The organism is Pseudoxanthomonas fibrivorans (genome assembly GCF_041464125.1).
GTDB lineage: Bacteria > Pseudomonadota > Gammaproteobacteria > Xanthomonadales > Xanthomonadaceae > Pseudoxanthomonas.
Map to the genome: position 1 here is coordinate 1,690,055 of NZ_JBGNUG010000001.1, position 54,465 is coordinate 1,744,519.

Annotated in this window: 56 protein-coding genes and 1 pseudogene (2 of these 57 only partly in view); 24 read left to right on the forward strand and 33 right to left on the reverse strand. The window is 72.3% G+C overall.

Annotation, left to right across the window (positions count from 1 at the left end):
- The 4 genes from ACA089_RS07865 to ACA089_RS07880 all read left to right on the forward strand — a co-directional run.
- On the forward strand, positions 1-803 hold the 3' portion of the coding sequence (locus tag ACA089_RS07865; RefSeq protein WP_372015384.1) for a lipoprotein N-acyltransferase Lnb domain-containing protein. 403 nt of this gene lie to the left of the window's left edge; only the last 803 of its 1,206 coding nucleotides appear in the window; its start codon lies off the left edge, out of view; its stop codon occupies positions 801-803.
- A 46-nt stretch (positions 804-849) separates the two neighbouring features.
- Positions 850-1,860, forward strand: a complete 1,011-nt coding sequence (locus ACA089_RS07870) for a magnesium and cobalt transport protein CorA (RefSeq protein ID WP_372015386.1) — start codon at positions 850-852, stop codon at positions 1,858-1,860.
- A gap of 151 nt (positions 1,861-2,011) precedes the next feature.
- Positions 2,012-4,099, forward strand: a complete 2,088-nt coding sequence (locus ACA089_RS07875; protein ID WP_372015387.1) for a carbon starvation CstA family protein — start codon at positions 2,012-2,014, stop codon at positions 4,097-4,099.
- 11 nt (positions 4,100-4,110) lie between these two features.
- Complete coding sequence (locus tag ACA089_RS07880; RefSeq protein ID WP_372015390.1) at positions 4,111-4,335, forward strand: YbdD/YjiX family protein; 225 nt, start codon at positions 4,111-4,113, stop codon at positions 4,333-4,335.
- 217 nt (positions 4,336-4,552) lie between these two features.
- Here ACA089_RS07880 and ACA089_RS07885 read toward each other — a convergent pair whose 3' ends face one another.
- From ACA089_RS07885 to ACA089_RS07900, 4 genes are all read right to left on the reverse strand, one after another.
- Entirely contained in the window at positions 4,553-5,815 is a 1,263-nt protein-coding gene (locus ACA089_RS07885) for a DUF819 family protein (RefSeq protein ID WP_372015392.1), read from the reverse strand.
- A gap of 86 nt (positions 5,816-5,901) precedes the next feature.
- Positions 5,902-8,061: a S9 family peptidase gene (locus ACA089_RS07890; RefSeq protein WP_372015394.1), complete on the reverse strand. Its 2,160-nt coding sequence runs from the start codon at positions 8,059-8,061 to the stop codon at positions 5,902-5,904.
- A 94-nt stretch (positions 8,062-8,155) separates the two neighbouring features.
- Complete coding sequence (locus tag ACA089_RS07895) at positions 8,156-10,108, reverse strand: OPT family oligopeptide transporter (RefSeq protein WP_372015396.1); 1,953 nt, start codon at positions 10,106-10,108, stop codon at positions 8,156-8,158.
- Between the two features lie 214 nt (positions 10,109-10,322).
- Positions 10,323-10,835, reverse strand: coding sequence for a single-stranded DNA-binding protein (locus ACA089_RS07900; RefSeq protein ID WP_372015399.1), 513 nt, complete (start codon positions 10,833-10,835; stop codon positions 10,323-10,325).
- A gap of 153 nt (positions 10,836-10,988) precedes the next feature.
- On the opposite strand from ACA089_RS07900, the gene ACA089_RS07905 reads away from it, so the two are divergent.
- Positions 10,989-11,996, forward strand: coding sequence for a polyprenyl synthetase family protein (locus tag ACA089_RS07905; protein WP_372015400.1), 1,008 nt, complete (start codon positions 10,989-10,991; stop codon positions 11,994-11,996).
- Positions 11,997-12,018: 22 nt separating this feature from the next.
- Here the strand turns inward: ACA089_RS07905 and ACA089_RS07910 are convergent, their stop codons facing one another.
- The 5 genes from ACA089_RS07910 to ACA089_RS07930 form a co-directional block, all read right to left on the reverse strand.
- The gene (locus ACA089_RS07910; protein ID WP_372015403.1) at positions 12,019-12,819 is read right to left on the reverse strand and encodes a dienelactone hydrolase family protein; all 801 of its coding nucleotides are present in this window, start codon (positions 12,817-12,819) and stop codon (positions 12,019-12,021) included.
- Between the two features lie 139 nt (positions 12,820-12,958).
- Positions 12,959-14,344, reverse strand: a complete 1,386-nt coding sequence (gene murD, locus ACA089_RS07915; RefSeq protein WP_372015404.1) for a UDP-N-acetylmuramoyl-L-alanine--D-glutamate ligase — start codon at positions 14,342-14,344, stop codon at positions 12,959-12,961.
- Positions 14,325-15,695, reverse strand: a complete 1,371-nt coding sequence (gene murL / locus ACA089_RS07920) for a UDP-N-acetyl-alpha-D-muramoyl-L-alanyl-L-glutamate epimerase (RefSeq protein WP_372015407.1) — start codon at positions 15,693-15,695, stop codon at positions 14,325-14,327. The genes murD and murL overlap by 20 nt, the downstream gene beginning before the upstream one ends.
- A complete protein-coding gene (locus ACA089_RS07925) occupies positions 15,692-16,189 on the reverse strand; it encodes a hypothetical protein (protein WP_372015410.1) in 498 nt (165 codons plus the stop codon). Before ACA089_RS07925 ends, murL begins: the two co-directional genes overlap by 4 nt.
- A complete protein-coding gene (locus tag ACA089_RS07930) occupies positions 16,173-18,809 on the reverse strand; it encodes a bifunctional aspartate kinase/diaminopimelate decarboxylase (protein ID WP_372015413.1) in 2,637 nt (878 codons plus the stop codon). Before ACA089_RS07930 ends, ACA089_RS07925 begins: the two co-directional genes overlap by 17 nt.
- A 190-nt stretch (positions 18,810-18,999) precedes the next feature.
- On the opposite strand from ACA089_RS07930, the gene ACA089_RS07935 reads away from it, so the two are divergent.
- Together ACA089_RS07935 and ACA089_RS07940 are read left to right on the forward strand one after the other, a co-directional pair.
- Complete coding sequence (locus ACA089_RS07935) at positions 19,000-19,866, forward strand: PhzF family phenazine biosynthesis protein (RefSeq protein ID WP_372015416.1); 867 nt, start codon at positions 19,000-19,002, stop codon at positions 19,864-19,866.
- A 31-nt stretch (positions 19,867-19,897) separates the two neighbouring features.
- Positions 19,898-20,776 carry a PhzF family phenazine biosynthesis protein gene (locus ACA089_RS07940; RefSeq protein WP_372015419.1) on the forward strand — a complete coding sequence of 293 codons (879 nt, stop codon included), beginning with the start codon at positions 19,898-19,900 and terminating at the stop codon, positions 20,774-20,776.
- Positions 20,777-20,837: 61 nt separating this feature from the next.
- Here the strand turns inward: ACA089_RS07940 and ACA089_RS07945 are convergent, their stop codons facing one another.
- The 10 genes from ACA089_RS07945 to rlmE all read right to left on the reverse strand — a co-directional run bounded on the left by ACA089_RS07945 (position 20,838) and on the right by rlmE (position 29,841).
- Entirely contained in the window at positions 20,838-21,029 is a 192-nt protein-coding gene (locus ACA089_RS07945; protein ID WP_372015421.1) for a DUF2065 domain-containing protein, read from the reverse strand.
- The gene (gene hflC / locus ACA089_RS07950) at positions 21,029-21,892 is read right to left on the reverse strand and encodes a protease modulator HflC (RefSeq protein ID WP_372015424.1); all 864 of its coding nucleotides are present in this window, start codon (positions 21,890-21,892) and stop codon (positions 21,029-21,031) included. The genes ACA089_RS07945 and hflC overlap by 1 nt, the downstream gene beginning before the upstream one ends.
- On the reverse strand, positions 21,889-23,019 hold the full coding sequence (hflK, locus tag ACA089_RS07955) for an FtsH protease activity modulator HflK (protein ID WP_372015427.1): 1,131 nt from the start codon (positions 23,017-23,019) through the stop codon (positions 21,889-21,891). The genes hflC and hflK overlap by 4 nt, the downstream gene beginning before the upstream one ends.
- Before the next feature lie 143 nt (positions 23,020-23,162).
- Entirely contained in the window at positions 23,163-24,476 is a 1,314-nt protein-coding gene (gene hflX, locus ACA089_RS07960) for a ribosome rescue GTPase HflX (protein WP_372015429.1), read from the reverse strand.
- 21 nt (positions 24,477-24,497) lie between these two features.
- Complete coding sequence (gene hfq, locus ACA089_RS07965; RefSeq protein ID WP_372015432.1) at positions 24,498-24,767, reverse strand: RNA chaperone Hfq; 270 nt, start codon at positions 24,765-24,767, stop codon at positions 24,498-24,500.
- 80 nt (positions 24,768-24,847) lie between these two features.
- Positions 24,848-25,831, reverse strand: a complete 984-nt coding sequence (gene miaA / locus ACA089_RS07970) for a tRNA (adenosine(37)-N6)-dimethylallyltransferase MiaA (RefSeq protein WP_372015434.1) — start codon at positions 25,829-25,831, stop codon at positions 24,848-24,850.
- A gap of 170 nt (positions 25,832-26,001) precedes the next feature.
- The gene (folP, locus tag ACA089_RS07975; RefSeq protein WP_372015436.1) at positions 26,002-26,895 is read right to left on the reverse strand and encodes a dihydropteroate synthase; all 894 of its coding nucleotides are present in this window, start codon (positions 26,893-26,895) and stop codon (positions 26,002-26,004) included.
- 10 nt (positions 26,896-26,905) lie between these two features.
- Positions 26,906-27,169 carry a hypothetical protein gene (locus tag ACA089_RS07980; RefSeq protein WP_372015438.1) on the reverse strand — a complete coding sequence of 88 codons (264 nt, stop codon included), beginning with the start codon at positions 27,167-27,169 and terminating at the stop codon, positions 26,906-26,908.
- Positions 27,170-27,177: 8 nt separating this feature from the next.
- Positions 27,178-29,115 (reverse strand): ATP-dependent zinc metalloprotease FtsH, encoded by a 1,938-nt coding sequence (gene ftsH, locus ACA089_RS07985; RefSeq protein WP_372015441.1) that lies wholly within the window; start codon positions 29,113-29,115, stop codon positions 27,178-27,180.
- Positions 29,116-29,211: 96 nt separating this feature from the next.
- Entirely contained in the window at positions 29,212-29,841 is a 630-nt protein-coding gene (rlmE, locus tag ACA089_RS07990) for a 23S rRNA (uridine(2552)-2'-O)-methyltransferase RlmE (RefSeq protein ID WP_372015443.1), read from the reverse strand.
- Between the two features lie 83 nt (positions 29,842-29,924).
- Between rlmE and yhbY the strand changes: the two genes are divergently transcribed.
- A complete protein-coding gene (gene yhbY / locus ACA089_RS07995; RefSeq protein ID WP_372015445.1) occupies positions 29,925-30,230 on the forward strand; it encodes a ribosome assembly RNA-binding protein YhbY in 306 nt (101 codons plus the stop codon).
- 16 nt (positions 30,231-30,246) lie between these two features.
- The gene (locus tag ACA089_RS08000; protein WP_372015448.1) at positions 30,247-30,633 is read left to right on the forward strand and encodes an Mth938-like domain-containing protein; all 387 of its coding nucleotides are present in this window, start codon (positions 30,247-30,249) and stop codon (positions 30,631-30,633) included.
- Positions 30,634-30,885: 252 nt separating this feature from the next.
- Here ACA089_RS08000 and ACA089_RS08005 read toward each other — a convergent pair whose 3' ends face one another.
- From ACA089_RS08005 to surE, 4 genes are read right to left on the reverse strand one after another with little or no spacing between them, the layout of a single operon-like run.
- Positions 30,886-31,647 (reverse strand): peptidoglycan DD-metalloendopeptidase family protein, encoded by a 762-nt coding sequence (locus ACA089_RS08005; RefSeq protein WP_372015451.1) that lies wholly within the window; start codon positions 31,645-31,647, stop codon positions 30,886-30,888.
- A gap of 41 nt (positions 31,648-31,688) precedes the next feature.
- A complete protein-coding gene (locus ACA089_RS08010) occupies positions 31,689-32,339 on the reverse strand; it encodes an exopolysaccharide biosynthesis protein (protein ID WP_372015454.1) in 651 nt (216 codons plus the stop codon).
- A gap of 2 nt (positions 32,340-32,341) precedes the next feature.
- Positions 32,342-33,019, reverse strand: a complete 678-nt coding sequence (locus tag ACA089_RS08015) for a protein-L-isoaspartate(D-aspartate) O-methyltransferase (protein ID WP_372015456.1) — start codon at positions 33,017-33,019, stop codon at positions 32,342-32,344.
- Positions 33,016-33,822, reverse strand: a complete 807-nt coding sequence (gene surE, locus ACA089_RS08020) for a 5'/3'-nucleotidase SurE (RefSeq protein ID WP_372015458.1) — start codon at positions 33,820-33,822, stop codon at positions 33,016-33,018. The genes ACA089_RS08015 and surE overlap by 4 nt, the downstream gene beginning before the upstream one ends.
- 111 nt (positions 33,823-33,933) lie before the next feature.
- On the opposite strand from surE, the gene ACA089_RS08025 reads away from it, so the two are divergent.
- From ACA089_RS08025 to ACA089_RS08050, 6 genes and pseudogenes are all read left to right on the forward strand, one after another.
- The gene (locus tag ACA089_RS08025; RefSeq protein WP_372017700.1) at positions 33,934-34,461 is read left to right on the forward strand and encodes a Smr/MutS family protein; all 528 of its coding nucleotides are present in this window, start codon (positions 33,934-33,936) and stop codon (positions 34,459-34,461) included.
- 46 nt (positions 34,462-34,507) lie between these two features.
- Positions 34,508-35,533, forward strand: coding sequence for a UDP-3-O-(3-hydroxymyristoyl)glucosamine N-acyltransferase (lpxD, locus tag ACA089_RS08030; protein ID WP_372015461.1), 1,026 nt, complete (start codon positions 34,508-34,510; stop codon positions 35,531-35,533).
- Positions 35,530-35,988 (forward strand): 3-hydroxyacyl-ACP dehydratase FabZ, encoded by a 459-nt coding sequence (gene fabZ, locus ACA089_RS08035; RefSeq protein ID WP_372015463.1) that lies wholly within the window; start codon positions 35,530-35,532, stop codon positions 35,986-35,988. Before lpxD ends, fabZ begins: the two co-directional genes overlap by 4 nt.
- 25 nt (positions 35,989-36,013) lie before the next feature.
- Positions 36,014-36,802 carry an acyl-ACP--UDP-N-acetylglucosamine O-acyltransferase gene (gene lpxA, locus ACA089_RS08040; protein WP_372015465.1) on the forward strand — a complete coding sequence of 263 codons (789 nt, stop codon included), beginning with the start codon at positions 36,014-36,016 and terminating at the stop codon, positions 36,800-36,802.
- A 62-nt stretch (positions 36,803-36,864) separates the two neighbouring features.
- A pseudogene (gene lpxB / locus ACA089_RS08045) lies at positions 36,865-38,031 on the forward strand (lipid-A-disaccharide synthase); the annotation flags it as partial.
- On the forward strand, positions 38,028-38,708 hold the full coding sequence (locus ACA089_RS08050) for a ribonuclease HII (RefSeq protein WP_372015467.1): 681 nt from the start codon (positions 38,028-38,030) through the stop codon (positions 38,706-38,708). The pseudogene lpxB and the gene ACA089_RS08050, both read left to right, overlap by 4 nt.
- An 84-nt stretch (positions 38,709-38,792) precedes the next feature.
- Here the strand turns inward: ACA089_RS08050 and ACA089_RS08055 are convergent, their stop codons facing one another.
- Complete coding sequence (locus tag ACA089_RS08055) at positions 38,793-39,272, reverse strand: FKBP-type peptidyl-prolyl cis-trans isomerase (protein ID WP_372015470.1); 480 nt, start codon at positions 39,270-39,272, stop codon at positions 38,793-38,795.
- A gap of 74 nt (positions 39,273-39,346) precedes the next feature.
- On the opposite strand from ACA089_RS08055, the gene ACA089_RS08060 reads away from it, so the two are divergent.
- Together ACA089_RS08060 and ACA089_RS08065 are read left to right on the forward strand one after the other, a co-directional pair.
- Entirely contained in the window at positions 39,347-39,910 is a 564-nt protein-coding gene (locus tag ACA089_RS08060; protein ID WP_372015473.1) for a C40 family peptidase, read from the forward strand.
- A gap of 193 nt (positions 39,911-40,103) precedes the next feature.
- Positions 40,104-40,865 (forward strand): C40 family peptidase, encoded by a 762-nt coding sequence (locus ACA089_RS08065; RefSeq protein ID WP_372017702.1) that lies wholly within the window; start codon positions 40,104-40,106, stop codon positions 40,863-40,865.
- Between the two features lie 73 nt (positions 40,866-40,938).
- Here the strand turns inward: ACA089_RS08065 and ACA089_RS08070 are convergent, their stop codons facing one another.
- Entirely contained in the window at positions 40,939-41,427 is a 489-nt protein-coding gene (locus ACA089_RS08070) for an acyl-CoA thioesterase (RefSeq protein ID WP_372015476.1), read from the reverse strand.
- A 130-nt stretch (positions 41,428-41,557) separates the two neighbouring features.
- Here ACA089_RS08070 and ACA089_RS08075 point away from each other — a divergent pair, with 130 nt between their 5' ends.
- Together ACA089_RS08075 and ACA089_RS08080 are read left to right on the forward strand one after the other, a co-directional pair.
- Entirely contained in the window at positions 41,558-42,439 is an 882-nt protein-coding gene (locus tag ACA089_RS08075; RefSeq protein WP_372015479.1) for a bile acid:sodium symporter family protein, read from the forward strand.
- 49 nt (positions 42,440-42,488) lie between these two features.
- Positions 42,489-43,850 (forward strand): amidohydrolase family protein, encoded by a 1,362-nt coding sequence (locus ACA089_RS08080; RefSeq protein WP_372015481.1) that lies wholly within the window; start codon positions 42,489-42,491, stop codon positions 43,848-43,850.
- Between the two features lie 10 nt (positions 43,851-43,860).
- Here the strand turns inward: ACA089_RS08080 and ACA089_RS08085 are convergent, their stop codons facing one another.
- On the reverse strand, positions 43,861-45,135 hold the full coding sequence (locus tag ACA089_RS08085; RefSeq protein ID WP_372015484.1) for a dicarboxylate/amino acid:cation symporter: 1,275 nt from the start codon (positions 45,133-45,135) through the stop codon (positions 43,861-43,863).
- Between the two features lie 214 nt (positions 45,136-45,349).
- Here ACA089_RS08085 and ACA089_RS08090 point away from each other — a divergent pair, with 214 nt between their 5' ends.
- Positions 45,350-47,071: an alkaline phosphatase gene (locus ACA089_RS08090; RefSeq protein WP_372015487.1), complete on the forward strand. Its 1,722-nt coding sequence runs from the start codon at positions 45,350-45,352 to the stop codon at positions 47,069-47,071.
- A gap of 199 nt (positions 47,072-47,270) precedes the next feature.
- Here the strand turns inward: ACA089_RS08090 and ACA089_RS08095 are convergent, their stop codons facing one another.
- The gene (locus tag ACA089_RS08095) at positions 47,271-47,729 is read right to left on the reverse strand and encodes a CopD family protein (protein WP_372015491.1); all 459 of its coding nucleotides are present in this window, start codon (positions 47,727-47,729) and stop codon (positions 47,271-47,273) included.
- A gap of 102 nt (positions 47,730-47,831) precedes the next feature.
- On the opposite strand from ACA089_RS08095, the gene ACA089_RS08100 reads away from it, so the two are divergent.
- The gene (locus tag ACA089_RS08100) at positions 47,832-48,422 is read left to right on the forward strand and encodes a class I SAM-dependent DNA methyltransferase (RefSeq protein WP_372015493.1); all 591 of its coding nucleotides are present in this window, start codon (positions 47,832-47,834) and stop codon (positions 48,420-48,422) included.
- 36 nt (positions 48,423-48,458) lie between these two features.
- On the opposite strand, the gene ACA089_RS08105 is transcribed toward ACA089_RS08100, so the two are convergent.
- The 6 genes from ACA089_RS08105 to pdxH all read right to left on the reverse strand — a co-directional run bounded on the left by ACA089_RS08105 (position 48,459) and on the right by pdxH (position 52,316).
- A complete protein-coding gene (locus ACA089_RS08105) occupies positions 48,459-48,896 on the reverse strand; it encodes a hypothetical protein (RefSeq protein WP_372015496.1) in 438 nt (145 codons plus the stop codon).
- Positions 48,897-48,972: 76 nt separating this feature from the next.
- Positions 48,973-49,293: a DUF1330 domain-containing protein gene (locus tag ACA089_RS08110; protein ID WP_372015498.1), complete on the reverse strand. Its 321-nt coding sequence runs from the start codon at positions 49,291-49,293 to the stop codon at positions 48,973-48,975.
- 260 nt (positions 49,294-49,553) lie between these two features.
- Positions 49,554-49,931 carry a DUF4124 domain-containing protein gene (locus tag ACA089_RS08115; RefSeq protein WP_372015500.1) on the reverse strand — a complete coding sequence of 126 codons (378 nt, stop codon included), beginning with the start codon at positions 49,929-49,931 and terminating at the stop codon, positions 49,554-49,556.
- 524 nt (positions 49,932-50,455) lie between these two features.
- Positions 50,456-51,250 (reverse strand): cobalamin-binding protein, encoded by a 795-nt coding sequence (locus ACA089_RS08120; protein WP_372015502.1) that lies wholly within the window; start codon positions 51,248-51,250, stop codon positions 50,456-50,458.
- Positions 51,250-51,717: an aminoglycoside 6'-N-acetyltransferase gene (gene aac(6') / locus ACA089_RS08125; protein WP_372015505.1), complete on the reverse strand. Its 468-nt coding sequence runs from the start codon at positions 51,715-51,717 to the stop codon at positions 51,250-51,252. The genes ACA089_RS08120 and aac(6') overlap by 1 nt, the downstream gene beginning before the upstream one ends.
- On the reverse strand, positions 51,714-52,316 hold the full coding sequence (pdxH, locus tag ACA089_RS08130; protein WP_372015508.1) for a pyridoxamine 5'-phosphate oxidase: 603 nt from the start codon (positions 52,314-52,316) through the stop codon (positions 51,714-51,716). Before pdxH ends, aac(6') begins: the two co-directional genes overlap by 4 nt.
- A gap of 41 nt (positions 52,317-52,357) precedes the next feature.
- On the opposite strand from pdxH, the gene ACA089_RS08135 reads away from it, so the two are divergent.
- The 3 genes from ACA089_RS08135 to ACA089_RS08145 all read left to right on the forward strand — a co-directional run.
- Positions 52,358-53,170 (forward strand): kinase, encoded by an 813-nt coding sequence (locus tag ACA089_RS08135; RefSeq protein WP_372015511.1) that lies wholly within the window; start codon positions 52,358-52,360, stop codon positions 53,168-53,170.
- A gap of 361 nt (positions 53,171-53,531) precedes the next feature.
- Positions 53,532-54,308, forward strand: coding sequence for a response regulator (locus ACA089_RS08140; protein WP_372015514.1), 777 nt, complete (start codon positions 53,532-53,534; stop codon positions 54,306-54,308).
- A protein-coding gene (locus ACA089_RS08145) for a response regulator (protein ID WP_372015517.1) crosses the window boundary here: on the forward strand, positions 54,305-54,465 show its 5' portion. 475 nt of this gene lie beyond the right edge of the window; 161 of the gene's 636 nt are visible here — the first part of the coding sequence; the start codon lies at positions 54,305-54,307; its stop codon lies off the right edge, out of view. Before ACA089_RS08140 ends, ACA089_RS08145 begins: the two co-directional genes overlap by 4 nt.

Below are 54,465 nucleotides of genomic sequence, written 5' to 3' on the forward strand. Positions count from 1 at the left end.
AGCGCGCCCGCCCCGAGAACTCGCGCTACCGCTACGACTACTTCACCGCCAACTGCGCCACCCAGGTACGCGACGCGCTGGACGATGCGATGGGCGGGGCGCTGCGCGCGCAGCTGGCCGGGCGCTCGCGCGGCAACACCTACCGCAGCGAAGCGGTGCGCCTGGCGCGGCCGGCGCCGTGGATGTGGCTGGGTTTCGATGCGGGCCTGGGTCCCTACGCCGACCGCCCGTTGTCGCGCTGGGAGGAGGCGTTCGTGCCGATGCGCCTGGCCGACAGCCTGCGCGAGGCGCGCAACAGTGCCGGCCGGCCGCTGGTGCTGTCCGAGGAACCGGTGCTGCCGCACCGGATCGCGCCGGAGCCGGAGGAGCGGCCGCGGCGCTGGTGGCCGGCCCTGGTCGCCGGACTGGCGCTCGCCGCGGCGGTCTTCGCCGCGCGCCGCCGGCCGCGGCTGGTCGCGGGCCTCGCGCTGCCGCTGTGGCTGCTCTGCGGCCTGGCGGGCGCGCTGCTGGTGTTCATCTGGGGCTTCACCGCGCACCAGGCCGGCTGGGCCAACCGCAACCTGTTCTGGCTCAGTCCGCTGTGCCTGCTGCTGATCCCCGGGGCGGTCGCGCTGCTGCGCGGGCGCGCGCCCGGTCGCCTGTTCCGGCCGCTGCTGTGGAGCGTCGCCGGACTGGCCGCGCTGGGCTGGGTCCTGCACTGGCTGAGCCTGCAACCGCAGTACACCCTGCCGTGGATCGCGCTGCTGCTGCCGGTCCACGCGGCGCTGGCGCTGGCACTGGGGCGCGCGACGCCGCCACGCTAGCGGCCACGGGTTGCCCGCCGCGTCCGCGCGGCGCACGATGCGGCGCATGGACCTCGCCGCCGCACCCGCCAACCCCGCCTGCGTCATCAACTGCGTGTGGTACGACGGCGAAGGCCGGCGCCACGACCTGCCACTGGAAAGCCTGAGCGACCGGCTCCAGGGCGCCGGGCCGGGCTTCGCCTGGGTCGGCCTGTACGAGCCCGCCGACGAGGTGCTGCGCAAGCTGCAGGAGGAACTGGGCCTGCACCCGCTGGCGGTGGAGGACGCGCGCAACGCCCACCAGCGGCCGAAGGTCGAGGCCTACGGCGACACCCTGTTCCTGGCGGTGCACACCGCGCAGATGGTGGACGGCAAGATCCGCTACGGCGAGACCCACGCCTTCCTCGGCCCGCGCTTCCTGCTGACGGTCCGGCATGGCGGCTCGCTGTCCTATTCGTTCGCGCGCAGCCGCATGGAGCGCGAACCCGAACTGCTGCGCGCCGGCCCGGCGATGGCGCTGTACGCGGTGCTGGACTTCATCGTCGACAACTACGCGCCGATCGTCGACGAGCACCGCGACACCCTGCACACGCTCGAGCGCGACATCTTCTCCGACACCTACCGCCGCGCGATCGTCGTGCGCCTGTACGACCTCAAGCGCGACCTGACCTACATGCGTGTGGCGGTGTCGCCGCTGCAGGACGTGCTGGCGCAGCTGATGCGAAGCCAGGCCGGCCAGGGCCAGCTGGTGCCCGAGGGCGTGCGCATCTACCTGCGCGACGTGCACGACCACGTGCTGCGGATCAACGACGCCATCGACACCCTGCGCGACATGCTCGGCACCGCGCTGAGCGTGAACCTGTCGCTGGTGACCCTGGCCCAAGGCGAGACGGTCAAGCGCCTGGGCGCCTGGGCCGCGCTGCTGGCCGCGCCGACCCTGGTCACCAGCTGGTACGGCATGAACTTCGAGCACATGCCGGAACTGTCGCCGCGCTGGGCCTATCCCGTGCTGATCGCGGCGGTGGCCGGGATCTGCATCGGGCTCTACCGCCTGTTCAAGCGCGCGCGCTGGCTCTGAGCGCAGCCGCGCACGCGAAACATGACCGCGTTCACCTGCCCCCCGATGTTGCAACCGCACATGCTACGAAAGTCTTACCGGTCGCGACGCGCTTCGCATTGACCTGCGGGGCCCGCGGGACGACCCTTGTCCGGTACCCACGGAGATTCCCATGAAATCCTTCTCCAAAGTCGGCTGGGTGGCGCTCGCGCTGCTCGGCGCGTTCTGCCTCGGCACCGTCGCGCTGCGCCGCGGCGAACAGATCAGCGCGCTGTGGATCGTGGTCGCGGCGGTGTCCATCTACCTGGTCGCCTACCGCTACTACAGCCTGTACATCGCGAAGAACGTGATGGGGCTGGATCCGCGCCGGGCCACGCCCGCGCACATCCACAACGATGGCCTGGACTACGTCCCGACCAACAAGCACGTGCTGTTCGGCCACCATTTCGCCGCCATCGCCGGCGCCGGCCCGCTGGTCGGCCCGGTGCTGGCCGCGCAGATGGGCTACCTGCCCGGCATGATCTGGCTGATCGCCGGCGTGGTCCTGGCTGGCGCGGTGCAGGACTTCATGGTGCTGTTCATCTCCAGTCGCCGTGACGGCCGCTCGCTCGGCGACCTGGTGCGCGAGGAGATGGGCCCGGTGGCCGGCACGATCGCGCTGTTCGGCGCGTTCCTGATCATGATCATCATCCTGGCGGTGCTGGCGATGATCGTGGTGAAGGCGCTGGCCGAGAGCCCGTGGGGCATGTTCACGGTGATCGCGACCATGCCCATCGCGATCTTCATGGGCATCTACATGCGCTACATCCGGCCCGGCCGGATCGGCGAGATCTCGGTGGTCGGCATCGTCCTGCTGCTGCTGGCGATCTGGTTCGGCGGCAAGGTCGGCGCGCACCCGACCTGGGGCCCGGCCTTCACCTTCACCGGCACCCAGATCACCTGGATGCTGATCGGGTACGGCTTCGTCGCCGCGGTGCTGCCGGTGTGGCTGCTGCTGGCCCCGCGCGACTACCTGTCGACCTTCCTTAAGATCGGCGTGATCGTGGCGCTGGCCATCGGGATAGTGATCGCCAGCCCGGAAGTGACCTCGCTGAAGATGCCGGCGCTGACCCAGTTCGCCAGCACCGGCGACGGCCCGGTGTGGAAGGGCGGGCTGTTCCCGTTCCTGTTCATCACCATCGCCTGCGGCGCGGTCTCGGGCTTCCACGCCCTGATCTCCTCGGGCACGACGCCCAAGCTGCTGGCCAACGAGACCCACGCCCGCTACATCGGCTACGGCGGCATGCTGATGGAATCGTTCGTGGCGATCATGGCGCTGGTCGCGGCCTCTATCATCGAGCCCGGCGTGTACTTCGCGATGAACAGCCCGGCCGCGGCGATCGGCACCGAGGCCGCGGACGTGGCCGCCAAGGTCAGCAGCTGGGGCTTCGTGGTCACGCCCGACGTGCTGACCCAGACCGCCAAGGACATCGGCGAGCACACCATCATCTCCCGCGCCGGCGGCGCGCCGACGCTGGCGGTGGGCATCGCGGTGATCCTGCACGACGCGCTGCCCGGCGGCGACGCGATGATGGCGTTCTGGTACCACTTCGCGATCCTGTTCGAGGCGCTGTTCATCCTCACCGCGGTCGACGCGGGCACCCGCGCGGGCCGCTTCATGCTGCAGGACCTGCTCGGCAACTTCGTGCCGGCGCTGCGCCGGACCGAGTCGTGGGGCGCCAACGTGATCGGCACCGCCGGCTGCGTCGCGCTGTGGGGTTACTTCCTCTACCAGGGCGTGGTCGATCCGCTGGGCGGCATCAATACGCTGTGGCCGCTGTTCGGCATCGCCAACCAGATGCTCGCCGGCATCGCGCTGATGCTGTGCACGGTGGTCCTGTTCAAGATGAAGCGCGACCGCTACGCCTGGGTCACGATCGTGCCGACGGTGTGGCTGCTGATCTGCACCACCTGGGCCGGCCTGATCAAGATCTTCGACGGGAACCCGGCAATCGGCTTCGTCGCCCAGGCCCGCAAGTACCAGCAGGCGATCGCCGACGGGCAGTTGCTCGGCACGGCCAAGAGCATGGCCCAGATGCAGCAGGTGGTGGTCAACAGCTACGTCAACACCGCGTTGACCGTGCTGTTCCTGTTCGTGGTGTTCAGCGTGCTGGTGTACGCGGTCCGCGCCATCGCCCGGGCCCGCCGGACCAGCGAACGCACGGACCGCGAGACGCCGTTCGTGGCGCTCACCGACGACCAGGTCAAGGCCTGGCTGTAAGGAGGATCGCCATGGGCACCCAGCTCGTCCCGCTCGACCACTTCGCCACGCACAAGCGTGTGTGGCGGAGGCTGGTCCAGACCGCCCGGCTGTGCTGCGGCATCCCGGACTACGACAACTACGTCCGGCACGTGCTGGAAAAGCACCCGGACCGCGAGCCGATGGACTACAAGACGTTCTTCCGCGAACGCCAGGAGGCCCGCTTCGGCGGGCGCTCGGGATTCCGCTGCTGCTGAAGGGCGCGATCGGTGGGTGTGAACGCGAAGGGCGAAGCCGGCGGCTTCGCCCTTCTCATGGTGGCGCGGCCCTGGCCCGCTGTTCCGGCGAGGTGCCGGTCGAGCGGGGGCTTGCCCCGCTGCTCCCGATCGCGGGCGCAACCACAGTTCGCAAGCCCCGCCCCTGCGATCGCCGGACCAGGCCGGCTGGCCTACTCGCCGGACGCTGCGAGCAGGGTCAGCCCTGACCGGCCATCGAGCGCAGCACCACGCCGACGATGTAGGCGGCGACCGTGCCGGTGGCGTAGCCCAGCGCGCCGAGCAGCGCGCCTACCGGGGCCAGCGACGGATGGAACACCGAGGCCACCACCGGCGCGGACGCCGGGCCGCCGATGTTGCTCTGCGAACCCATCGCGAAATAGAAGAACGGCACCTTCAGCAGCCTGGCCAGCCCGGCCAGCAGCACGATGTGCACCATGATCCAGATGAAGCCCAGCGCCAGCAGCCACGGCTTGTCGGCCAGCGAGCCGATGTCCATCTGCATGCCGATGCAGGCGATCAGGATGTACAGGAACAGCGAGCCGATCTTCGATGCGCCGGCGCCGTCGAGCGTGCGCGCACGGGTCAGGCTCAGGCCCAGGCCGATGAAGGTGGACAGCACCACCACCCAGACGAACGGCTCGTGCAGGCTCACCTGCCGCGACCACGACACGTTCTGCGCGAACCAGGCCGAGGCCGGGCCGGCGATCGCATGCGACAGGCCGACCGCACCGAAGGCGATGCCGACGATCACCATCAGGTCGGTCAGCGAGGCCACCCGCTCGTGCTGCTTCTGGTAGCTGGCCAACCGCTCCTTGAGCGCCTCGATCGCCCGCGTGTCGGCGCCGGTGCGCGCGTCGATCGCGGCGGCGCGGTTGGCGAGGAAGATCAGCACCGCCATCCACACGTAGCCCACGCCCACGTCCACCACCACGAACTGGCCGAAGGTGGTCTCGTCGACGGCGAAGATCTCCTTCATCGCGAGCATGTTCGCGCCGCCGCCGATCCAGCTGCCGGCCAGCGCGGCCATGCCGCCCCAGGTGCCGCCGGCCACGGTTTCCGGATGGACCAGGTCCATCACCCAGAAGGCGACGAACGCGCCGAGCATGATGCTGATCGATGCCGCCGCGTACATCGCCAGCAGCTTCGGGCCCAGCCGCAGCACGCCCTTGAGGTCGATGGTCAGGGTCAGCAGGACCAGCGCCGCCGGCAGCAGCACCCGGCTGGCGACCGGGTTGTAGAGCTTGCTGGCGCCGCCGTCGATCAGGCCGATGCTGTTGTAGATGCCGGGGATGAAGTAGCACAGCAGCAGCGCCGGCACCCAGGTGAAGAACTTCTTCCAGAACGGAGTCGGTCCGCTGGAAAGCCAGAAGATCAGCCCCAGCGTGGCGGCGATCAGCCCGAACAGGACGATGTCGTTCTGGATCAGCGCGGTGGACGGTTCGGTGGCTTCGATCGCCATCGGCGGCGTCTCCTTCGTTGCGTGCGTCGGGGCGGAAACGCGATGGCCGGCATCGCGCCGGCCATCGCCTGTTCAGTGCGTCCGCATCACTGGCCGATGTGGCGCTTCAGCCAGGCGTTGACGGTGTCGTGCCAGAGCACGCTGTTGGCCGGCTTGAGCACCCAGTGGTTCTCGTCGGGGAAGTACAGCAGCTTGGATTCGATGCCCTTGCGCTGCAGCGCGGTGAAGGTCGACAGGCCCTGGTCCACCGGCACGCGGTAGTCCTTCTCGCCCTGCACCACCAGCATCGGCACCTTCCACTTCGCGACGTGGTTGACCGGGTTGAACTTCTCGTAGTTCGCGGGCTGGTCGAACGGGGTACCGCGGTTCTCCCATTCGGTGAACCACAGCTCTTCGGTCACATAGCCCATCGAGCGCGTGTCGAACACGCCGTCGTGGTTGACCAGGCACTTGAACGGCGCGTTGCCCTGGGCGTCGAACCAGTTGCCGGCGATCCAGTTGATCATGTAGCCGCCGTAGCTCGCGCCCAGCGCGCAGGCGCGGTCGCCATCGAGGAACGGGTACTTCGCCTGCGCGGCGGCCCAGCCCTTCTGCAGGTCGACCAGCGGCTTGCCGCCCCAGTCGCCGCTGATCGCGTCGGTGAAGGCCTGGCCGTAACCGGTCGAGCCGTGGAAGTCGATCATCACCACCGCGTAGCCCTGGCCGGCGTAGGTCTGCGGGTTCCAGCGGTAGCTCCAGCCGTCGCCGAAGCTGCCCTGCGGGCCGCCGTGGATGAGGAACGCGACCGGATAGGCCTTGCCTTCCTCGTAGTTCCACGGCTTGACCACGTAGCCGTGCACGGTCTCGCCGTTCCAGCCCGGGAAGCTGAACTGCTCGTACGCGCCGAACGCGACGTCCTCCAGCACCTCGCCGGCGGCCGGCGTCACCGCCCGTTGCGCTTCCGGATCGGCCAGCGGCGCGATGAACAGCTGGTCGCCGCTGGCGAGGGTGTTGCGGGTGAAGGCCAGCGTGTCGCCGGCGACCTCGAACGCGGAAATGCTGCCGCCCCCCACGACCCGGTCGACCTTGCCGGTGGCGATGTCGACCGCGAACAGCGGGTGCTGGCCCAGTTCCTGCGCGGTGGTGTAGATCGTGCGACCGTCCGCGGACAGGGTGATGCCGTCGGCGCTGCGGTCCCAGTCCGGCGCGATCTCGCGGGTGGCGCCGGTGGCCATGTCGCGCGCCATCAGGCCGAAGCGGTCGGCTTCGAACCCCGGGCGCTTCATCGCGCGGTAGTACAGGGTCCCGCCGTCGGCGCTGAACACCGGCCCGGTGTCCCAGGCGCGGTTCTGGCCCTGCGGGCCGGGCGAGGCCGCGCCTGCCCCGGTGCGGTCGTCGAAGGTGAGGTTCCTGAGCGGCTGGCCGACGCGGTACTGGTACAGGTCGAAATCGGTGGACCAGGCTTCCTTGCGGTCGGCGCGGCGCATCGCGAAGACGATCGACTCGCCGTCCGGCGACCAGGTGTACTCGTCGTTGCCGCCGAACGGCCTGGAGGGAACGTTGCCCGGGCCGTCGGAACCGATGGCCGCATCGACCAGGAACACCGCGGACGGGGTCTTGCCCGTGGACGGGGTGGTCACGAACAGGCGGTTGTGGCGCCCGTCCTCCCAGGTGTCCCAGTGGCGCACGAACAGCTGGTCGTAGACCACGCCGCTGGCGCGGGACGCCTTGCGGTCGTCCAGCCGCTTGACCGTGCACGCCAGGTCGGCGCCGCAGTCCGGGAACACCTCCATGCTCAGCGCCAGGCGCTTGCCGTCCGGCGAGAGCTTGAATGTGCCGACGTCCAGCGGGAAATGCGTGGCCTGCTTCGGCGCGCCGCCGGTGGCCGGCATCACGTAGACCTGCTGGCTGCCGGACTGCGCGCTGAGGAAGTACAGCCACTTGCCGTCGGACGAGAACGCGGGCGAATTGACGTTCCAGCCGGCCGGGGTCAGGCGGGTGGGCGAGCCTTCGCGGCCCAGGTCGCGGATCCACAGCGAGGTCGACGCCTTGCCGAGGTCCTCGCCCTTGCCGCCCAGCATCTCGCGCCGCGCGAACACGACCAGGCCGCCGTCCGGCGAGAGCACCGGCGAGGACACCCGGTCCAGGCGCTGCAGGTCGCGCACGTCGAAGCCGCGGGCGGCCTCGGCCGGGCCGGAAGCCAGCAGGCCCAGCGCGGCGGCCAGGGCCAGCGGCAGGATCGGGGACGTGGACAGGGCGGGCTTCATCCGGGGCTCCAGCAAGGTAAACCCCGGATGGTAGGCCGCCGCCGCCGGCCGGCGCAAAGGCGGAAGGTCATGCCGTCCGCCGCCGGCCCGCGGCTCAGGCGGCGCGCTCGCCGCGCCTGCCGACCCGGTAGAGCAGCCAGCCGACCAGGGCCAGCACCACTAGCCCGACCCACTGCGCCGCCGCGCCGAAGCCGAACGGCAGCGCCAGCACTTCGGCATCCTGCGTGATCACGATCGGCAGGGCGATGGCGATGCCCATCAGCGCCTCGCCGGTGATCAGGCCGGCCGAAAACAGCACGCCGGGCCGGTGCACGCGGTCCAGGGCCGCCTCGTCATCGGCGCGGACCTTGTGGAAGCGCTCGACCAGGTGCGCGAGCAGGCCGCCGAGGAAGATCGGCACCATCAGCTCGAGCGGCAGGTAGATGCCGATCGCCGCGGCCAGCACCGGTACGCGGAAGCGCGAGCCACGCGCCTTCAGCCAGCCGTCCAGGGCGATGGTCAGGGCGCCGACCACGCCGCCGATGGCGATCATCGTCCACGGCAGCTGGCCGCCGAACAGGCCCTTGGCCACCGAGGCCATCAGGTTGGCCTGCGGCGCCGGCAGGGTCTTGGAGCCGATGCCGTAGGCCTCCTGCAGCAGGTTCAGCACCGGCGCCATGATCAGCGCGCAGGAGAACGCGCCGATGCCGAGCATCAGCTGCTGCTTCCACGGCGTGGCGCCGACCAGGTAGCCGGTCTTCAGGTCCTGCAGGTTGTCGCCGCCGACCGCCGCCGCGCAGCACACCACCGCGCCGATCATGATCGCGGCCACCGCGCCCAGCGGCGCGCCGTTGACCTGCTGCAGGCCGTCGTTGCCGAGCAACAGCAGCAGCACGACCGATGCGAACAGGATCGTGGCGATGGTGATGCCCGAGACCGGGTTGTTGGACGAGCCGACCAGGCCGGCCAGGTAGCCGGACACGGACACGAACAGGAAGCCGGCGACGATCATGATGATCGTCATCGGGATGCTCACGTGCCACTGCCCGACGATGGCGTGGTACAGCGCCAGCAGCGGCAGCACGAACAGGACCAGCGCCACCAGCATCCACTTCATCGGCAGGTCGCGGTCGGTCTCGCTGGTCGCCTGCCCGGCCGCGCCCTTGCGCGCGGCGGCGAAGCCGCTGCGGATGCCGGCGAGCAGCGAATTGCGCAGCGAGAACAGGGTCCACACGCCGCCGACCAGCATCGCGCCGACGCCGAGGAAGCGGATCTTCGCCGACCAGATCGCGAAGGCCGCGTCGGCCGCCGGCGCGCCGGCGATGCCCGCGGCCAGCGCCGGGTCGCTGTCGAGGAAGAACGCGTGGTAGAGCGGGATGGCGATGTGCCAGGACAGGATCGCGCCGGACAGGACCACGATGCCCACGTTCAGGCCGACGATATAGCCCACGCCCAGCAGCGCCGGCGACAGGCCGGTGCCGAGGTAGCCGATCAGCTTGTTGTTGGCGAAGTAGCCCGCCACCGCCCAGCTGTCGGGAATCATCCGCAGGCCGTTGGCCGCCGCCAGCTTGACCAGCGCGCCGATCGCCGCGGAGACGCCGAGGATCTTCAGCCCCGGCCCGGGGTTCTCGCCGGCCTTGAGCACTTCGGCCGCGGCCTTGCCTTCGGGGAACGGCAGCGGTTCCTCGACGATCATCGTGCGCCGCAGCGGCACCGAGAACAGCACGCCGAGCAGTCCGCCGAGGCCGGCGATGCCCAGCACCCACCAGTAGTCGAAGTCGGGCCAGTAGCCCATCAGCACCAGCGCCGGGATGGTGAAGATCACGCCCGCGGCGATCGACGAGCCGGCCGAGGCGCCGGTCTGGACGATGTTGTTCTCCAGGATCGTGCCGCCGCCGAGCAGCCGCAGCACGCCCATCGAGACCACCGCCGCGGGAATCGCGGTGGCCACGGTCAGGCCGGCGAACAGGCCCAGGTAGGCGTTGGCCGCCGACAGCACCACCGCCAGGACGATGGCGAGGACCACGGCGCGGAAGGTGAGCTGCGGCGTCTTTTCAGGCCCGGACATGCGGTTTCCCCTGCAAACATGAAGCCGGACACGCTATCGGCCGGGGCCGGGCAAGTCCAGCCCCGCCCGGCGGGTGGCCGTGGGACGCATGTCGACCGGATGGGGTCGCCGCGGCGGGCGGAGCGCCAGGCGCCGGTGGGCGCCTGGCACCGGGGCCGGCCGGCGAAGCTCCGTCGCCGGCCCGGGCGCGGCCCGGGCGCGGGCCGCGACGTCCTCAGAACGGGATGTCGTCGTCGGCGAAGTCGTCGTTGAAGCCGCCGGACTGCGGCGCGGCGGCGGCCGCGGCCGGGGCGGACGCACCGCGCTGCTGGGAGAAGTCGCGGCGCGGCGGCGCGCTGCGCTGCGGGCGGTCGCCGCGGTCGGCATAGCCGCCGCCCTCGCCACCGCCGCCGGCGCGGCCGCCGAGCATCTGCATCTCGTCGGCGACGATCTCGGTGATGTAGCGGTCCTGCCCGTCCTGGCCGGTGAACTTGTCGTAGCGGATGCTGCCCTCGACGTAGCACTGCGAGCCCTTGCGCAGGTACTCGCCGGCGATCTCGCCGAGCTTCCCGAAGAACTTCACCCGGTGCCACTCGGTGCGTTCCTGCTGGTTGCCGTCGCGGTCCTTGCGCACGCTGGTGGTGGCCAGGCGGACGATGGTGACGGCCATGCCGGACTGGGTGTACTTGGTTTCGGGATCGTCGCCGAGGTTGCCGACCAGGATCACCTTGTTGATGCCACGCGCCATTGTCTTGGGTTCCGTTTCGGGCCCGGCACGGCCCGGGCATAGAGGCATTGGAGTATAGCCGCGCACCCCGCGCCATCGCTGAACTCCGCGGCCCGGGGTAGGGTTTGTCCGGCCGCCGCCCTTATAATTCAGGCACTTTCCCAGGCGGCCCGCATGGCAGACCAGTCCAGTCCCGTTCCCCACGCCACCCTGCCGCAGATCCAGGCCCTGGCCGCCGGCGACATGGCCGCGGTGGATGCGCTGATCCGCACCCGCCTGGCGTCCGACGTGGTCCTCATCAACCAGATCGCCGAACACATCGTCTCCGCCGGCGGCAAGCGCCTGCGGCCGATGCTGGTCGTGCTGGCGGGCCAGGCCACCGCGGACGCGGCGGCCGCCGGCCCCGACCACCACCAGCTGGCGGCGATCGTCGAGTTCATCCACACCTCGACCCTGCTCCACGACGACGTGGTCGACGAATCCGACCTGCGCCGCGGGCGCCGCACCGCCAACGCGATCTGGGGCAACGCCGCCAGCGTGCTGGTGGGCGACTTCCTCTACTCGCGCAGCTTCCAGCTGATGGTCGAGCTGGACCGGATGGAGGTCATGCAGGTGCTGGCCGACACCACCAACCGCATCGCCGAGGGCGAGGTCCTGCAGCTGCTGCACGTGCGCAACCCGGACACCGACGAGGCCGCCTACCTGCGGGTGATCGAACGCAAGACCGCGGTGCTGTTCGCCGCCGGCACCCGCCTGGGCGCGCTGGCCTCCGGCGCCGGCGAAGCGGTCCAGCAGGCGCTGTACGACTACGGCATGAACCTGGGCTACGCGTTCCAGATCGCCGACGACGTGCTCGACTACACCGCCGATGCCGCCGACCTGGGCAAGAACCTCGGCGACGACCTGGCCGAGGGCAAGGCCACGCTGCCGCTGATCCACGCCATCGCCCGTTCGGACGAGGCCACCCGCCAGCGCCTGCGGGCGATCGTCGAGCACGGCGACAGCGACGCGATGCCCGAGGTGCTCGCCGCGATCCACGCCACCGGCGGGCTGGACTACAGCCGCGCGCGCGCCCTGGATTACGCGCGGGCCGCCGAGGCCGCGCTGGCGGGCCTGCCGGAAAGCGCCGCGCTGGCGGCGCTGCGCGGCCTGGCCCGCTACGCGGTGGAGCGCACGCACTGAGCGTGCGCTGCGCGCGGCGGCGTCAGTCGCCGAGCTGCTCCTCGAAGAAGTTGTCGACCATGACGAACGCGCGCCGCGCGGCGCGGGCGTCGTAGCGGCAGTTGCTGGCCGGGTCGTGGCCTGCGCTCTCCTCGGCGAAGCAGTGCACCGCGCCGCTGAAGTTGACGAACTGCCAGTCCGCGCCCGCCGCATCCATCTCCTTGCCGAAGGCGAGGATGTCGTCCTGGCTGACCGCCTTGTCGGCCGCCCCATTGAGCACCAGCACCGGCGCCTTGACCGTGGCCCCCGCGGCCGCCGGGGTCGGCGTGCCCAGCCCGCCGTGCAGGCTGACCACGCCGCCGAGCGGGAGGCCGGCGCGGGCGAGCTCGAGCGCCGCGGTTCCGCCGAAGCAGAATCCCAGCGCGCCGATCCGCGCCGCATCCACCGGCGCGCGACCGGCCTGCGCCTTCAGCACCTCGACCGCCTTGGCGGTGCGGGCGCGCAGCAGCGGCCGGTCCCCGCGCAACGCCCCGGCGATCCTGCCGGCCTCGGCGCTGTCCTTCGGCCGCACCTGGCTGCCGTAGACGTCGGCGACCAGCACCACGTAGTCGTCGCCGGCGACGCGGCGCGCGGTTTCCACCGCGTCGTCGGTCACGCCCATCCAGTTGGGGACCATCACCAGCCCGGGGCGCCGGTCGTCGTCCTCGTCGTCGTAGACCAGCACGCCGCTGAAGCGGTCCTTGCCGATCGTCCACTCCACCTTGTCCGCGCGCGGCTTGGCCGCGGCGGGGATCGACAGGACGAGCGCGGCCAGCGCGCCTGCCGCAACGAGGAAACTGCGCATGGTCGGTTCTCCGGGATCGGGAGGACCGAGTGTAAACGCCGGCCTCCGGCCAGGGCGCGGGGTGCGTGCCAGGGACCGCGAGGACATCACCCGGGGGCCGGGCAACGCGGCAGCCCGGGCGCCGCAGGTCCAGCGGGCGCTACGCCACGCCCAGACCGGGAATGGCGCTGATCGCCTCGGGATCGAAGCCGCCCAGCGCGGCGAAATGGCGGCCACGCTCGGTGTAGTCGCGGTAGCCACCGAAGCTGGGCGCGCCGGGCGACAGCAGCACCACGCCGTCGCCGTCGAGCAGGCGTCGTGCACGCGCCACCGCATCGGCCAGGTCGTCCGCCGCCTCCAGCGCGAAGCGGCCCCCGGCGGCCAGCGGCGCCAGCAGCGCATGGATGCGCGGGCCGTTGCCGCCCATCGTCACCACCGCGACCGGCGCCTCCCCGCGCATCCGCGAGGCGAAATCGGTCCAGTCCAGGCCGCGGTCATGCCCGCCGAGCAGGATCGCCACGCGCCGTCCGCGATGGCAGTCCAGCGCGGCCAGGCTGGCATGCGGCGTGGTGCTGATCGAATCGTTGACCCAGGCGACCCCGTCGCGTTCGCCCAGCCACTGCAGGCGGTGCGGCAGCGGCCGGAACTCCAGTGCGGCCGGCGCCAGCGGCGCGGCGTCCACGCCCAGCGCCTCGATCGCGGCCATCGCCGCGCACAGGTTGCCGCGGTTGTGCCGGCCCGGCAGCGGCACCGCCGCGGTGTCGAGCACGAACGCATCGCCGCGGAACAGGGCATCGCCGCGCAGGTGCCAGCCGTCGGCGCGGTTGAACCACAGCACGCGGCTGCCGGGCAGGTCGAGCGCGGCCAGGCGCGGGTCGGCGGCGTTGAGCACCGCCGTGCGCGGACGCGCTTCGGTCACCAGCTTCAGTTTGTCCTCGACGTAGCGCGCCTCGCTGCCGTGCCAGTCCAGGTGCTCGGGAAACAGGTTGAGCACCACCGCCACTTCCGGGCGCACGCCGCTGCTGGCGACGTCGCCGGTCTGGTAGCTGGACAGTTCGATCGTCCAGAACTCCGGGGCCGGCGTTTCGGGCACCTCCAGCAGCGGCAGGCCGATGTTCCCGGCCAGCGCTGTGCGATGGCCGCCGGCGCGCAGCAGGTGCGCCAGCAGCGAGGTCGTGGTGCTCTTGCCCTTGGTGCCGGTCACGCAGGCGGTGCGTGCGTCGGGATGCGCGGCGAACCACAGCGCGGTGCCGCCGATGAAGCGGGTCCCGCCCGCGGCCGCGGCCTGCGCCTCGGGCCGGTACGGACTGATGCCCGGCGACTTCACCACCACGTCGAACGCCGACAGCGCCTCGCCATCGGCGCGTGTCGCGGTGGCCAGCAGCGGGTCGCCCAGCGCGGCGGCCTCGGCGGCTTCGGCCTCGTTGCAGAACAGGGTCAGCGGCAGGGACGGCAGCGCGGCGCGCAGCGCGCGCCAGGCGGCGCGGCCTTCGCGGCCCCAGCCCCACAGCGCGACGCGCGAACCCTCAAGCTGCGAAACGCGCACGCACCCGCTCCCACACGGACGCCGGCACGCGGTGCTCGCCGGCGATCTCCAGCAGCGGCTCCACCGCCAGTTCGCCCGGATCCAGCTGCGGCTGGATCTCGCGGGCGAAGCGCGCCACCAGCGCGTCCTCGCGCCAGTCCGCGCGCGCGGCCAGCACCGCCATCGCCGCGCGCGACTCGCGGCCCTCGCCCACGCACTCGAACGGCTTGTGGTCCTGGAACTCGAGCAGCGCGTCGAAGCCCGGCGCCTGGCCGGGATCGTCGAGCAGGTTGCGGCCGAAAATCCGCACCAGCCGGGTCTTGGGCATGAACGGCGCCAGCGCCAGGAACACGAAGTGGCACTTCGGGCACAGCCCGCACCAGCGCTGCGCCGGCTTCTCGCCGAGGATGTGGAAATTGCGGTTGCAGCTGGAGAAGTGCGCGTCGTAGTGGTCGTTCCGGGCGAACTGGCGCGCCACCGCCAGCTCGGACAGCGGCCGCAGCAGCGAGTAGTAATGCAGGTCGGCCGCGACGGTGCGCCCGACGTGCTCGCCGAAAGCCTGCTCGAACGCCCAGCCCTTGGACCACTGGTGGTTCACCTCGTTGGTGGCGGTGCCGTCGGCGGACACGATCAGGCTGCCGTAGCTGGCCGAGCGCTCGTTGGAGAACACCACCTGGCCGGCGCCGGTGAGCAGCGCGGCCAGCACCAGGATCGCCGAATTCACCGCGGTCACCGGGATGTGCCCGTTGTAGGCGCCCAGGCGGTTGATCTCGAACAGCTGCGGGGCCAGGGCGCGGCCGATGTTCAGCGTCGGCAGCCCGGTGCGCTCGGCGCAGGTGCGGATCAGCTGCGAGCCGCCGATCCAGGTGACGGTCTGCTCGACCCCGGCCGCGCGCAGGGCCTCGATGCTCACCAGCGAATCCTTGCCGCCGCCGATCGCCACCAGTGCGCGCGCCGGCAAGCCCAGTGCCGGCGCCGCGTCCGCCTGGCCGGCGGCGGCCGGGAAGCGGATGCGTCCGTGCAGGTCCAGCCCGTTGCGGTAGGCGAACTCGCCCAGGCCGTTGAGGTAGACCTGCTCCAGCAACGCCGCGGTGGCCGGGTCGATCGCATAGCCATCGATCCGGATCTCCGGCGGCACGGCCGCCTTGTAATAGCTGACGCCGGCGACCAGGTGCAGCAGCCGCAGCGCCTGCTCGACGGCGGCGGCCCGCGCGCCGTCGAGCGCGAACGGCGCGCCCGGCACGGTGATGGTCTCCACCAGCTCGGCGCCGACGTCGAAGGCGTAGGCAAGCTCGGCCACGCCGGTGGCGGGGTCGAACCCGCAGCGCACGAAACGGAAAACCCGGGTGGCGTCTCGATCGAAAATGGTCATGCGATGTCCGTGGTGGAACCGGCCGCCCGCTGCAGGTAGCGGCGGCAGAGCAGGAAAGCGATGGCGAAGGCCGGCAGCGCGCCGACCAGGACCGCGGCCAGCGTAGCGCCGACCACGATGGACGGCACCCACGCGGCCAGTTCCCGCAGCGGCATGCCGCCGGAGGCGACGTGCCGGTCGAGCAGGCCGGTGGCCATCACCCAGAAGGCGACGGCCGCCGGGTACAGCAGCAGCACCAGCGACGTGGCGCGCAGCGCCATGCCGGCCGCGCCCCAGCGGCGGCCGGCGACGGCGGCGCGCCGGTGCCAGGCGATGGCGATCCACGCCGCGCCGGCCGCGGCGAGCGTGCCGGTCGGGCTCCACTGCGCGCCGTTGCGCAGCGCCTCGCCCAGCGGCTGGTCGAACACGAACGCCGACGCGACCAGGTAGCCGAGCACCGCCACCGCCGTGCCGGCCAGTGCCGCCGACAGGGTGAACTCAGCCCGCGGGCCCATCGATCACGTCCTCCGCCGGCAGGCCGCGCAGGTTGTAGGTGCTGGCCATCGCGTGGCCGTAGGCGCCGGCGTCGGCGACCAGCATCACGTCGCCGGGCGAGGTCGCCGAAGGCAGGTGGCGGGCACGGCCGAAGAAGTCGCTGGATTCGCAGATCGGCCCGACTACGTCGAACACGCCGTCGGCGGCCTCGTCGACCCGCTGCAGGTTCACGATGTCGTGCCAGGCGTCGTACATCGCCGGGCGCACCAGCGTGTGCATGCCCGCGTCCAGGCCGACCCGGTGCACGCCGTCCTTCTCGATCACCTGGGTGCAACGCGCGAGCAGCACGCCGGATTCGGCGACCAGGTAGCGGCCCGGTTCGATCACCAGCGCGAACGCCGGGTGCACCGCCTTGACCTCGGCCAGCCCGACCGCCCATGCGGCGATGTCGAACGGCTCGTCGTCGGCGCTGTAGGGGATCGGCAGGCCGCCGCCGATGTCCAGCGTGGCGACCGTGCCGATGCGGCGGGCGAAGCCGGCGAGCTCGTCGCACATCAGCCGCCAGTGGCCGGCGTTCTCCACCCCGCTGCCCAGGTGCGCGTGCAGGCCGGTGATGGTGGTGCCGAGTGCACGCGCGGCATCGACGAACTCGTCCACCCGCTGCGCCGACAGGCCGAACTTGGAATCCTTGCCGCCGGTGTTGACCTTCTGGTGGTGGCCGTCGCCGTGGCCCAGGTCGATGCGCAGCCACACCTGCCGGCCGCGGAACACCTCCGGCCAGCGCCGCAGCGCCTCGACGTTGTCGACGGTGACGGTGACGCCCAGCGCGAACGCCTGCCGGTACTCGTGCACCGGCGCGAAGCTCGGCGTGAACAGCACGCGGCCCGGGTCAAGGCCCGGCACCGCGGCGAACACATGCTGCAGCTCGCCCAGCGATACGCATTCCAGGCCGAAGCCTTCCTCGACCAGGGCGCGCAGGATCGCCGGGTGCGGGTTGGCCTTGATCGCGTAGTAGCGCTGGTCGACCGCGGCGACGGACTTCAGCGCGCGGGCGCGCTCGCGCACGGTGGGCAGGTGGTAGACGTAGCGCGGCGTGGCGGTCGCGCCGGCCTCGCCGGCGATCGCCAGCAGCCGCTCGCGCTCGCCGCGCCACCACGGTGCCGGGCGCGGACGGACGGACCCGTCGAGTTCGCGCCAGCGCGGCCCGAACACGTCCTTCTCCAGCACCGGCATCGCGCCGCTGTCGATCAGCGCCGCGTGCAGGTCCGGCAGCAGCCCGTCGGCATCGGCCTCGTCGATGACGAAGGTCAGGTTCAGGTCGTTGGACGACTGCGAGATCATGTGCACGCGTTCGTGGCCGAAGCTGGAGAACACCTCGGACAACCGGTGCAGCAGCGAACGCATGCCGCGGCCGACGAGGGTGATCGCCGCGCACGGCACGATCACCTTGACCCGGCCGATCTTCTCCAGGTCGGCGGCCAGCGCCGCCAGCACGTTCTCGCTGAGCAGGTTCTCGCTCGGGTCCAGCGACACGGTGACGTTGGTCTGCGAGGTGCCGATCATGTCGACCGACAGGCCGTGGGTGCGGAACAGGGCGAACACCTCGGCCAGGTAGCCGACCTGCTGCCACATGCCGATGTCCTCCACCGACACCAGGACCACGCCGTTGCGGCGGCTGATCGCCTTCACCCCGGGGACCGTCGCGGCGCTGCGGTCGATCGTGGTGCCCGGCAGCTCCGGCCGCTCGGTGTCCAGGATCGCCATCGGCACGCCGGAATCGCGGCACGGCTTGATCGAGCGCGGATGCAGGACCTTGGCGCCGGTGGTGGTGATCTCCTGCGCCTCCGCATAGCCGAGCCGGCTGAGCAGGCGCGCGTCGGGCACCTCGCGCGGGTTGGCGCTGAACATGCCGGGCACGTCGGTCCAGATCTCGACCTTCGACGCGCCCAGCAGCGCGCCGAAGTACGCGGCCGACGTATCGGAACCGCCACGGCCGAGGATCGCGGTGCCACCGTCCTGGTGGCGGGCGATGAAGCCCTGGGTGATCAGCAGCGCGCCCGGCTGCGCGGCGAAGCGCGCGCGCCAGGCCGCGTCGGACTGCCACTGGCAGTTCACCGACAGCCGCCGCGACCACTCGCTCTGGTTGGCCTGCGGCGGCAGCGCGTCGAGCCATTCGCGCGCGTCCATCCAGCCCATGTCCAGGCCCTGCGAGCGCAGGTAGGCGGCGCCCAGCGTGGACGAGAGCAGCTCGCCCTGGCCGAGCACCTCGGCCTGCCAGTCCAGCGGGCGCGATGCCGCGCGCGGGTCGGCGAGCAGGCCGCGCAACGCGGCCAGCCGCGCACCCAGCACCGCGTCGGCATCGAGCTCGAGCTCGGTGGCGAAATCGCGGTGGCGAGTCTCCAGCGCATCCACCCGCCTGGCGCCGTCGGCGGCGCCATCGGCGATCGCGGTCAGCTCGTTGGTCACGCCCGACAGCGCCGACACCACGACCAGTACCCGCCCGCCGGTCTGCTCCGCGCGCTGTTTGGCCAGTTTGCCGATCGTGTTCCAGCGGTGGCGACGCGACACCGAGGTGCCGCCGAACTTGAGGACGATCCAGCCACCGGAGGCGGCAACGTGCGTGGGCGAAACTGCGGACATGGAATGTGTGGGGGACCACCCGACCACCGGGCATGAACCGTCGATTCTAAGCCGAATCCCGCGGAAAAACGCCCGGTCCAGGCCGGCGGACCGCGACGGCCGCGACCGGCGCCGCCCGCTCCCGGCGCGGCGGCGCGACGCCTCCCGGCACCGGCCGCATACTGCAGCCACCACCGCAGGGATCCCCCGCATGACCACCCGCCGCTACGCCCAGCTCGACGTGTTCGCACCCCGCCCCGGCGCGGGCAACCCGCTGGCGGTGGTCCACGATGCGGCAGGCATGGACGACGCGGCGATGCAGGCGTTCGCCGCCTGGACCAACCTGTCGGAAACGGTGTTCTTCCTGCCGCCCACCGCGGCCGCGGCCGACTACCGGATCCGCATCTTCACCCCGAAGATGGAGCTGCCCTTCGCCGGCCATCCCAGCGTCGGCGCGGCCTGGGCGGCGCTGGACGCGGGCCTGGCGCGCGAGCACGACGGCCGGCTGGTGCAGGAATGCGCCGCGGGGCTGCTGCCGGTGCGGATCGACCGGAGCGAAGGCCGGGTGTCGCCCGCCGTGCGCAGCCCGCCCGCGCGTCCGCGCGACATCGATGCGCCGGGCTGGCTGGGCGCGCAACGGGTCTGGGGCGCGATGCGCGGCGCGTCGGCACCTGCGCTGTGGAACAACGGGCCGGACTGGTGGCTGCTGGAGCTGGCCGACGAGGCGTCCGTGCGCGGCCTGGCGCCGGACCAGGCCGCGATCGCCGCCCTGCCGGGCAGCGGCAAGCTCGCCGTCTTCGCGCCCGCCGCCGGACCGGGCAGCACCCACCTGGTGGTGCGCGCGTTCGCGCCCGGCGTCGGCATCGCCGAGGACCCGGCCACCGGCAGCGTCAATGCCAGCATCGCCGCCCTGCTCCATGGGCAGGGGCGACTGCCGGGCTCGGGCGGCCGCTACCTGGCCAGCCAGGGCCGCGAGATCGGGCGCGATGCCCGCCTGCACCTGGAGGTCGACGGCGAGGGCGAGGTCTGGGTCGGGGGCCAGGTGCACGCGGTGATCCGTGGCACGGTGGACTGGTAACCTCGGCCGCCCCCACCGGAAAGGATTCGCCATGGCCATGCGCCCGTTCGTGCAGGTGGACGTGTTCGCCGACCGCCCCGGCGCCGGCAACCCGCTGGCCGTGGTGCTCGATGCCGCCGGCCTGGACGACGCGGCCATGCAGGCGATCGCCCGCTGGACCCGCCTGCCGGAAACCACCTTCGTGTTCCCGCCGACCCGCGCGGGCGCGAGCTACGGCATCCGCATGTTCAGCCCCAAGCGCGAAGTACCGTTCGCCGGCCATCCGAGCGTCGGCACCGCGCACGTGGCGCTCGACGCCGGCCTGGCCGTCCCGCAGGACGGGCTGCTGGTCCAGGAAGGCATCGCCGGCCTGCTGCCGCTGCGGGTGGACGTGGACGGCGGCGTGCGCCGGATCGCGATCCGCACGCCGCGCGCGCGCCTGGTCGAAACCGCCGACGGACGCGGCTCGCGCATGGCCGAAGCGCTGGACTGGCTGCCCCTGGGCGAGCTGCCGCCCGCGCTGATGGACGGCGGTCGCCGCTGGTGGATCGCCGAGGCGCGCGACGAAGCCAGCCTGCGCAACGCGATGCCGGACTGGGACGCCATCGCCGGCCTGGCACGCAGCAGCGAGAGCATGGGGGTGCTGGCCTTCGCGCGCTGCCATGGCGACGACTACCAGGTCGCCGCCCGCGCCTTCGTCGGCGGGCCGGCCGTGTTCGAGGACGCGGCTTCGGGCGCGGCGAACGCCACCCTCGCCGCCTGGCTGTCGCTGCGCGAGGCCCTGCCCGCCCGCGACGGCCGCTACCGCGTCAGCCAGGGGCGCGAGGTGGGCTACGACGCGCGGCTGGACATGCGGGTCGATGCCGACGGCGAAGTCTGGTCCGGCGGCCAAGTGGTGAGCGTGGTCCGCGGCATGATCGACTGGCCCTAGCCACCGGCCTCCAGGCTTCGGCCGCGCACCGGCGGATCGATCCCGGCCGGGCCGGCTCGCGCTACGCCGCGTGCATCCACCACAGCGACGCCAGCCCGGCCACGAGCACCCCCGCGCCGAGCCGGCGCAGGCTGGCGTCGGCGCGGCCGAGCAGCTGTTCCATGGTCCGCCGCCACAGCTCCGGCGCGGCGAACAGGAACAGCCCCTCGATCACCGCGACCAGGCACAGGGCCTGGAGCAGTGCGGCCGGCATCAGCGTTCGTTCTTGAAGTACTGCAGGAACGGATCGTCCCTGTCGAGCACGATCACACCCTGGCCATCGGCGAACGCGGCCCGGTAGGCCTCGAGGCTGCGGTGGAAGGCGAAGAACGCCGGATCCTGGCCGGCGGCCTGCGCGAACAGCCGCGCGGCCTGGGCATCGCCCTCGCCGCGCAGGCGCTGCGCGTCGCGCTCGGCCTCGGCCACGATCACCGCCTGGTCGCGGTCGGCCTGCGCGCGCACCGTGCGTGCCTGCTCCTCGCCCTCGGCGCGCAGCGCGCTGGCCACCTGCTTGCGCTCGGCGCGCATGCGGTCGTAGACCTGCTTGATCACGTCGCTGTCGGTCGGCAGGTCGATCTGCTTGAGGCGGATGTCGACGATGCGCATGCCCAGCGTCTCGGCGCCCTTGTTGATGCCGTCCAGCTGCTTGGAGATCACCTCGGCGCGGTCGCCGGACACCAGCTGGGTCAGCGTGCGCGAATTGATCTCGTTGCGCAGCGAGTCCTTGATGATCGGCGCCAGGCGGTCGGCCGCGGCCGACTCGTCGCCGCCGGTCGCGCGGTAGAACGCGCGCGCGTCGTTGATGTAGCCGATCGCGACGAAATCCACGCTGACGTCCTTGCGCTCGGAGGTCAGGTAGCGCTCCGGCGAGAAGTCGACCAGGGCGAAGCGGCTGTCGAAGGTGCGAACGGTCTCCACCAGCGGCCACTTCAGGTGCAGGCCGGGGCCGATGTCGGTGCGGGCGACGCGCCCCAGGTTCAGGACCAGGCCGACCTGGCCTTCGCGGACCACGTAGACCGAGCCGAGCAGGCCCAGCAGGACGGTGACCGCCACGGCGATCCAGAGCGAGTACTTCATCGCGCGGGCTCCTCTCGGCCGGTGCGGACGGGGTCACGGACGCCGCTGCGTGCCGGTTCGGGGGTGCTTTCGATCGCGGGCAGCAGCGCCTCGGCACCGACCGCCGCGCCCGCCGGCGCGGTGGCCGCGGCTGCGCCGCCGGCCGGGCCCATCGGCACGTAGATCAGCTGCCGGCTGTCGGCGCCGACGACCTTGCGGTTGCGCGCGAGCACGTCCTGCACGGTCTCCAGCCACAGGCGCTGGCGGGTGACCTCGGGCGCGTTGCGGTATTCGTCGCGCAGCAGGCTGAAGCGCGCCGCGTCGCCCTCGGCCTGCGCGATCTTGGCCGCCTTGTAACCCTCGGCCACGGTGCGCCGGCGTGCGGCTTCGCCGCGCGACTCGGGCACGACCTTGGCGGCGTAGGCGCGCGCCTCGTTGATCAGCTGGTCCTTGATCTGCTGGGCGCTGTTGACCTCGTCGAAGGCCGGCTTGACCTCCTCCGGCGGACGCGCGTCCTGCAGGTTGAGCTCGGTCACCACCAGGCCGGTGCGGTAGGCGTCGAGCGACGCCTGCAGCTGCTGCGCGGCGCTCACCGACAGCGGGCCGCGCGCGCCGAGCACGGTATCCAGGTCGGCGCGGCCGACCTGCTCGCGGACCACGCTCTGCGCCACCTGCTCAAGCACGCGGTCGGCATCGCGCGAGCCGAACAGGTACAGGCGCGGGTCGCCGATGCGGTACTGCACGTTCATGGTGACGCTGACGATGTTCTCGTCGCGGGTCAGCACCGGCACCGTGTTGCTGAAGGTCTTGATCTGGGTCGCGTTGACCTTGATCACCCGCTCCACCGGCCACGGCCACTTGAGGTTCGGGCCCGGCTGCATCACCCGGGCGAACTGCCCGAAGCGCAGCACCACGCCGCGCTGCTGTTCGCCGACCAGCTGGAAGCTGCTCAGCAGCACGAGCAGGGCCACGCCCAGCAGGATCCAGCGGCCGATGCCGCCGCCGTTGCCGCCGCCGAAGACCTCGCGCAGCCTGGCCAGGACGCCATCGAGCCCGCCACCGTTGCCGGAGGGGCGGCGCGGCGGCCAGGGATTGCGCGGCGGCGTATCGGGGGAGTCCCCGCCTTTGCCAGGGGTGTTCCAGACCATGAAAGCTCCGTATCGATGGGTCCCGTCCGGCGCGCAAGGCCCGGACGGGGCATGTCCGATTCTAGCAAGACCGGCCCGCAGGCCCCCGGGCCATTGGTATCGCCCGGTGGAACGCACCGGCGCGAGCCGGATCGGTCCGGCCGTCAGTCTTCCGCGCGCGCCGGCAGCAGCGCGCGCAGCGGCGCCCCGTCGGCGCGGGCCGCCAGCCGCTCGGCCTCGCTGCGCGGCAGGTCGACCTGCAGCAGCCAGCCATCCTCGTCGGCCTGCTCGGCGCGCACCGCCTCGAGCTGGTGCAGGCGCGCGCGCAGGCGGCCGGACTGCGGTGGCAGGCGCAGTTCGCCGAACGCACGCTGCAGGTCCAGGCGGTGCGCCAGGGCGGCCTGCAGCAGCTCCATGCCGCGGCCGTCGCGCGCGGACAGCCACACCCGCTCGCGGTGGCCGGGATCGTCGGGGTCGCCGCCGCTGTGGTCGTGGCGCGGCTCGGCGCCCTCGATCCGGTCGATCTTGTTGAACACCAGCAGCTGCGGCAGCTCGCCCGCGCCGACCTCGGCCAGCACCGCGTCGACCTGGGCGATGCGGTCGTCCCGCAGCGGATCGGCCGCGTCGACGACGTGCAGCAGCAGGTCGGCCTCGCGCGCCTCCGACAGCGTCGAGCGGAACGCGGCGACCAGTTCGTGCGGCAGGTCGCGGACGAAGCCGACGGTGTCGGCCAGGACGATGCTGCCGCCCGGCAGCGCGACCCGACGCACGGTCGGGTCCAGCGTGGCGAACAGCTGGTCGGCCGCGTACGCGTCTGCGCCGGTCAGGGCGTTGAAGAGGGTGGACTTGCCGGCGTTGGTGTAGCCCACCAGCGCGACCCGCGGCAGCTCGCTGCGCACGCGCGCGCGGCGCATCTGGGCGTGCTGCACCTCGACCTTCTCCAGCCGCCGCTGCAGCTGTTCCAGGCGCTTCTGCAGCAGTCGCCGGTCGGTTTCCAGCTGGGTTTCGCCGGGGCCGCGCAGGCCGATGGCGCCACCGCGCTGGCGCTCCAGGTGGGTCCAGCCCCGCACCAGCCGGGTGGCCATGTGCCGCAGCTGGGCCAGTTCGACCTGCAGCTTGCCCTCGTGGCTGCGCGCCCGCTGGGCGAAGATGTCCAGGATCAGGCCGGTGCGGTCGACCACGCGCCGCTGCAGCGCCCTCTCCAGGTTGCGCTCCTGGACCGGGCTGAGCGGATGGTTGACCAGGATGAGGTCGGCGCCGGTGGCGTCGGCCGCGGCCTGCACTTCCTCCAGCTTGCCGCTGCCGATCAGGGTGGCCGGGTTGGGCCGGTCGATGCGCGCGGTCAGGGTCGCGGCCACGCTGGCCCCGGCCGAGCGGGCCAGGTCGGCGAATTCCTCGAGCACATCCTCGGCGACGGCCCCACCGGCGTGGGGCTGGATCAGCAGCGCGTGTTCACCCTTGCGGGATCGTTCGAACAATCGGAACTCCGGTAATGCAGGTCATTCGGCCTCGTCGCCGCCTTCCCCCGCATCGCCCTGCACGTAGCCGCCGCCCGGGCCGACCCGGACATTGCGCGAAGGCACGACCGTGGAAATGGCGTGCTTGTAGACCATCTGGCTGACGGTGCTGCGCAGCAGCACCACGAACTGGTCGAAGGATTCGATCGTACCCTGCAGCTTGATGCCGTTCACCAGGTAGACCGACACCGGCACGCGCTCGCGACGCAGTGCGTTCAGGAAAGGATCCTGCAGCGATTGCCCCTTGGACATCGGTTATTCCCCCTTGCTCTTCATAGGAGCGTTCTTCTTATGGGTGGTGCCGCGGGCCTCCCCGGCCCGTCGGGGGCATGTTACACAAGCCCGCGCCGCCGGACCGCCCCCGGCGCACCGAGGAAGCGGTCGACCGCGTCCGCCAGTTGACCGCCGTCACGTTCCGGATCGAACCAGCGCGCGTCCAGCTCCCCGCGCAGCCAGGTCAGCTGGCGCTTGGCCAGCTGGCGCGTGGCGAAGATCCCGCGGTCGCGCAGCTGTGCGGCGTCGAACGCCCCGTCCAGGTGTTCCCAGGCCTGCCGGTAACCGACCGCGCGCAGGGCCGGCAGGTCCAGCGGCGCCGGATGGGCCACGAGGGCCGGCGACGCGCGCAGCCGGCGCACCTCGTCGAGAAACCCGGCGGCGAGCATGGCGTCGAAGCGGCGGGCGATGCGCGCGTGCAGCCCGGCGCGGTCGGCCGGGGCCAGGGCCAGCTTGAGCACGCGCAGCGGCAGCCGCGCCGGCGGAGGGTCGCGCTGCCAGTGGCTGATCGGCCGCCCGCTCAGCCTGAACACCTCCAGCGCACGCTGGATGCGCTGCGCGTCGGCCGGGCCGATACGCGCGGCCGCGGCCGGATCGACCCGTGCCAGCTCCGCGTGCAATGCCTGCCAGCCACGGGCCGCGGCTTCGTCCGCGATCGCCCCGCGCAGCAGCGGATCGGCTTCCGGCATCGGCGCCAGCCCGCGCAGCAGCGCACGGAAATACAGGCCGGTGCCGCCGGCGAGGATCGGCAGGCGCCCGCGGGCGACGATGCCGTCGATCGCCGCCCGCGCATCGGCGGCGAATTCGGCCGCCGAGTACGGCTGCCACGGCTCGCGCACGTCCAGCAGGTGGTGCGGTATGCCGGCGCGTTCGGCCTCGTCCGGCTTGGCCGCCCCGATGTCCAGTCCCCGGTATACGAGCGCCGAGTCGACGCTGACGATCTCCCCGCCGTACCGGCGCGCCAGCCCGATGGCGAACGCGGTCTTGCCCGACGCCGTCGGGCCCATCACCGCGATCGCCGGCGGGCGGGTATCGATGCCCACGGCTCAGCGCCGCCCGGCGCGCGCTGGCGCGTTCGGGTACATCGGACGGCTACAAATCATGCTCACGCGGGAGGCGGGCCGGCGACGGGTGGCCGCAAAGCTTACCGGAGCGCCATCCCCGGCCCGGCGCCGTCCGGCCGAACGCGGGCCATCCCCGCCGCCACCGGCGCCTATTCGTCCGGCCAGCGGAGCACGGGGGCGGCATCGCGCCGCGGCGACGGCACCGCCGCCACGGCTTCCCAGATCTTCAGCGCATCGACGGTCGCCGCCACGTCGTGCACGCGCAGGATCTTCGCGCCGCGCTGCGCGGCGAGCAGGTGGGCGGTTACGGAGCCGGCCACCCGCCCGGCCGGCTCCTGGCGCCCGGTCAGCTCGCCGATCGTGCGCTTGCGCGACAGGCCGGCCAGCACGGGTACGCCCAGTTCGGTGAAGCGCTCGAGCTGGGCCAGCAGGGCCAGGTTGTGGGCGGTGGTCTTGCCGAAGCCGAAACCCGGGTCGGCGACCAGGTTCTTCCTGGCGATCCCGGCCAGCTCGGCGGCGAAGATGCGCTCGGCCAGGAAGCGGTGCACCTCCGCGACCACGTCGTCGTACTGCGGGTCGTCCTGCATCGAGCGCGGCTCGCCGCGCATGTGCATCAGCACCACCGGCACGCCGAGCGCGGCGGCGGTTTCGAGCGCGCCCTCGCGGCCGAGCGCGCAGACGTCGTTGACCAGGCCGGCGCCGGCGGCCACCGCCGCACGCATCACGTCCGGCTTGCAGGTGTCGATGCTCACCGGCAATCCCGTCTCGCGCACCAGCCGCTCGATCACCGGCACCACCCGGAGCAGCTCCTCCTCCAGCGGCACTTCTTCCGCGCCCGGGCGGGTGGACTCGCCGCCCACGTCGAGGATGTCGGCGCCCTCTTCCGCCAGCTTCAGGCCGTGCGCGACGGCCGCGTCCGTGCTCGCGTGCGCGCCGCCGTCGGAGAAGGAATCGGGGGTGACGTTGACGATGCCCATCACGCGGGCACGGTCGAGCTTCAGGATGCGGCCGGCGCAATCCAGCTGCGGCGAGATGTCGAACACGGTTCCCCCTTCAGGGCTGCGGGCGGCCCGACCGGATCGCCTCGGCATCGAAGCGGTCGGCGCGTCGGCGTGCGTAGAAGCCGAACGCGAACACGGCCGCGGCCAGCGCCACGCTGATCCCGACCAGCGCCAGCGGCAGCCGGCCCAGCGCGTAGAACAGCGTGGTCACGGTCAGGATCATCGACGCACCCGCGAAGGCGCCCGATATCCACGGGCGCCACGGATTGCGGATGACGTAGCTCGGCCGCGACGCGCGGTCCTGCGGATCGGCCATGGCCGGCCTCAGGTCTGGGTGGCCGGGCCACCCACCGGCGGCAGCGGGCGGGGGCCGCTCTTGTTGTCGCCGCCGTCCTTGCCGGACTTGCCCCAGCCCATCGGCGGCGGCGGTTCGCGGCCTTCCATGATCGCGTCGATCTGCGGCGCGTCGATGGTCTCGTACTGCAGCAGCAGCTGCGACATCGCATGCAGCTTGTCGATGTTCTCGGTCAGCAGCGTCCTGGTCTTGGCGTAGGCCCGGTCCAGGATCGAACGCACGACCTCGTCGATCCGGCGCGCGGTGTCGTCGGAGACGTTCTTGTGCTGGGTCACCGAGCGGCCGAGGAACACCTCGTCCTCCTGCTCGCCATAGGCGATCGGGCCCATCTCGTCGCTCAGGCCCCACTTGGTGACCATGTTGCGCGCCATCTTGGTGGCCCGCTCGATGTCGTTGGAGGCGCCGGTGGTGACCTTGTCCTCGCCGAAGATCAGCTCCTCGGCCACGCGTCCGCCGTACAGCGAGCACAGCTGCGACTCGATCGCCACGCGGTTCATCGAGTAGCGGTCGCCTTCGGGCAGGTACATGGTCACGCCCAGCGCGCGGCCGCGCGGAATGATCGTGACCTTGTAGACCGGGTCGTGCTCGGGCACCAGGCGGCCGACGATGGCGTGGCCGGCCTCGTGGTAGGCGGTCAGCGTCTTCTCGTCCTCGCTCATCGCCATCGAGCGGCGCTCGGCGCCCATCAGGATCTTGTCGCGGGCGCGGTCGAAGTGGTCCATGCGGACCTCCTTCGCGTTCTCGCGCGCGGCGAACAGCGCGGCCTCGTTGGCCAGGTTGGCCAGGTCGGCGCCGGAAAAGCCCGGCGTGCCGCGCGCGATCACCATCGGCTCGACGTCGTCGGCCAGCGGCAGCTTGCGCATGTGGACCTTGAGGATCTGCTCGCGGCCCTTCACGTCCGGCAGGCCGACCACCACCTGGCGGTCGAAGCGGCCCGGGCGCAGGAGCGCCGGGTCGAGCACGTCGGGACGGTTGGTCGCCGCCACCACGATCACGCCCTCGCCGCCGTCGAAGCCGTCCATCTCCACCAGCAGCTGGTTGAGGGTCTGCTCGCGCTCGTCGTGGCCCCCGCCGAGGCCGGCGCCGCGATGGCGGCCGACCGCGTCGATCTCGTCGATGAAGATGATGCAGGGCGCGTGCTTCTTGGCCTGCTCGAACATGTCGCGCACGCGGCTGGCGCCGACGCCGACGAACATCTCGACGAAGTCCGAACCGGAGATCGAGAAGAACGGCACCTTGGCCTCGCCGGCGATCGCCTTGGCCAGCAGGGTCTTGCCGGTGCCCGGCGGGCCGACCATCAGCACGCCGCGCGGGATCTTGCCGCCGAGCTTGGTGAACTTGGACGGATCACGCAGGAAGTCGACCAGCTCGCCGACCTCTTCCTTGGCCTCGTCGCAACCGGCGACGTCGGCGAAGGTGACCTTCACCTGGTCCTCGCCCTGCAGCTTGGCGCGCGACTTGCCGAACGACATCGCGCCCTTGGCGCCGCCGCCGCCGCCCTGCATCTGGCGCATGATGAACAGCCAGAAGCCGATGATCAGCAGCACCGGCAGGAAGTTGAGGACGATGCCCCAGAAGCCCGGGCCGGTCTTGGGCTTCTCGCGGACGACGTCCACGTTCTTGGTGTAGAGCTGGTCGATCAGCTTGGCGTCGTTGGGGCCGACCACCTGGCCCTCGGTACCGTCGCTGCGCTTGTAGCGGATCGCGTTGGCGGTGAAGGTGCTCTCGTCGGTGATCACCACCGAACGGATCTTGCCGGCCTCGACGTCCTGCAGGAAGCGGGTGTAGCTGGGCGACTCGCCGACGCTGGCGGTGGCGCCGTCGCGCGGGGAGAAACTCTGGAACACGACCATCAGCACGATGGCGACGACCACCCAGAGCAGCAGATTCTTGGTCAAGTCGTTCATCCTCATCGGCTCCGCGGTTCCCTGTGTATGGCGTTTCGCACTGCTGGTGGGTGTTTCGTCGGTGGGGCTTGCTGGGTCGAGCTTACTGGATCGAGCTTAACGGAGCTGGGCGCGCTTTCCCTGCGCGAGGGCATAGACTTCCGGCGAACGCTTGCGCGAGGCCGCCGGCTTGCGGATCGCCACCTTGTCGTAGCGGCGGCGCAGGTCGCGCACGTAGTCGTCGAAGCCCACCCCCTGGAACAGCTTGATCAGGAAGGCCCCGCCGGGACGCAGGTGGCCGTCGGCGAACTCCATCGCCAGCTCCGCCAGGTGCATGGCGCGGGCCTGGTCGACCACGTCCACGCCACTCATATTGGGGGCCATGTCCGACAGCACAAGGTCCACGCGCTGGCCGTCCAGCAGCGTCTCCAGCTGCGATAAGACGGCCTCCTCCCTGAAGTCGCCATGAAGGAACTCGACCCCGGCCAGCGGCGGCATGTCGAGGATATCCAGGGCCAAGACGCGTCCGCCGTCGCCCATCGCCTGGCGCACGTACTGCGACCAGCCACCGGGCGCGGCACCGAGGTCGACCACCACCATCCCCGGCTTGAGCAGGCGATCGCGCTCGATCAGCTCCTCGAGCTTGTAGGCCGCACGCGAGCGCAGGCCCTCGGCCTGGGCCTTCTTCACGTAGGGATCGGAGAAGTGCTCGCGCAGCCAGCGCTGGCTGCTCTTGCTGCGGGACATGCGGGGCACCGGGCGGAAACGCCCGCGGCGGTATGGGCGGCCATGATACCCTGAACCACCCATACGCCCCGCCCCGGTCACCGATGTCCGTCGCCCTCACCAACGCCCAGAACCGCTTCCTCCGCGGCCAGGCCCACGGCCTAAAGGCCCTGATGCAGGTAGGCGGCAAGGGGGTCACCCCGGCGCTGGTGGCCGAGCTCGACGCGGTGCTCGAACGGCACGAACTGGTCAAGGTGAAGGTCGCCGCCGAGGACCGCGAAGCCCGCGACGCGATGATCGGCGAGCTGGCCGGCCAGACCGGCGCGGCCCTGGTGCAGCGGATCGGCCACACCGCCACCCTGTACCGACCGGCCCGGGAAAAGCCCTCGATCGTCCTGCCGCGGGCCTGACCCGGCGGCACCCGCCATGCAGCTGAGCCACGAACGTCCGGATTACGCCTGGGTGCTGCGCGGCGCCGACGGCCACCATGCACGGGTCAACGACCGGGTGCTGGAGCGCAATTTCGCCCTGGCTCCGGACCGGCTCATCGAGGACTGGCCGGCCCCGGCCGTCGCCACGGCCCTCGAGCCCTCCCACCTCGACCCGCTGCTGGCGCTGGCGCCGGAACTGCTGGTCCTGGGCACGGGTGGCCGTCAGCAGTTTCCGCCTCCGGCGGTCCTGGCCGCCTGCCTGACCCGCGGCGTCGGCATCGAGGTCATGGACAACGCCGCCGCGGCGCGCACCTACAACGTGCTCGCAGGCGAGGGCCGCCGCGTGGTGGTCGCCCTGCTGCTCGCGCCCCGTCCGCGCTGAGGCGCGGGATACCGGCGGCCTGGACGCGGTACGTCCGCGCCGTTCCGCACGCTGGGTGCTGGCACAGGCATCACAGGCATCACAGGCATTACGGGCGCGCAGCGTGACGGCCGCTGCGCGGCCCGCGGGCGCCCTGGTCCAGGCCATGTACTCCGGGGAGGACCCGGGCCGACCGACCGCCGTTGCCACGGGACCGCGCGCCAAGATCCCCGCACCGCGCGCAGGTGGACGCGGCGACTGGACGTCGCGTCGCTACTTCTTCGGCAGGTACAGCAGCGGGTCGACCGGCTTGCCGTTGTAGCGGATCTCGAAGTGCAGCATCTCGCGCGCCGCACCGGTACGGCCCATCTCCGCGATCTGCTCCCCGGCCTTCACGTTCTGGCCTTCGTTGACCAGCCGCTTGCGGTTGTGCCCGTAGGCCGACAGCCACTGCTCGTTGTGCTTGATGATGATCAGCTCGCCGTAGCCGACCAGGCCGGCGCCGGAATACACGACCACGCCGTCGGCGGCCGCGCTGACGGACTGCCCGCTGCTTCCGCCGATGTCGATGCCCTGGCGGGTATTGTTGCCGGCGACGTAGGTGTTGAGCAGCACGCCCTGCGCGGGCCAGCGCCAGCTGAAACCGCTGCTGGCCGGGGCCCTGGACGCGGGCGCCGGCGTCGCGGCAGGCGCCTGGGGCTTCGGTGCCGTCACGGTCCGGGTGGGCGCGGTCGCGCTGCCGCGGCTGCCGCCCTGCCCCAGTGCCAGGCGCTGGCCAGGGTAGATCGTGTAGGGCGGCTTCAGGCCGTTCCAGCGCGCGATGTCTTCGACGGCCACGCCATTGCGGCGCGCGATCGAATACAGGGTCTCGCCTCGTTGCACCACCACCGAGGCGCCGCTGCGGCCCGTCGAGGCCGGCTTGCCCGCCTCGGCCTGGGGCGTACGCACCACGGTACTGCTGCAGGCGGCCAGCACCAGCGCCAGCATCGCCGCCAGGCCCAGCCGCATCCGCTCACGTCCGCTCGTTCGGGTCATCGGTGCTCCATCGATCGTGGCGCGCGAGGCCGGCGCGCCTGTCATCCGGTGAAATGCCGCAGCAGGCCGTGCGCGGCCATGCCACCACCGCCGATCAGGATACCGAAGTAGACGATCGTGCCGATGTTGGCCAGGTGGCCCAGCAGGATCGCGGTGCCGTCGCGCTGGATCATGCCGATCGCGTAGAACAGCAGGGCCAGCCCCGGCAGCGTGTTGCTGAAGGGAATGAAGCCGAACGGCGCCATCAGCAGCAGCGCGGCGAGGATGAAGGACAGGTTGTTGAAGATGTCCTGCGCGCGCCCGTCGACCAGGCGGCGCAGCCGGTACGGCCGGCTGATCTTCTCCAGCCGCCGCACCCAGTGCAGGCCCCCGGTCAGTGCCGGGCGCAGGCGGGACGCCGGCAGCGGGCGCTCGCGCAGCCTGGCCGGCAGCCACAACGGCCGCCGCAGCAGGCGGCTGACCCCGACCAGCAGGATCGCCGCGCCGAACACGGTGCTCACCCCGGGAATCGAGACCGGGATCAGGAACACCAGCGTCAGCAGGATGGTCAGCAGCAGCAGGCCCTCGTCGCCGAACACCTGCAGCAGCTCGCCCAGGGTCAGGTGGTCCTCGGGCAGCTGGCCGATGATCGACTGCAGCTGGTCGCCGAGCGAGCCCGCCTCGTTGGCGCGGGAGAAATCCGGCGTCGCCATGCTCAATCCACCATCCCCGACAGCAGCGGCACGAACGCGACCGCGGCCAGCCGCGTCTCCTCGACGCTGCCGTCCTCGCGCCGCGTCAGCCGCACGAGGTTCTGCGAGCTGCTGCCGCCTACCGGCGCGACCAGCACCCCGCCCGGCCGCAGCTGCTCGACCAGCGCCGGCACCAGCGCGGGCGCGGCGGCGGTGACGATCACCGCGTCGTAGGGGCCGTGCTCGGCCCAGCCGACGCGGCCGTCGTCGTGCTTGCTGCGGATGTTCATGCCCAGGGTGCGGAAGCGCTTGCGCGCCTGGCGCAGCAGCTCGCCGATGCGCTCCACGGTGTAGACCTCCAGCCCGAGCGCGGCCAGCACCGCGGCCTGGTAGCCGGAGCCGGTCCCCACTTCGAGCACCTTCGCCGGCGCCACGTCGAGCAGCACTTCGGTCATCCGCGCCACCACCCAGGGCTGGGAGATGGTCTGGCCCTGGCCGATCGGCAGCGCGGTGTCCTCGTAGGCGCGGCTGGCCAGCGCCTCGTCCACGAACAGGTGCCGCGGCAGCGTGCGGACCACGTTGAGCACGCGCTCGTCGGTGATGCCCGCCTCGCGCAGCCGTTCGACCAGGCGGTCGCGCACGCGCTGCGAGGTCATGCCCAGGCCGACGGACTGGGGTTGGAGGCGCAGCCTGGGGTTCATGCCGCAGGCCCCGCCGCGCCGCCGCCCACCGGTGTCGCCAGGGCGGCGGTCAGGCCACCTACCCAGCCGGCGACCTTCTCCAGTGCCTGGTAGCGGGTCAGGTCGACGTGGATCGGGGTGATCGAGATGTGCCCGGTGCGGACGGCGTGGAAATCGGTACCGGGGCCGGCGTCCTGCTCCGGGCCGGCCGGGCCGATCCAGTACACGGTCCGGCCGCGCGGGTCCGGCTGCGGCACGCACGGTTCGGAGCGGTGGCGGTTGCCCAGGCGCGAGACCTCGAAGCCGCGCACGTCGTGCCACGGCAGGTCGGGGACGTTGACGTTGAGGATCGTGTCGGCCGGCAGCGGATCGGCCTTCAGCCGCGCCACGATCTCCACCGCCGCCCGCGCCGCGGTCTCGTAGTGCTTCGCGTCGTGGTTGCGCGTGGCCAGCGACACGGCCACCGCCGGCAGGCCGAGGAAGCGGCCTTCCATCGCCGCCGACACGGTGCCCGAATAGATGACGTCATCGCCCAGGTTGGCGGTGTTGTTGATGCCCGACACGACGATGTCCGGCTCGAACTCGAACATGCCGGTCAGGGCCAGGTGCACGCAGTCGGTCGGCGTGCCGGCGACCGAGCAGGTGTAGTGGTCCAGTCGCTTGACCCGGATCGGCAGGTCCAGGGTCAGCGAGTTGCTCGCGCCGGAACGGTCGCGGTCGGGGGCCACCACGTAGACCTCGTGGCCGGCGTCGCGCAGGCCCTGTGCCAGGGCGTGGATGCCGGGCGCGTCCACGCCATCGTCGTTGCTTACCAGTACGCGCATGGGCTTCCTCGAAAACACCGGCATGATACCGGAAGCCTTCGCCGCGTTCGCGGCCATGGGCCACGCTTCGCCGCCACGGACCGCGCACGGATGCTGGGCTACCCTGTGCGCATGGAGAAGGACGAAGACGCGGACGACGCCCGCCTGTTCCGCGCGGCGATCGGCGAGGTCAAGCCGCTGCGGGCGCCGGCGGCCGCGCCGCCGCCGCGCCCGAAACCGCGCCCGGCCGCCGGTCGCCGCGGGCCAGCCGACGGGGCGGCGACGCCCCGCATCGCCGACGCGCCGGACGCGGCCCTGCTGCGCGGCGATGCGAGCGCGTTCCGCCGCGACCGGCTCCCGGCGCGCGCATGGCAGCGGTTGCGGCGCGGCGAATACGCCGCCCAGGACGAACTGGACCTGCACGGCGCCAACGCGCTGCAGGCCGAAACGCTGCTGGCCCGATTCCTGGCCGAAGCGCTCGACCACGGCTTCAGCTGCGTGCGCATCATCCACGGCAAGGGCGGCGGCGATGGCGTGCCGGTGCTCAAGAACCTGGTGGACCGGTGGCTGCGCCAGCGCGGGGACGTCCTGGCCTTCCATTCCGCACCGCCGGCGCAGGGCGGCACCGGCGCATTGATGGTGCTGCTGGCCCGCCACTGATCCGTACGGTCCGGTCCGGGGAAGGCGTGAGGCTAGAATGCGCGCCATGGATGCCCCCGCCTTCACCGCCGCCGAACTGGCCGAACGTTTCTCCCTGCAGCTGCATGGCGACGGCGGCACCCGCGTGCGCGGGGTGGCCACCCTCGCCGGCGCCGGCCCGGACCAGCTGGCCTTCCTGGCCAACCCGCGCTACCGCGCGCAGCTGGCCGGCTCCGGTGCCGGGGTGGTCGTGCTCCGTGCCGACGACGCGGGGTCCGCCCCCGGCGCGGCGCTGGTCGCCCGGGATCCCTACGTCGCGTTCGCCCGGATCTCGGCGCTGTTCGAGCAGCGGCCGGCGCACGCACCCGGCATCCACCCCAGCGCGGTGATCGACCCGTCGGCCGAGGTGTCGGCCGCGGCGCACGTCGGCCCGTTCGTCAGCATCGGCGCGCGCTCGAAGGTGGGTGCCGGCTGCGTCATCGGTCCCGGCTGCAGCATCGGCGAGGACTGCGAGCTGGGCGAAGGTTGCGAACTCCAGGCCCGGGTCACGCTGGTGGCACGGGTCCGGCTCGGCAAGCGCGTGCGGATCCTGCCCGGGGCCGTGCTGGGCGCGGCCGGTTTCGGCCTGGCGATGGACGCCGGCCGCTGGGTCAACGTCCCCCAGCTGGGCGGCGTGGTGGTCGGCGACGACTGCGAGATCGGCGCCAACAGCTGCATCGACCGCGGCGCGCTGGACGACACCGTGCTCGAGGAAGACGTCCGCCTGGACAACCTGGTCCAGATCGGCCACAACGTCCGCATCGGCGCCCACACCGCGATGGCCGGCTGCTCGGCGGCGGCAGGCAGCGCCAGGATCGGGCGCTACTGCCTGGTCGGCGGCGGCGCCGGCGTGCTCGGCCACCTCGAGGTCGCCGACAAGGTCATGGTCACCGCGATGTCGCTGGTGACCCACAGCATCCGCGAGCCGGGCGAGTACTCCTCCGGCACCCCCCTCACCGACAACCGCACCTGGCGGAAGAACGCCGCCCGGTTCAAGCAACTGGACGCGCTGGCGCGTCGCGTCAACGCCTCCACCCAGGACAGTCCCGAATGAACGAAACCGTGAAGCTCCCCGTCGACGTCAACACGATCCGCACGCTGATCCCGCACCGCTATCCGTTCCTGCTGGTCGACAAGATCGTGGACCTGGACATCGAGGCCAAGCGCATCGTCGGCGTGAAGAACGTGACGTTCAACGAGCCGTTCTTCCAGGGCCACTTCCCGGGGCAGCCGATCATGCCGGGCGTGCTGATCATCGAGGCGCTGGCCCAGGCCGGCGGCGTGCTGACCCAGCTTTCGCTGGGCCGGGACGCGCAGTCCAAGCTGTTCTACATGGTCAAGGTCGACAACGCCCGCTTCAGCAAGCAGGTGGTGCCCGGCGACGTGCTCGAGCTGCACGTGCAGATCAAGCGGGTGATCCGCAACATGGCCGTGTACTACGGCGAGGCCAAGGTCGACGGCGAGATCGTGGCCTGCGCCGAGGTGCTGTGCGCCGGCACGCGCGAATGACGCCCGCCCGACCGATCGAGAGCCCATGAACGCAGACGCCCTGATCCACCCCACCGCGGTCATCGATCCCGGCGCGCGCCTGGGCGCCGGCGTGAGCGTGGGCGCCTTCACCCTGATCGGCGCCGACGTCGAGATCGGCGACGACTGCCAGATCGGCCCGCACTGCAGCTTCGCCGGGCCGACCCGGATCGGCCGCGGCAACCGCTTCATCGGCCACGTCGCCGTCGGCGGCGAGCCCCAGGACAAGAAGTTCGCCGGCGAACGCACCGAGCTGGTGATCGGCGACCGCAACGTGTTCCGCGAGTTCGTCACCCTCAACCGCGGCACCGGCAACGGCGGCGGCGTCACCCGGATCGGCGACGACAACTGGATGCTGGCCTACACCCACGTGGCCCACGACTGCATCGTCGGCAACCACTGCATCTTCTCCAACAACACCACCCTGGCCGGGCACGTGACGGTGGGCGACTGGGTGATCATCAGCGGCTTCGCCGGCGCGCACCAGTTCTGCCGGATCGGCGACCACGCGTTCCTCGGCATGGGCGCCCTGGCCAACGGCGACGTGACCCCGTTCACCATGGTCGGCGGCAATTCGCTGGGACGCCCGCGCGGAATCAACAGCGAGGGCCTCAAGCGCCGCGGCTTCAGCCCCGAGCGCATCGCCGCGATCAAGCGCGCCTACCGCACCCTGTACGTCGCCGGCCTGCCGCTGGCCGAGGCCCGCGAGCAGCTGGCGCAACAGGCCGAGGGCAGCGACGACGTGCGCCTGCTGCTCGATTTCATCGGCAGCGGCGAACGCCCGCTGCTGCGCTGAGGGGGCGAGCGGTGAACGAGGCCATCCGCGGACGCGAAGCCACCGAGCGCGCCGGCCAGGGCCCGCGCATCGTGCTGGTCGCGGGCGAGGCATCGGGCGACGCGCTCGGCGCCGGCCTGGTCGAGGAACTGCGCCGCCGCTTCCCCCACGCGCGCTTCGCCGGGATCGGCGGCGACGCGATGCGCGGGGCCGGCGTCGAGACCTGGCACGACGCCAGCGAGCTGGCGGTGATGGGCCTGTTCGAAGTGCTGCGCCACCTGCCGCGGCTGCTCAGGGTGCGCCGCGAATTCCGCGAGCGCGCCCTGGCCTGGCGACCGGACGTGCTGGTCGGCATCGACGCGCCCGACTTCAACCTGGGCGTCGAGCGCTGGTTCAAGCAGCGCGGCGTGCCGACCGTGCACTACGTCAGTCCATCGGTGTGGGCCTGGCGCGAGAAGCGCGCCGAGAAGATCGGCACCAGTGCCGACCGCGTGCTGTGCCTGTTCCCGATGGAGCCGGCGATCTACGCACGCCACGGCGTGGATGCGCGCTTCGTCGGCCATCCGATGGCCGACGCCATGCCGCTGCACCCCGACCGCGCCGCCGCCCGCGCCCAACTGGGGCTGCCGGCGGGCGCGCCGGTGCTGGCGGTGCTGCCGGGCAGCCGGCTGGGCGAGATCGAACGGCTCGGCGAGACCTTCTTCGAGGCCGCCTGGCAGGTCTCCGAGCGCCTGCCCGACCTGCACGTGGTGGTCCCGGCGGCCAACGCCCGCTGCCGCGCGCTGCTGCAGGAGCAGCTGTCGCGCTCGGCGCTGCCGGTGATGCGTTCGCACCTGCTGGACGGCCAGGCGCGCGCGGCGCTGGCCGCGGCGGACGTGGTCCTGCTCGCGTCGGGCACCGCGACGCTCGAAGCGATGCTGTCCAAGCGGCCGATGGTGGTCGGTTACCGGGTCTCGCCGCTGACCTACCGGATCGTGCGCGCGCTCGGGCTGCTCAAGGTGGACCGCTACGCCCTGCCCAACGTGCTGGCCGGAGAGGACCTGGCGCCGGAGCTGATGCAGGACGACTGCACGCCCCAGCGTCTGGCCGATGCCGTCCTGCACTGGTTCGAGGCCGGCGCCGAGGTGGCGGCACTGCAGCCGAAATACCTGGCGCTGCACGAGCAGCTGCGCCGCGACGCCTCGGCGTCGGCGGCCGAGGCCGTCGCTTCGCTGCCGGGCCTGATGGCCCGCGGGGCCCGGCGGGCATGAGCCGCGGCGCGACCGCCGCAGGCGCGCGGGAGTCCGCTCCGGACCTGTTCGCGATCGACCGCCGCCGGCTGCGGGTGACCGGGGTCGACGAGGCGGGACGCGGGCCGCTGGCCGGCCCGGTCGCGGTGGCCGCGGTGATCCTCGACCCGAAGCGCCGCATCCGCGGGCTGGACGACTCCAAGAAGCTCAGCCATGCCCAGCGCGAGGCGCTGTACCCGCGGATCGTGGAGCGGGCGCTGGCCTGGCACGTGGAGATGGTCGGGGTCGAGGAGATCGACCGCCTCAACATCCTGCACGCCACCCTGGAAGGCATGCGCCGCTGCATCGCCGCGCTGGGCCCGCAGGTGGAGCTGGTCCGCATCGACGGCAACACGGTGCCACGCGGCCTGTCGTGCCTGGCCGAGGCGATCGTCGGCGGCGACGCGCTGGAGCCGGCGATCATGGCCGCCTCGATCCTGGCCAAGGTCAGCCGCGACCGGCTGATGTGCGCGCTGCACGCCGAACATCCGCATTACGGCTTCGACCTGCACAAGGGCTATCCGACCCCGGCCCACCTCGCCGCGCTCGCCGCGCACGGGCCCTGCCTGCACCACCGGCGCAGCTTCGCGCCGGTGCGCGAGGCCTGGCTGCGCCTGGAACCCGCGCCCGCGCCCGTCGAGGCCGCGCTGCCGGCCTGACCCGTCCGCGGCCGGCGGACCCCCGAAAAGCGGACGGCCCGCATGGGCGGGCCGTCCTGGATGCACCGCGATGCGCGCGGCGGATCAGTGGTGGTGGCCACCGTCGCCGTGCACGTGGCCGTGCTCGACTTCCTCGGCGCTGGCTTCGCGGACCTCGACGATCTCCACGTCGAAATGCAGGTCCTTGCCCGCCATCGGGTGGTTCAGGTCGACGTCGACCACGCTGTGGCCGACCTTCTCGACGGTCACCGCGCGCGGGCCGAAGTTGGTCTGGAGGACCACCTGCATGCCCGGCGCCAGCTTCGTGTTGCCGAAATGCTTCTTGGGGATGCGCTGGCCCATGCCCTCGCGGCGCTCGCCGTAGGCCTCGGCAGCCGGCACGTCGACGCTGAAGGTCTCGCCGGCCGCCTTGTCCTGCATCGCCGCCTCCAGGCCCGGGATGATGTTGCCGTGGCCGATCAGGATCGCGATCGGGTCGCGGTCCTTCGAGCTCTCCAGCGGCTCCTGGCCGACTTCGGAGACGGTGTAGTGGAAGCGGACGACGCGGTCTTTTTCGATCTTCATGCGCAACTCGGTCTGGCTGCCGGTCCGGCAGCGGGTGGGCGGCGGCTTGTCGGCCGCAGGGAAGAGCGGCCATCATGGCCGCCGTGAGGACAGGCCCGCATTATCCCGCCCCGCCCCCCCCGGTGCCAGCACCGGGCCGGGCCGCCGTCTTCGCCACCGCGGCGCTGCTCGCGATGCTGCTGGCGGGCTGCGGACGCGAGGCCACCCGCGCGCAGGCACCGCCCGCCCGGCACTGGCCGCAGGTGGTCCCGGCCGATCCGGCGGCGGCCAATTCGGTGACCCTGCGCGCGCTGAGCCTGGTCGGCACGCCCTACCGCTACGGCGGCAACACCCCGGACTCGGGCTTCGACTGCAGCGGCCTAGTCAATTACGTCTACCGCGACATGCTCGACCTCCGCCTGCCGCGCAGCTCGCGCGAATTGGCCGGCGTCCAGGGACCGCGCCTGGCGCCTGAAAAACTTGCCAGCGGCGACCTGGTGTTCTTCGGCAGCCGGGGCGACGTCAGCCATGTCGGCATCTACGTGGGCGAAGGCCGTTTCGTCCACGCGCCGAGCAGCGGCGGCACGGTCCGCCTGGATCGCCTGGACGGCCCGTACTGGCGCGACCACTACAGCGGCGCCAAACGTGTTCTGCTCTGAAATGGGACAGGGCGCACGTCGACATTTACATAAATTTAACTTTTTGTGAACATCAAGAGACGGTGAAGGCGGCATGATCGCCCCATTGCCGTAATGTGATGCCCGCGTGACGACCGACGACCTGCGTATAGGCCAGCCTGCCGCCACCCCAGCCCCCCGCACCCGCCGGGCGCTGAGTCCCCTCTTCTCCCTGCTGCTGGTCCTGCCGGCCGCGCCGCTGCTCGCGGCCCCGGAACCGGCGCAGATCGTGCCCGAAGCGATCGCGCCCGCGGCGGCCACGGTCGACGTGGCGCCGGCGCTCGACCTGCCGGCGCCTGCGACCCCGACGACCTCCGCTGCCGCCGGCAGTACCGCCAAGCCGGCCCAGTCGGCCAACGTGCCGGCCAGCGCCCTGCGCCAGAAGGCCGACGCCGCCGCCAACGCCACGCTGGCCGCGCTGCTGCCGCACCTGGCGGGCAACGACAGCATCCCGCTGCTGGACCGTTCGGCGATGTTCGCCGGCGACGTCAGCCGCCTGCTGGCCGCCTACGACCTCACCCAGGGCGTCCCGGCCCAGTCCGCCGCGCCGGCCGAAGGCCGCGTCCAGCAGGTGCTGAAGGCGGCGATGGGCCTGATCGGCACCCCGTACCGCTGGGGCGGCACTTCGACCGACGGCTTCGACTGCAGCGGCCTGGTCGGCTACGTGTTCCGCAGCGCGCTGGGCATCGAGCTGCCGCGCGTGTCGCGCGAGATGGCCGCCCGGGCCGAGGGCGAACTCATCCGCGACCGCACCCTGCTCAACCCGGGCGACCTGGTGTTCTTCGGCCTGCGCGGCCGGGTCAACCATGTCGGCATCTATGTCGGCGACGGCCAGTTCCTGCACGCGCCCAGCCGCGGCAAGGACGTGCGCGTGGACCGCATGGACACCGGCTACTGGGGCAACCGCTACATGCAGGCGCGCCGGGTCCAGCTCTGAGCCGCCGACACCCGTGACCGGACCAGGGCCGCCGCAAGGCGGCCTTCGTTTTTTTCCGCCGGAAGCGACCTCGTCAGGCCTGGGGGACCTGGTAGGCGGCGACGGTCTGCTCGATGCCCTTGCTGAGTTCCATGACCTTCAGCGCGTACTCGGCCATCCGTGCGTCTTCGGGCGACTGCGGCACCCATGGCGGCACCGGCACCGGCCGGCCCTCGACCGCGTCCAGGGCCACGAACACGATCACGCAGTGCGTGCACAGCCGCCAGTCGCCGCCCATCGGGTCGCGGGCGCGCACGTCGATGGCGAAATGCATGCTGCTGCTGCCGGTGTGGATGAGTTTGGCCGATACCGCGACCAGGTCGCTGATGCGCACCGGCGCCACGAAGCGGATCCCGCCCACCGCCACGGTGACGCTGTAGCGCCCGCTCCAGCCGACCGCGGCCGCGTAGCCGGCCTGGTCGATCCACTTCATTACCACCCCGCCGTGGACCTTGCCGCCGTAGTTCACGTCGGCCGGCTCGGCGAGGAACCGCAGGGTCAGTTCGCGCTGGTGTCCGGGCATGGCGGCCTCGCGCCGGGAACGGGTGCGGCAAGGGTACGCCTGCCGGCGCGTCCGTGCGGATGCCGCGCAGCAGCGTGACCGGCGCCGACCCGATCGGTGATCGTGGCCGCCACCGACGGGGGAACGGACGATGCAGGCTTCGCTGCTGACCAACCTGATGCTGCCGCTGGCCCTGGGCGTGATCATGCTCGGCCTGGGCCTGGGCCTGACCGTGGAGGACTTCCGCCGGGTGGCGCGCTACCCGCGCGCGGTGCTGGTCGGGCTGGCGCTGCAGACGCTGCTGCTGCCGTGGGTGGCGTTCGCCCTGGCGCTGGCGTTGCGGCTGCCGCCGGAGCTGGCGGTCGGGCTGATGCTGCTGGCCGCCTCGCCGGGTGGCGCCACCGCCAACATCTACAGCCACCTGGCGCGGGGCGACGTGGCGCTCAACATCACCCTGACCGCGATCAACAGCGTGCTGTGCCTGCTGACCCTGCCGCTGATCCTCAACCTGGCCCTGGAACACTTCCTCGGCGCGGGCCAGTACGTGCCGCCGCCGACGCGCAAGATCGTCGAGGTCGCCGTGATCATCCTGCTGCCCGTGCTGCTGGGGATGACCGTACGCGGCCTGTTCCCGGTGCTGGCCGCGCGCGCGGAAAAACCGCTGCGGGTGCTGGCGGTGCTGGTGCTGGCACTGCTGGTGGCGATGGCCGTGGTCCAGTCCTGGCAGGTGCTGGTCACCTATTTCGCCGCCGTCGGCGCGGCCTGCCTGCTGTTCAACCTCGCCAGCATGGGCACCGGCTACTTCGCCCCGCTCGCGCTGCGCCTGCCGCGCGGCCAGGCGATCGCCATCGCCATGGAAATCGGCATCCACAATGGCACCCTGGCCATCTTCATCGCGCTCAACGTGCTGGGGAACTCGACGATCGCCGCGCCGGCCGCGGTCTACAGCCTGCTGATGTTCCTCACCGCGGCGCTGTTCGCCGGATGGCTGGTGCGGGCGGGCCGGCGCGAAGGCACCGGCGGACTGGCGTAGACGGCCGGGGACCGGCGATGCTGCACGCCCCTGCCGGATGGATTTTGCGATGCGCCGTGGCGTCCTGGGTTGCCTGCTCCTGCTGTCCTCCACCGCCGTCGCCACCGAGGCCGCGCCGGAACGGACCATCTATCGCCACGCGGTACTGATCGACGGCACCGGCGCGCCCGCCAGGCCCGGCACCAGCATCGTCGTCGAAGGCGAGCGCATCGTGGCGGTGCTGCCCGATGCGCAGGCCGATACCCGCGGCGCGCGGGTGGTCGACCTCCGGGGGCGGCATGTCATCCCCGGGCTGATCGACACCCACGTCCACCTGGCCACGCCGCCGGATGCGGACGCGGCGAAGCAGACGCTGCGACGCCAGCTGTATTCCGGCGTGACCGCCGTGCGCAGCATGGCCGACGACGTGCGTTCGGTCGGCGAGCTTTCGCGCCAGGCCCTGGTCGGGGAGATTCCCTCGCCGGACATCCACTATGCGGCGCTGATGGCCGGCCCGGGCTTCTTCAGGGATCCGCGCACGATCGCGGTGACCCGCGGCAGGACGCCCGGGCAGACGCCGTGGATGCAGGCCATCGACGACCGCACCGACCTGGTCCTGGCGGTGGCGATGGCGCGCGGCACCTCGGCCGACGGGATCAAGCTGTACGCCGACATGCCCGGCCCGCTGCTGGCGAAGATCACCGCCGAGGCGCACCGCCAGGGCATCCCGGTATGGGCGCATGCGGCCGTGTTCCCGGCGATGCCGGCCGACGACGTGGCCGCCGGCGTGGACGTGATCTCGCACAGCTGCCCGCTGGCCTACGAAGCCTCCACCCGCAGGCCTGCCAGCTACCACGAGCGCACCCCGGTCGACGAAGCGCCGTTCAAGGACGGAGCGATGCCGCCCGCCATCACCGCCCTGTTCGCCTCGATGGCCGCGCGCGGCATCATCCTGGATGCGACCAACCTGGTGTACGTGCGCCATGTCGAGGAATACGCGCGCGAGAAGAAAGGCACGCCGCCGCGCTGCTCGGCCGCACTGACCCTGCGCCTGACCGCGCAGGCGTTCAGGCAGGGCGTGGCCATCTCCAGCGGCACCGATGGCGACAACCCCGACGACGCGCCGTTCCCGTCCCTGCACGACGAACTGGACCTGCTCGCCGGCCCGGTCGGCATGCCGCCGATGGAGGTGATCCGCGCGGCGACCGCCACGGCCGCACGCGCGCTGGGCCAGGAAAAGGCCATGGGCACGATCGAGCCGGGCAAGCTGGCCAACCTGGTCGTGCTCGCGCAGGATCCGCTCACCGGTATCGACCACCTGCGCAGCGTGACCGAGACGGTCAAGCGCGGCGTGCGCTATCCGCGCGGCGCGTTCGCCGTAGGCGGCCAGGACTCCAACGCAAGCGGATCGGGCGCGCGCACGCCCGACTGACGCCGGCGACTCAGTCGCCGAGGCCTTCGTGCTCCAACCCGACATTGCTGGACGCGCGGTCGTAGACCCCGCGGTCCAGCAGCCCGGTTTCCTTGGCCACCAGCACCGGCACCAGCATCTGCCCGGTGACGTTGGTCATCGTCCGCATCATGTCGAGGATGCGGTCGATCGCCACCAGCAGGCCGATGCCCTCCAGCGGCAGGCCGGCCGCGCTCAGCACCAGGGTCACCATCACGATCGCCGTGCCCGGCACGCCGGCCGTGCCGAAGCTGCCCAGCACCGAGGCCAGGAGGATCACGAAGTACTGGTTGACCGACAGGTCCAGGCCGAAATATTGCGCCACGAAGACGCTGGTCAGCGCGGGATAGATCGCGCCGCAGCCGTCCATCTTGATGCTCGCGCCCAGCGGCACGGCGAAGGCCGCGTAGTCGCGGTCCACGCCCAGGTTGTGGGTGACGCTGCGCAGGGCCACCGGCATGGAGGCGAAGCTCGATGAACTGACGAACGCGACCTGCATGCCCGACGCGGCGCCGCGGAAGAACTTCAGCGGGTTCAGCCCGTGCGCCATCAGCAGGCCGCCGTAGACGAACACGATGTGCAGCGCGCAGGCCAGGTACAGGGCGAACACGAAGTTGCCCAGCGGCAGCAGCTTCTCGAAGCCGTAGCTGCCGACCAGGCCGGCGATCAGGCCGAAGGTACCCAGCGGCGTGGTCTCCAGCACGAAGCGGGTGACCTGGATCATCGCCTCGCTGGCCTCGCCGGCCAGCGCGCGCAGCCGCGCGGTGCGCTCGCCGAGCTTGACCAGGGCGAAGCCGACCAGCCCGGCGAAGAAGATCACCTGCAGGATCTTGCCCTCGGCCAGCGCCTTGAACGGATTGGACGGGACCACGTCGAGCAGCACCTGCACCGGCGTGGGCACCTCGCGCACGGTGTAGTCCGGCGCCATCTGCAGCCCCGCCAGGCCATGGCCCGGCTTGAGCACCAGGCCGACGACCAGGCCCACGCACACCGCCAGCGCGGCGGTGGCGGCGAACCACAGGAAGGTGCGCCCGCCCAGCGCGGCCACCGACTTCTGCCCGTGCAGCGAGGCGACCGCGTTGATCACCGCGAACAGCACCAGCGGCACGGCGATCATCCGGATCAGGGTGACGTAGATGGTGCCCAGCGGGCCGAACCAGGTCTGCGCCGCCGGGCCCATCAGCCAGCCGGCCAGCGCGCCGAGGACGAAGCCGGCGGCCACGCGCTGCCAGAACGGGATCGCCAACCACGCCGACACCAGCTTCATCGCCATACCGCCAGGGGGAAACCCGCACCTTAGCCCAGCCCTGCCCGCGCTGGCGACGGGCAGGGGTGGAACGCCGTCGTGTCACCGGCATGACACCGTGCGCCGGGCATAATGCCGGCACCCCGCACGCCGCTGCTGCGTGGTCGCGGCACCGTCCCGGTGGCGCGCCATGCCCGGGCGCGCTTGCCTCCCGAACCGCACGCACGATCGAAACATGCCCCGTCACGCCGCACGCCTGTCTCTCCCCGCCGTCTTCGCCGCGCTGGCCGTCGCCAGCGGCTGCACCAGCTCCCCCGCCCCCTACACCACGGCCGCGCGTCCGCTCACGGTCGAGGTGCCCGCCGTGGCCCATCCCGGCGGCGAGACGCCCGAATGGTGGTACCGCAGCGGCGCGGCGCGCGCCGCCGGCAACGGCGCCATGGCCGGCAAGGCGAAGAACGTGATCCTGTTCCTCGGCGACGGCATGAGCCTGACCACGGTCGCCGCCGCGCGCATCCTCGAGGGCCAGCGCCACGGGCGGCCGGGCGAGGAGAACCTGCTGAGCTGGGAACAGTTTCCGCACACGGCCTTCAGCAAGACCTACAACACCGATTCGCAGACGCCCGATTCGGCCGGCACCATGACCGCGATCACCACCGGGGTGAAGAGCCACATGGGTGCGATCGGCGTGTCCGCCGGCCACCGCGACGACTGTGCCGGCAGCCTCGGCAAGCAGCGCCTGACCTGGCTGCAGCTGGCCGACAGCGCCGGGCTGGCCACCGGCATCGTCTCCACCGCGCGGCTGACCCATGCCACCCCGGCCGCGACCTGGGCGCACGTCCCCAACCGCGACTGGGAGAACGACACCGACCTGCCGGCCGAGGCGGTCGCGCAGGGCTGCATCGACATCGCCCGGCAGATGGTCGCCACCCCGTACGGCCGGGGCCCGCAGGTCCTGCTCGGCGGCGGCCGCGGCGAATTCCTGCCGGTCGGCGAGCGCGACCCGGAGTACGACGACAAGGTCGGCCAGCGCCTGGACGGCCGCGACCTGGTCGCCGAGTGGAAACGGGCGCATCCGCAGGGCGCCTATGCATGGAACCGCGCGCAGTTGCAGGCGGCGGCCACGGCGCCGGCCGTGTTCGGGCTGTTCGAGCCGGACCACATGCAGTTCGACCACGACCGCGACCGCGACGCCGAGCCCTCGCTGGCCGAGCTGACCGCCACGGCGATCCGCCATCTCTCGCGCGACCCGAACGGCTACGTGCTGATGGTCGAAGGCGCGCGCATCGACCACGCCAACCACTACGGCAACGCGTTCCGCGCGCTGGACGAGACCATCGCCCTGTCGGATGCGGTGCGTACCGCGGTCGAGATGACCTCGGCGGACGACACGCTGATCCTGGTCACCGCCGACCATTCGCACACGCTCAACTTCGTCGGCTACCCGGTGCGCGGCAACCCGATCCTGGGCAAGGTCCGCGGCCGCGGCGGCGAGGACGACACCCCGGGCGACTACGCACGCGACGCCACCGGCCTGACCTTCACCACGCTCACCTACGCCAACGGCCCCGGCAACACCGGCGCGAGCAACCGCCAGCCGGCCGGCCCGAAGCGCTTCCTGCACTCGCCGGGCACGTTCGAGCCGGTCGAGGGCCGTCCGGACCTGTCGCAGGTCGACACCGCCGACCCGGACTACCTGCAGGAGGCGCTGGTGCCGCTGAAGTCGGAGTCGCACGGCGGCGAGGACGTGGGCATCTGGGCGCGCGGCCCCGGCAGCGAAGCGATCCGCGGCACGGTCGAGCAGAACGCGATCTACCACTTCATCGTGCAGGCCACGCCGCGCCTGCGTGCACGGCTGTGCGAGGCCGGCACCTGCGATGCGGACGGCGTGCCGGTCCAGCTGCCGCAGCCGGTGGATTTCATGCGCAAGGGCGACGGGGCGATCCCGTCGCGCTGAGTTTCGACTTCCAGCGGGCCTGGCAGGCACCCCCGCGGACCGCTCCGGCGCCGTTGCCCGTCACCGGCGAGCGCCGGAGCGTTTCCCGGCAGCCGCGGACCCTAACCCTCCTTCGCCCGCCGCGCCTGCCGCCGGGCGAGGACGCGTCGCGAGCGGAGGGTGGCGTCGACGCGGCGGTGGCCGGATACCGCGTGCAAGGTCAGAACGGCTTGGCCAGCACCAGCCAGATGACGATGAGCAGGGCCAGCACCGGCAGTTCGTTGAACACGCGCAGCGCGCGCGAGGAGGGCAGCGCCCGCCCCTGCTCGACGCCCTTCAGCCAGCGCCCGCCGACGATGTAGTGCGCCAGCATCAGCGCGACCAGCAGCAGCTTGGCGTGCAGCCAGCCCGCAGGCGAACCCACCATCGTCGGAAAGCCGTCGAGCACGCGGTGGCCCAGCCAGAGGAACAGGCCCAGCAGCGCCGCCAGCCCGAACATGTGGTGGCCGAAGCGGTACAGCCGCCGCCCCATCAGCACCAGGCGCGCACGCACCTCCGGCGCTTGCGCCCCGGCTTCGGCCAGGTTGACCAGGATCCGCGGCAGGTAGAACACGCCCCCCATCCAGGCCATGACGAACAGCAGGTGGAAGGACTTCACCCAGAGATAGGTGGCATACATGCGCGGCGGCCTGCGGCTAGGATGGGCGGATTCTCGGCGATCACGCGCACCGCTGTCGAACCCGCGCACGCTCGGCCCCACCCGACGACCCGCACGACCCGCATGGCCAAGACCTACGACCGCGCCTACTTCGAGCACTGGTACCGCGGCCAGCACATCCAGGATCCGCGCCGCCTGGCGCGCAAGGTCGCCCTCGCCGTATCGGTGGCCGAGCACTACCTCGAACGCCCGGTCCGCACCGTGCTCGACATCGGCTGCGGCGAAGGCAGCTGGCGCGCGCCGCTGCTGAAGCTGCGGCCGAAGGCACGCTACCTGGGCTTCGACAGCAGCGAGTATGCGATCGCCCGCCATGGAGCGCGGCGCAACCTGCACCTCGCCCGTTTCGGCGACTTCGCCTGGCTGCGCCCATGCGCCCCGGTCGACCTGCTGGTCTGCGCCGACGTGCTGCACTACCTGCCCACGCGCGAACTGGCGCAGGGGCTGCCGGGGCTGGCCGAACTGTGCGGCGGCGCCGCGTTCCTGGAGACGTTCGCCGCCGAGGACGAGTTCGAGGGCGACACCGTCGGCTTCCAGCCGCGCAAGGCCGCCTGGTACCGGCGTCGGCTGGAACGCGAAGGCTTTACCCCGGTCGGCTCGCACTGCTGGCTCGGCCCGCGCATGGCGCAGGCGCCTTCGGCCCTGGAGCGCGGCTGAGCGCGGCGGTCCACGCGCGCGCCGGCGGACACGTCCTCAACGCGCGCGCGTGCGCCAGTGGAGCCCGTGGCCCTCTGCGCCGTGCCGGCCTACCCAGGTCACGGCCGAGGAGTACGGAACGTCCCCCGTGCAGCGGTGGAACGTGTACGAGGCCTGGAGCGCATCCGGGCCGGGCCACCACCTGCGGGAGAACCGTGGCGACGGGACCCGCGCGACGTCGACGGGCTGGCAGTGCCCCGAGAGCCGCCAACCCTGGCGCGGGTCGTAGCTGAAGGCCAGCATGCTCTCGTTCGTGTCGATGTCATGCACCTCCCGGATGTCCACCGCCTCCGGAGGCAGCCACGCCGGTATCCAGCCCTTCTCCACCGCGCCGCTGCGCCCGGCGTCGGCGAGCGACGCGTAGCTGGACTCCGGACGCTCGAAGGCGCAGGCGGACAACCCGAGGCCGGCCACGACCAGCGCGGGCGTCCCCACGGACCGCAGCACCCGGACCAGGCCGGCCCCGGGCGGCGTCGGCCCCGTGACGTTCCGGGACTCGCCACGCGGGTGGTCAGCCAAGGATATCGGCGCCCCTGTGGCCGTCCGGCACGCCCTGGACCAGGAAGACGTCCCCTTCCGTATGTTCGGTGCGCAGGGACCGGATCGCCCGGTACGCATCGGAGTCGTACCAGCGCTGCGCCTGTTCCATGGACGGGAACTCGATGACGACCAGGTCGCCCGACCATGCTCCCTCGAGCGGTCGATAGGGACCGCCGTGGACCCTGTACTTCCCCGAGAACGGAGCCAGGGTCTCGTCGATGCGCTGCAGGTACTCCCGGATCTGTTCGCCGAACCGGGTCTCGCGTATCACGGCAACTGCGTAGGCACTCATGGAATGCTCCTGGAAGGGTGGAAATATCCGCGCACGCCGGCACCCGGGGCGAACAGCTGCAACCCGGTACGACGAAGCACGGCCCGCGCTCCGCACGGACGCTGGCGCGAGACCGCGCGTGCGCCGCGAACCGGGGACGGAACCCGGGCGTGGGCTGCCACCGGAGTTTCGACCGGTCGCGACACGTCCGCCAGCGGCCGGCGCGGCGTCGCGATTGAGCCGTGGTCCGCCCCGGCCACGCGGGTGCGTTCCCGCCGCGCTCAGCCGCAGGCGTCCTGCACGGCCCGATCCAGGCCCTGGCGCATCTCCGCGGTCGCCGAAGCACCCGCCGCGCCCAATGCCGCGGTGCGCTGCGCCCGCGCGCCATCGCAGGCGGCATCCGCCGCCGGGTGGCGCACCTGCGCGCGCCGCTGGCCGGGTACGGCCGGCGTCCCCAGCGTACCGGCCGAGGCTGGCGCCGATACCGGTGCCTGGCCGGACACCGTCGCCCGGTGCGCCCGGGTGGCCGATATCTCGTCGGTCGCGCAGGGCGTGGACTGGTAACTGTTGCTGCCGTCGGCGCGGGTGCACTTGTACACCGGTTGCGCGCCTGCGACGCCGGTGGCGGAGAGCAGCAACAGCAAACCGGCGTACTTCATCGAGGCTCCAGGCGGGTGACGATGCGGGGCGACCAGCCTAGCAACTCGGTGCCGGATCTCCGCCCGCACATGCGCGGAGTGCGGCGGCCGTCGCATTCCGCCCGACCGGCCGATAGCGCACGCCACGCCATCCGCGGCATGCAGGAGACGCGACCCGGTGGCATGGCCGTTCGCGACCTGCCCTGCCGGTGATCCGGTTCGCGGCCTGACCGACCGGATTCGCCGCCCCGGACACGAAAACCGGGACGGCGCGCGTCGGGCCGGAAACCCGCGCCCGGTCCCGCTCGCGTGCCGGATCCAGGACTCCGCGGGCACGTCGACCGATCCACGGGCCGGGCTCGCCACTCCGCATGTGCGGCCGCTTCGCCTGCGCTCCCCTTGGGGGCATGCGCAGGCGCAGGCGGCGGCCTCGAAGCCGCGCAACACCGCGGAGAATCGCGCCCGCACCTGCGAGGAGCGTACGATGGCGCCTCGCCGAAGCGGTTGCATCCGGCATGACGCGGGCACCCGCCGCCTGCCGGCACCTACCCGCGGGCCGCCGCCCAGCGCTGCACGATCGCGGCGATCGCCGCCACCCCGTCGGTCAGCGCTGCCGGACCCGGCTGGAGGATCAGCGGAGACTTGATCTCGTGCAGCTCGCCGTCGCGCACCGCCGGGATCGCGTCCCAGCCCGGGCGCGCGGCGACCTGCCCGGGACGGAACTTCTTGCCGCACCACGAGCCGAGGATGATGTCCGGCCGGCGCGCCACCACGGGCTCGCCACTGGCCAGGATCCGCGCCTTCGCCAGCGGCTCGGCCGACAGCTCCGGGAACACGTCGTCGCCACCGGCGATGCGCACCAGTTCGGCGACCCACTGGATGCCGGTGATGATCGGTTCGTCCCACTCCTCGAAGTAGACCTTCGGCCGCACCGGCAGCCGCGCGGCCTGCGCCTCGACCGCGTCGAGCCCGCGCCTCAGCGCATCGGCATACGCGAGCGCGCGGGCGCCGGCGCCGACCAGCGCGCCGAGCCGGCGCACGTAGTCGACGATCCCGTCCACGCTGCGGTGGTTGGCGATCCACACCTCCACGCCGCGCCTGACCAGCGCGGCGGCGATGTCGGCCTGGATGTCGGAAAAGCCGATCGCCAGGTCCGGCCTGAGCGCCAGGATCGCCTCGACCCTGGCGCTGGTGAACGCGCTGACCTTGGGCTTTTCGCGCCGCGCCTGCGGCGGGCGCACGGTGAAGCCGCTGATGCCGACGATGCGGTCCTGCTCGCCGAGCGCGTACAGCGTCTCGGTCGGCTCCTCGGTCAGGCAGACGATGCGCCGCGGCCCCATCAGCCGACCTGCTTGCGGAAATAGACCACGCGCTCGGTTTCCTCGAAGCCGCAGGCCGCGTGCGCGCCGAGGCTGTCCCGGTTGTCCAGCAGCGCGTCGGAGGCCAGTTCGCTGCAACCCTGCGCGCGCGTCCACGCCTCCACCGCGGCCACCAGCGCGCGGCCCACGCCACGGCCGCGGAACGCCGGTGCCACGTACCAGCCTTCGAGGAAGCCCACCGGCGAGGACCCGGTGCCGTTCACGTAGTCGTGGCGCAGCGTCGCTTCGGCCAGGCCGACCAGCACGCCGTCGCGCTCGGCGACGAAGGCGGCCTTGCCATCGGGCTCGTCGAGCATCGCGTGCGCCTCCGCGTCCAGCTCCAGCGCGTCGGCGTCCGGCCACAGCGCGCAGCGCATGATCACCCATGGGCCGAGGTCGCCGGCCTGCGCCGCGCGCACGCGGGCCGCGCCCTGCGCGGCGCCGCTCACGGATACAGCATCCGCTTGGACCAGGCGCCGCCATCGTGGCGCTCGTAGCACCAGCGCTCGTGCAGGCGGAAGCCGGCGCCGTACCAGAACTCGAACGAGGCCGGCACCACGCGGAAGCCGCTCCAGCCCGCCGGCCGCGGCACCTCGCGCCCGGCGAATTCGGCCTCGACCTCCGCCAGCCGCGACTCGAACGCCTCGCGCGAAGGCAGCGTGGCCGACTGCGTCGACGCCCACGCACCGAGCTGGCTCATCCGCGGCCGGCTGGCGAAGTACACGTCCGCCTCGGCGTCCTCGACCTGGACCACGCCGCCCTCGATCCGCACCTGCACGCCCGCTTCGCGCAGGTGCCGCCACAGGAACAGCAGCGCGGCGTGCGGGTTGGCCCGCAGGTCGCGGCCCTTCGGGCTGTCCAGGTGGGTGTAGAAGGCGAAGCCGCGCGCATCGAACGCCTTCAGCAGCACGGTGCGCGCGGACGGACGGCCATCTTCGCCGACGGTGGCCACGGTCATCGCGTTGGCGTCCACCATGCCGCTGCCGCCGGCCTCCTCGAACAGCCGGCCGAAGGTGTGTAGCGCTTCGGCGTACAACGGGTCGGACATGGCGACTCCACAGGCGCGGCAGGGACACGTATTGTGGACCGATGCCGATGCAGGCGCACGCGGGCTTTCCTTCTTCGCTGGTGCACGGGGCGCTGGCCGGCAGCGGTGCGCGCCGCGGTGGCGGCCTGCGCGTGCTCGGCATCAGTGGCCTGCAGGGCAGTGGCAAGAGCACGCTGGCGGCGCAGGTCGTGGAGGCCGCCGCCGGCGCGGGACTGCGCGCGGCGAGCCTCTCGCTGGACGATGTCTACCTCACCGCGGCGCGACGCCAGGCGCTGGCACGCGAGGTCCATCCGCTGCTGGCCACGCGCGGGCCGCCGGGCACGCACGACCTGCCGCTGGCGCTGGCCACGATCGACGCCCTGCGCGATGGCGGGACCCCGGCGCTGCCGCGGTTCGACAAGCTCGGCGACGACCGGCTTCCGCTGGAGGCCTGGCCCGTCCCACCCGGACCGCTCGACCTGCTGGTGGTCGAGGGCTGGTGCCTGGCGGTCCCGGCCGAGGAGGCGCCGGCCTTGGACGAGCCGCTCAACGCCCTGGAGCGCGAGGAGGATCCCGACGGGACCTGGCGCCGCTGGTGCAATGCGTCGCTGCGCGTCGACTATCCACCGCTGTGGGCACGGATCGACGCGCTCTGGTTCCTGCAGCCTCCGGATTTCGACATCGTCGGCACCTGGCGCTGGCAACAGGAACAGGCGCTGGAGCGCGCGCAGCCGGGACGCCGCGGCATGGACCGCGCCGGGCTTGAACGCTTCATCCAGCACTATGAGCGCATCAGCCGCCAGGCGCTGCGCACGCTGCCCGCGCTCGCCGACAGGACCATCGTGCTCGATGCCGCGCGCATTCCCGCCGGCTGACGCCAGCGCGGGAACCTGCGCCCCTTTTCGGACAAGTCTGATGGTGGAGCGCCCCCGGTGCGCGCACAGTGCCGCGGTCAGGGGGATGCGGAGTCGGCTCGATGCACAGGGACGGTCGGCCATCGGCGCGTGGCCTTCCCGCGATGCGCCGCCCGCGTCCCCGCGTACCGCTCACGGCCGCAGCCATCCGCCCTGGCCCACTCCCCCTGGGCCAGGCCGCGCTGGGGCCGGTCCGGGCCCCCGGGCCCGGACGCTATCGCGCGCCGACCCGTGTCCTGCCGATGCCGGGCACGGGTTGGCCCGGAGCTTGCGTCGGACCCGTACACGCGGCGCGGCCGCGCCCGGTTCCGGAGCAGGCCCGATGAAACCCGCCCCGCCAGATACCTGCGCCTCGGGGGACCCCGCCGCGCTGCCGGCGGCACGGATCCTGGTGGCCGAGGACCACCCGGTCAATCGCGCCGTGGTCGGCCACCAGCTGCGCCGGCTGGGCTGCGTTCCCATCCTGGTGGAGGACGGCCGGCAGGCGCTCGACGCGCTGGCCCGGGACCGGTACGACCTGCTGCTCACCGACTGCCGCATGCCCGGGCTGGACGGCTTCGCACTGGCACGCGCGGTGCGCCGCGGCGCGCGCGGCGCCGATCCGTGGCTGCCGATCGTGGCGATGTCCGGGACCGGCTCGCACGGCTCGCGGCAGGCGTGCCTGGCCGCCGGGATGGACGGCTACCTGGCCAAGCCCGCGCCGCTGGACGAACTGCAGCGCGAACTGGTCCGCCACCTCGGCCGGGGGACACCCGCGCGGTCCCGGCCGGCTGGACCGGTGCGCGAGCGCCGCCTGGCCCGGCGCCTGGTCGACGCGTTCGGCTCCACCGGCCAGGCCCGCGGCGTGCTGCAGCCGCTGCTCGACGCGTGCCGGGCGGACCTGGCCGCACTTGACCTGGCGGCGCGACGTGGCGAACACCTGCGCGAGCGCGAGCTGCTGCACCGCCTGGCCGGCGCGCTGGCGCTGGTCGTGCCCGCGGGCGCCGGCGCGGCGCGCGGTCCGCCGCATGGCAGGGACGAGCTGGCGCGGCGCACCCGCCTGCTGCAGCGCCTGCTCTCGCGGCTGCCGCCGGGCGACCCGCCGCGGGGTCCGGCATGACGGTCCCGCCGGCCCCCGGCCTGCGCGTGATCCTGGCCGACGACCACCCGGTCGTGCGCGGCGGGGTCAGGGCCCTGCTCGAACAGGCCGGGGGCATCCGCATCACCGCCGAGGCGGCCACGGCCGGCGAACTGTTCGCCGCGGTCTCGCGCGGCGA

Coding starts and splice junctions, on each gene's coding strand:
- ACA089_RS07870 (WP_372015386.1), top strand. CDS start 850: ATGGACCTCGCCGCCGCACCCGCCAACCCCGCCTGCGTCATCAACTGC.
- ACA089_RS07875 (WP_372015387.1), top strand. CDS start 2,012: ATGAAATCCTTCTCCAAAGTCGGCTGGGTGGCGCTCGCGCTGCTCGGC.
- ACA089_RS07880 (WP_372015390.1), top strand. CDS start 4,111: ATGGGCACCCAGCTCGTCCCGCTCGACCACTTCGCCACGCACAAGCGT.
- ACA089_RS07885 (WP_372015392.1), bottom strand. CDS start 5,815: ATGGCGATCGAAGCCACCGAACCGTCCACCGCGCTGATCCAGAACGAC.
- ACA089_RS07890 (WP_372015394.1), bottom strand. CDS start 8,061: ATGAAGCCCGCCCTGTCCACGTCCCCGATCCTGCCGCTGGCCCTGGCC.
- ACA089_RS07895 (WP_372015396.1), bottom strand. CDS start 10,108: ATGTCCGGGCCTGAAAAGACGCCGCAGCTCACCTTCCGCGCCGTGGTC.
- ACA089_RS07900 (WP_372015399.1), bottom strand. CDS start 10,835: ATGGCGCGTGGCATCAACAAGGTGATCCTGGTCGGCAACCTCGGCGAC.
- ACA089_RS07905 (WP_372015400.1), top strand. CDS start 10,989: ATGGCAGACCAGTCCAGTCCCGTTCCCCACGCCACCCTGCCGCAGATC.
- ACA089_RS07910 (WP_372015403.1), bottom strand. CDS start 12,819: ATGCGCAGTTTCCTCGTTGCGGCAGGCGCGCTGGCCGCGCTCGTCCTG.
- murL (WP_372015407.1), bottom strand. CDS start 15,695: ATGACCATTTTCGATCGAGACGCCACCCGGGTTTTCCGTTTCGTGCGC.
- ACA089_RS07925 (WP_372015410.1), bottom strand. CDS start 16,189: ATGGGCCCGCGGGCTGAGTTCACCCTGTCGGCGGCACTGGCCGGCACG.
- ACA089_RS07930 (WP_372015413.1), bottom strand. CDS start 18,809: ATGTCCGCAGTTTCGCCCACGCACGTTGCCGCCTCCGGTGGCTGGATC.
- ACA089_RS07935 (WP_372015416.1), top strand. CDS start 19,000: ATGACCACCCGCCGCTACGCCCAGCTCGACGTGTTCGCACCCCGCCCC.
- ACA089_RS07940 (WP_372015419.1), top strand. CDS start 19,898: ATGGCCATGCGCCCGTTCGTGCAGGTGGACGTGTTCGCCGACCGCCCC.
- ACA089_RS07945 (WP_372015421.1), bottom strand. CDS start 21,029: ATGCCGGCCGCACTGCTCCAGGCCCTGTGCCTGGTCGCGGTGATCGAG.
- hflC (WP_372015424.1), bottom strand. CDS start 21,892: ATGAAGTACTCGCTCTGGATCGCCGTGGCGGTCACCGTCCTGCTGGGC.
- hflK (WP_372015427.1), bottom strand. CDS start 23,019: ATGGTCTGGAACACCCCTGGCAAAGGCGGGGACTCCCCCGATACGCCG.
- hfq (WP_372015432.1), bottom strand. CDS start 24,767: ATGTCCAAGGGGCAATCGCTGCAGGATCCTTTCCTGAACGCACTGCGT.
- ACA089_RS07980 (WP_372015438.1), bottom strand. CDS start 27,169: ATGGCCGATCCGCAGGACCGCGCGTCGCGGCCGAGCTACGTCATCCGC.
- ftsH (WP_372015441.1), bottom strand. CDS start 29,115: ATGAACGACTTGACCAAGAATCTGCTGCTCTGGGTGGTCGTCGCCATC.
- rlmE (WP_372015443.1), bottom strand. CDS start 29,841: ATGTCCCGCAGCAAGAGCAGCCAGCGCTGGCTGCGCGAGCACTTCTCC.
- yhbY (WP_372015445.1), top strand. CDS start 29,925: ATGTCCGTCGCCCTCACCAACGCCCAGAACCGCTTCCTCCGCGGCCAG.
- ACA089_RS08000 (WP_372015448.1), top strand. CDS start 30,247: ATGCAGCTGAGCCACGAACGTCCGGATTACGCCTGGGTGCTGCGCGGC.
- ACA089_RS08005 (WP_372015451.1), bottom strand. CDS start 31,647: ATGACCCGAACGAGCGGACGTGAGCGGATGCGGCTGGGCCTGGCGGCG.
- ACA089_RS08010 (WP_372015454.1), bottom strand. CDS start 32,339: ATGGCGACGCCGGATTTCTCCCGCGCCAACGAGGCGGGCTCGCTCGGC.
- ACA089_RS08015 (WP_372015456.1), bottom strand. CDS start 33,019: ATGAACCCCAGGCTGCGCCTCCAACCCCAGTCCGTCGGCCTGGGCATG.
- surE (WP_372015458.1), bottom strand. CDS start 33,822: ATGCGCGTACTGGTAAGCAACGACGATGGCGTGGACGCGCCCGGCATC.
- ACA089_RS08025 (WP_372017700.1), top strand. CDS start 33,934: ATGGAGAAGGACGAAGACGCGGACGACGCCCGCCTGTTCCGCGCGGCG.
- lpxD (WP_372015461.1), top strand. CDS start 34,508: ATGGATGCCCCCGCCTTCACCGCCGCCGAACTGGCCGAACGTTTCTCC.
- fabZ (WP_372015463.1), top strand. CDS start 35,530: ATGAACGAAACCGTGAAGCTCCCCGTCGACGTCAACACGATCCGCACG.
- lpxA (WP_372015465.1), top strand. CDS start 36,014: ATGAACGCAGACGCCCTGATCCACCCCACCGCGGTCATCGATCCCGGC.
- ACA089_RS08050 (WP_372015467.1), top strand. CDS start 38,028: ATGAGCCGCGGCGCGACCGCCGCAGGCGCGCGGGAGTCCGCTCCGGAC.
- ACA089_RS08055 (WP_372015470.1), bottom strand. CDS start 39,272: ATGAAGATCGAAAAAGACCGCGTCGTCCGCTTCCACTACACCGTCTCC.
- ACA089_RS08060 (WP_372015473.1), top strand. CDS start 39,347: ATGGCCGCCGTGAGGACAGGCCCGCATTATCCCGCCCCGCCCCCCCCG.
- ACA089_RS08070 (WP_372015476.1), bottom strand. CDS start 41,427: ATGCCCGGACACCAGCGCGAACTGACCCTGCGGTTCCTCGCCGAGCCG.
- ACA089_RS08075 (WP_372015479.1), top strand. CDS start 41,558: ATGCAGGCTTCGCTGCTGACCAACCTGATGCTGCCGCTGGCCCTGGGC.
- ACA089_RS08080 (WP_372015481.1), top strand. CDS start 42,489: ATGCGCCGTGGCGTCCTGGGTTGCCTGCTCCTGCTGTCCTCCACCGCC.
- ACA089_RS08085 (WP_372015484.1), bottom strand. CDS start 45,135: ATGAAGCTGGTGTCGGCGTGGTTGGCGATCCCGTTCTGGCAGCGCGTG.
- ACA089_RS08090 (WP_372015487.1), top strand. CDS start 45,350: ATGCCCCGTCACGCCGCACGCCTGTCTCTCCCCGCCGTCTTCGCCGCG.
- ACA089_RS08095 (WP_372015491.1), bottom strand. CDS start 47,729: ATGTATGCCACCTATCTCTGGGTGAAGTCCTTCCACCTGCTGTTCGTC.
- ACA089_RS08100 (WP_372015493.1), top strand. CDS start 47,832: ATGGCCAAGACCTACGACCGCGCCTACTTCGAGCACTGGTACCGCGGC.
- ACA089_RS08110 (WP_372015498.1), bottom strand. CDS start 49,293: ATGAGTGCCTACGCAGTTGCCGTGATACGCGAGACCCGGTTCGGCGAA.
- ACA089_RS08115 (WP_372015500.1), bottom strand. CDS start 49,931: ATGAAGTACGCCGGTTTGCTGTTGCTGCTCTCCGCCACCGGCGTCGCA.
- ACA089_RS08120 (WP_372015502.1), bottom strand. CDS start 51,250: ATGGGGCCGCGGCGCATCGTCTGCCTGACCGAGGAGCCGACCGAGACG.
- pdxH (WP_372015508.1), bottom strand. CDS start 52,316: ATGTCCGACCCGTTGTACGCCGAAGCGCTACACACCTTCGGCCGGCTG.
- ACA089_RS08135 (WP_372015511.1), top strand. CDS start 52,358: ATGCCGATGCAGGCGCACGCGGGCTTTCCTTCTTCGCTGGTGCACGGG.
- ACA089_RS08140 (WP_372015514.1), top strand. CDS start 53,532: ATGAAACCCGCCCCGCCAGATACCTGCGCCTCGGGGGACCCCGCCGCG.